54 protein-coding genes (1 of these 54 running past the window's edge) are annotated in these 54,642 nt (G+C 67.9%); 20 read left to right on the forward strand and 34 right to left on the reverse strand.

Annotated features, from left to right (window positions below):
• From ACZ6YV_RS33035 to ACZ6YV_RS33065, 7 genes are all read right to left on the reverse strand, one after another.
• A protein-coding gene (locus ACZ6YV_RS33035) for an FtsK/SpoIIIE domain-containing protein (protein ID WP_465513339.1) crosses the window boundary here: on the reverse strand, nt 1-1,495 show its 5' portion. 74 nt of this gene lie to the left of the window's left edge; only the first 1,495 of its 1,569 coding nucleotides appear in the window; the start codon lies at nt 1,493-1,495; its stop codon lies off the left edge, out of view.
• Between the two features lie 308 nt (nt 1,496-1,803).
• Nucleotides 1,804-2,058 (reverse strand): AMED_5909 family protein, encoded by a 255-nt coding sequence (locus tag ACZ6YV_RS33040; protein WP_465513340.1) that lies wholly within the window; start codon nt 2,056-2,058, stop codon nt 1,804-1,806.
• Complete coding sequence (locus ACZ6YV_RS33045; RefSeq protein ID WP_465513341.1) at nt 2,036-2,284, reverse strand: hypothetical protein; 249 nt, start codon at nt 2,282-2,284, stop codon at nt 2,036-2,038. Before ACZ6YV_RS33045 ends, ACZ6YV_RS33040 begins: the two co-directional genes overlap by 23 nt.
• A 303-nt stretch (nt 2,285-2,587) precedes the next feature.
• Nucleotides 2,588-3,049, reverse strand: coding sequence for a hypothetical protein (locus tag ACZ6YV_RS33050; protein ID WP_410605488.1), 462 nt, complete (start codon nt 3,047-3,049; stop codon nt 2,588-2,590).
• Between the two features lie 23 nt (nt 3,050-3,072).
• Nucleotides 3,073-3,369: a hypothetical protein gene (locus ACZ6YV_RS33055; protein WP_465430884.1), complete on the reverse strand. Its 297-nt coding sequence runs from the start codon at nt 3,367-3,369 to the stop codon at nt 3,073-3,075.
• Between the two features lie 105 nt (nt 3,370-3,474).
• Nucleotides 3,475-4,035: a flavoprotein gene (locus ACZ6YV_RS33060; RefSeq protein WP_465513342.1), complete on the reverse strand. Its 561-nt coding sequence runs from the start codon at nt 4,033-4,035 to the stop codon at nt 3,475-3,477.
• Between the two features lie 5 nt (nt 4,036-4,040).
• Complete coding sequence (locus ACZ6YV_RS33065; RefSeq protein WP_465513343.1) at nt 4,041-5,279, reverse strand: helix-turn-helix domain-containing protein; 1,239 nt, start codon at nt 5,277-5,279, stop codon at nt 4,041-4,043.
• Nucleotides 5,280-5,423: 144 nt separating this feature from the next.
• Here ACZ6YV_RS33065 and ACZ6YV_RS33070 point away from each other — a divergent pair, with 144 nt between their 5' ends.
• The 3 genes from ACZ6YV_RS33070 (at nt 5,424) to ACZ6YV_RS33080 (ending at nt 9,629) form a co-directional block, all read left to right on the forward strand.
• A complete protein-coding gene (locus ACZ6YV_RS33070) occupies nt 5,424-7,610 on the forward strand; it encodes a DEAD/DEAH box helicase (RefSeq protein ID WP_465513344.1) in 2,187 nt (728 codons plus the stop codon).
• Nucleotides 7,607-8,284 (forward strand): DUF2290 domain-containing protein, encoded by a 678-nt coding sequence (locus ACZ6YV_RS33075; RefSeq protein ID WP_465513345.1) that lies wholly within the window; start codon nt 7,607-7,609, stop codon nt 8,282-8,284. Before ACZ6YV_RS33070 ends, ACZ6YV_RS33075 begins: the two co-directional genes overlap by 4 nt.
• Before the next feature lie 916 nt (nt 8,285-9,200).
• Nucleotides 9,201-9,629, forward strand: coding sequence for a hypothetical protein (locus ACZ6YV_RS33080; protein WP_465513346.1), 429 nt, complete (start codon nt 9,201-9,203; stop codon nt 9,627-9,629).
• Here the strand turns inward: ACZ6YV_RS33080 and ACZ6YV_RS33085 are convergent.
• On the reverse strand, nt 9,577-10,032 hold the full coding sequence (locus tag ACZ6YV_RS33085; RefSeq protein WP_465513347.1) for a hypothetical protein: 456 nt from the start codon (nt 10,030-10,032) through the stop codon (nt 9,577-9,579). The genes ACZ6YV_RS33080 and ACZ6YV_RS33085 overlap by 53 nt on opposite strands.
• Nucleotides 10,033-10,244: 212 nt before the next feature.
• Here ACZ6YV_RS33085 and ACZ6YV_RS33090 point away from each other — a divergent pair, with 212 nt between their 5' ends.
• Nucleotides 10,245-10,670: a DoxX family protein gene (locus tag ACZ6YV_RS33090; RefSeq protein ID WP_378240804.1), complete on the forward strand. Its 426-nt coding sequence runs from the start codon at nt 10,245-10,247 to the stop codon at nt 10,668-10,670.
• Nucleotides 10,671-10,738: 68 nt separating this feature from the next.
• On the opposite strand, the gene ACZ6YV_RS33095 is transcribed toward ACZ6YV_RS33090, so the two are convergent.
• From ACZ6YV_RS33095 to ACZ6YV_RS33105, 3 genes are all read right to left on the reverse strand, one after another.
• Nucleotides 10,739-11,446 (reverse strand): TIGR03089 family protein, encoded by a 708-nt coding sequence (locus ACZ6YV_RS33095; RefSeq protein WP_465513348.1) that lies wholly within the window; start codon nt 11,444-11,446, stop codon nt 10,739-10,741.
• 10 nt (nt 11,447-11,456) lie between these two features.
• Entirely contained in the window at nt 11,457-12,779 is a 1,323-nt protein-coding gene (locus ACZ6YV_RS33100) for an LCP family protein (protein WP_465513349.1), read from the reverse strand.
• Between the two features lie 90 nt (nt 12,780-12,869).
• A complete protein-coding gene (locus tag ACZ6YV_RS33105; protein WP_465513350.1) occupies nt 12,870-14,408 on the reverse strand; it encodes an LCP family protein in 1,539 nt (512 codons plus the stop codon).
• A gap of 151 nt (nt 14,409-14,559) precedes the next feature.
• Here ACZ6YV_RS33105 and rfbB point away from each other — a divergent pair, with 151 nt between their 5' ends.
• Nucleotides 14,560-15,543, forward strand: a complete 984-nt coding sequence (rfbB, locus tag ACZ6YV_RS33110) for a dTDP-glucose 4,6-dehydratase (RefSeq protein ID WP_465513351.1) — start codon at nt 14,560-14,562, stop codon at nt 15,541-15,543.
• Complete coding sequence (gene rfbD / locus ACZ6YV_RS33115) at nt 15,540-16,418, forward strand: dTDP-4-dehydrorhamnose reductase (protein WP_465513352.1); 879 nt, start codon at nt 15,540-15,542, stop codon at nt 16,416-16,418. The genes rfbB and rfbD overlap by 4 nt, the downstream gene beginning before the upstream one ends.
• 363 nt (nt 16,419-16,781) lie before the next feature.
• Here rfbD and ACZ6YV_RS33120 read toward each other — a convergent pair whose 3' ends face one another.
• Genes ACZ6YV_RS33120 through ACZ6YV_RS33130 form a run of 3 tightly spaced genes read right to left on the reverse strand, consistent with a single transcriptional unit; the run spans nt 16,782 to nt 21,320 of the window.
• A complete protein-coding gene (locus ACZ6YV_RS33120; RefSeq protein ID WP_465513353.1) occupies nt 16,782-17,870 on the reverse strand; it encodes a glycosyltransferase family 4 protein in 1,089 nt (362 codons plus the stop codon).
• Entirely contained in the window at nt 17,863-20,376 is a 2,514-nt protein-coding gene (locus tag ACZ6YV_RS33125; RefSeq protein ID WP_465513354.1) for a glycosyltransferase, read from the reverse strand. The genes ACZ6YV_RS33120 and ACZ6YV_RS33125 overlap by 8 nt, the downstream gene beginning before the upstream one ends.
• A 32-nt stretch (nt 20,377-20,408) precedes the next feature.
• Entirely contained in the window at nt 20,409-21,320 is a 912-nt protein-coding gene (locus ACZ6YV_RS33130) for a glycosyltransferase family 2 protein (protein ID WP_465513355.1), read from the reverse strand.
• 18 nt (nt 21,321-21,338) lie between these two features.
• Between ACZ6YV_RS33130 and ACZ6YV_RS33135 the strand changes: the two genes are divergently transcribed.
• The 4 genes from ACZ6YV_RS33135 (at nt 21,339) to ACZ6YV_RS33150 (ending at nt 25,860) form a co-directional block, all read left to right on the forward strand.
• Entirely contained in the window at nt 21,339-22,424 is a 1,086-nt protein-coding gene (locus ACZ6YV_RS33135) for a glycosyltransferase family 4 protein (protein WP_465513356.1), read from the forward strand.
• A 40-nt stretch (nt 22,425-22,464) separates the two neighbouring features.
• Nucleotides 22,465-23,601: a glycosyltransferase family 4 protein gene (locus tag ACZ6YV_RS33140; protein ID WP_465513392.1), complete on the forward strand. Its 1,137-nt coding sequence runs from the start codon at nt 22,465-22,467 to the stop codon at nt 23,599-23,601.
• A gap of 296 nt (nt 23,602-23,897) precedes the next feature.
• On the forward strand, nt 23,898-24,761 hold the full coding sequence (locus tag ACZ6YV_RS33145; RefSeq protein WP_465513357.1) for a glycosyltransferase family 2 protein: 864 nt from the start codon (nt 23,898-23,900) through the stop codon (nt 24,759-24,761).
• 58 nt (nt 24,762-24,819) lie between these two features.
• The gene (locus ACZ6YV_RS33150; RefSeq protein ID WP_465513358.1) at nt 24,820-25,860 is read left to right on the forward strand and encodes a serine hydrolase domain-containing protein; all 1,041 of its coding nucleotides are present in this window, start codon (nt 24,820-24,822) and stop codon (nt 25,858-25,860) included.
• A gap of 78 nt (nt 25,861-25,938) precedes the next feature.
• Here ACZ6YV_RS33150 and ACZ6YV_RS33155 read toward each other — a convergent pair whose 3' ends face one another.
• Together ACZ6YV_RS33155 and ACZ6YV_RS33160 are read right to left on the reverse strand one after the other, a co-directional pair.
• Nucleotides 25,939-26,436, reverse strand: a complete 498-nt coding sequence (locus tag ACZ6YV_RS33155; protein ID WP_378240817.1) for a hypothetical protein — start codon at nt 26,434-26,436, stop codon at nt 25,939-25,941.
• A 148-nt stretch (nt 26,437-26,584) separates the two neighbouring features.
• On the reverse strand, nt 26,585-27,037 hold the full coding sequence (locus ACZ6YV_RS33160; protein WP_465513359.1) for an adenylyltransferase/cytidyltransferase family protein: 453 nt from the start codon (nt 27,035-27,037) through the stop codon (nt 26,585-26,587).
• A gap of 110 nt (nt 27,038-27,147) precedes the next feature.
• Here ACZ6YV_RS33160 and ACZ6YV_RS33165 point away from each other — a divergent pair, with 110 nt between their 5' ends.
• Nucleotides 27,148-28,044 carry a DNA-3-methyladenine glycosylase family protein gene (locus tag ACZ6YV_RS33165; protein WP_465513360.1) on the forward strand — a complete coding sequence of 299 codons (897 nt, stop codon included), beginning with the start codon at nt 27,148-27,150 and terminating at the stop codon, nt 28,042-28,044.
• A 7-nt stretch (nt 28,045-28,051) separates the two neighbouring features.
• Here the strand turns inward: ACZ6YV_RS33165 and ACZ6YV_RS33170 are convergent, their stop codons facing one another.
• Genes ACZ6YV_RS33170 through ACZ6YV_RS33205 form a run of 8 tightly spaced genes read right to left on the reverse strand, consistent with a single transcriptional unit; the run spans nt 28,052 to nt 33,236 of the window.
• Complete coding sequence (locus ACZ6YV_RS33170) at nt 28,052-28,237, reverse strand: hypothetical protein (RefSeq protein ID WP_465513361.1); 186 nt, start codon at nt 28,235-28,237, stop codon at nt 28,052-28,054.
• Between the two features lie 25 nt (nt 28,238-28,262).
• Nucleotides 28,263-28,466, reverse strand: coding sequence for a hypothetical protein (locus ACZ6YV_RS33175; protein ID WP_465513362.1), 204 nt, complete (start codon nt 28,464-28,466; stop codon nt 28,263-28,265).
• A gap of 57 nt (nt 28,467-28,523) precedes the next feature.
• On the reverse strand, nt 28,524-28,874 hold the full coding sequence (locus tag ACZ6YV_RS33180) for a GntR family transcriptional regulator (RefSeq protein ID WP_465513363.1): 351 nt from the start codon (nt 28,872-28,874) through the stop codon (nt 28,524-28,526).
• 12 nt (nt 28,875-28,886) lie between these two features.
• Nucleotides 28,887-29,576 carry a hypothetical protein gene (locus ACZ6YV_RS33185; protein WP_465513364.1) on the reverse strand — a complete coding sequence of 230 codons (690 nt, stop codon included), beginning with the start codon at nt 29,574-29,576 and terminating at the stop codon, nt 28,887-28,889.
• Between the two features lie 28 nt (nt 29,577-29,604).
• A complete protein-coding gene (locus ACZ6YV_RS33190; protein WP_465513365.1) occupies nt 29,605-30,129 on the reverse strand; it encodes an NUDIX hydrolase in 525 nt (174 codons plus the stop codon).
• A gap of 32 nt (nt 30,130-30,161) precedes the next feature.
• Nucleotides 30,162-31,499 (reverse strand): coenzyme F420-0:L-glutamate ligase, encoded by a 1,338-nt coding sequence (locus ACZ6YV_RS33195; RefSeq protein ID WP_465513393.1) that lies wholly within the window; start codon nt 31,497-31,499, stop codon nt 30,162-30,164.
• Nucleotides 31,500-31,506: 7 nt separating this feature from the next.
• Nucleotides 31,507-32,505, reverse strand: a complete 999-nt coding sequence (gene cofD / locus ACZ6YV_RS33200) for a 2-phospho-L-lactate transferase (RefSeq protein WP_465513366.1) — start codon at nt 32,503-32,505, stop codon at nt 31,507-31,509.
• On the reverse strand, nt 32,502-33,236 hold the full coding sequence (locus ACZ6YV_RS33205) for a GNAT family N-acetyltransferase (protein ID WP_465513394.1): 735 nt from the start codon (nt 33,234-33,236) through the stop codon (nt 32,502-32,504). Before ACZ6YV_RS33205 ends, cofD begins: the two co-directional genes overlap by 4 nt.
• A 53-nt stretch (nt 33,237-33,289) precedes the next feature.
• On the opposite strand from ACZ6YV_RS33205, the gene ACZ6YV_RS33210 reads away from it, so the two are divergent.
• From ACZ6YV_RS33210 to dapC, 3 genes are all read left to right on the forward strand, one after another.
• Nucleotides 33,290-33,484 (forward strand): hypothetical protein, encoded by a 195-nt coding sequence (locus ACZ6YV_RS33210; protein WP_465513367.1) that lies wholly within the window; start codon nt 33,290-33,292, stop codon nt 33,482-33,484.
• Nucleotides 33,485-33,593: 109 nt separating this feature from the next.
• Nucleotides 33,594-33,914 (forward strand): ferredoxin, encoded by a 321-nt coding sequence (gene fdxA, locus ACZ6YV_RS33215; RefSeq protein ID WP_005155436.1) that lies wholly within the window; start codon nt 33,594-33,596, stop codon nt 33,912-33,914.
• Nucleotides 33,911-35,002, forward strand: a complete 1,092-nt coding sequence (gene dapC / locus ACZ6YV_RS33220) for a succinyldiaminopimelate transaminase (RefSeq protein ID WP_465513368.1) — start codon at nt 33,911-33,913, stop codon at nt 35,000-35,002. The genes fdxA and dapC overlap by 4 nt, the downstream gene beginning before the upstream one ends.
• Nucleotides 35,003-35,068: 66 nt before the next feature.
• On the opposite strand, the gene ACZ6YV_RS33225 is transcribed toward dapC, so the two are convergent.
• Nucleotides 35,069-35,674, reverse strand: a complete 606-nt coding sequence (locus ACZ6YV_RS33225; RefSeq protein WP_465513369.1) for a TetR/AcrR family transcriptional regulator — start codon at nt 35,672-35,674, stop codon at nt 35,069-35,071.
• Nucleotides 35,675-35,753: 79 nt separating this feature from the next.
• Here ACZ6YV_RS33225 and ACZ6YV_RS33230 point away from each other — a divergent pair, with 79 nt between their 5' ends.
• Nucleotides 35,754-37,157, forward strand: a complete 1,404-nt coding sequence (locus ACZ6YV_RS33230; RefSeq protein ID WP_465513370.1) for an FAD-dependent monooxygenase — start codon at nt 35,754-35,756, stop codon at nt 37,155-37,157.
• On the opposite strand, the gene ACZ6YV_RS33235 is transcribed toward ACZ6YV_RS33230, so the two are convergent.
• The 3 genes from ACZ6YV_RS33235 to ACZ6YV_RS33245 form a co-directional block, all read right to left on the reverse strand.
• Nucleotides 37,133-38,104, reverse strand: coding sequence for a CHAD domain-containing protein (locus ACZ6YV_RS33235; protein WP_465513371.1), 972 nt, complete (start codon nt 38,102-38,104; stop codon nt 37,133-37,135). The two genes, ACZ6YV_RS33230 and ACZ6YV_RS33235, sit on opposite strands and share 25 nt — an antisense overlap.
• Nucleotides 38,105-38,365: 261 nt before the next feature.
• Nucleotides 38,366-39,352: a 2,3,4,5-tetrahydropyridine-2,6-dicarboxylate N-succinyltransferase gene (dapD, locus tag ACZ6YV_RS33240; protein ID WP_465513372.1), complete on the reverse strand. Its 987-nt coding sequence runs from the start codon at nt 39,350-39,352 to the stop codon at nt 38,366-38,368.
• A gap of 28 nt (nt 39,353-39,380) precedes the next feature.
• On the reverse strand, nt 39,381-39,776 hold the full coding sequence (locus ACZ6YV_RS33245) for a hypothetical protein (RefSeq protein ID WP_465513373.1): 396 nt from the start codon (nt 39,774-39,776) through the stop codon (nt 39,381-39,383).
• Between the two features lie 42 nt (nt 39,777-39,818).
• Here ACZ6YV_RS33245 and dapE point away from each other — a divergent pair, with 42 nt between their 5' ends.
• On the forward strand, nt 39,819-40,892 hold the full coding sequence (gene dapE, locus ACZ6YV_RS33250) for a succinyl-diaminopimelate desuccinylase (protein WP_465513374.1): 1,074 nt from the start codon (nt 39,819-39,821) through the stop codon (nt 40,890-40,892).
• Here the strand turns inward: dapE and ACZ6YV_RS33255 are convergent.
• Nucleotides 40,885-41,775, reverse strand: a complete 891-nt coding sequence (locus ACZ6YV_RS33255) for an aminoglycoside phosphotransferase family protein (protein WP_465513375.1) — start codon at nt 41,773-41,775, stop codon at nt 40,885-40,887. The genes dapE and ACZ6YV_RS33255 overlap by 8 nt on opposite strands.
• The gene (locus ACZ6YV_RS33260; protein WP_465513376.1) at nt 41,772-43,025 is read right to left on the reverse strand and encodes a helix-turn-helix domain-containing protein; all 1,254 of its coding nucleotides are present in this window, start codon (nt 43,023-43,025) and stop codon (nt 41,772-41,774) included. Before ACZ6YV_RS33260 ends, ACZ6YV_RS33255 begins: the two co-directional genes overlap by 4 nt.
• A 111-nt stretch (nt 43,026-43,136) precedes the next feature.
• On the opposite strand from ACZ6YV_RS33260, the gene ACZ6YV_RS33265 reads away from it, so the two are divergent.
• Nucleotides 43,137-43,901: a DUF3152 domain-containing protein gene (locus ACZ6YV_RS33265; RefSeq protein WP_465513377.1), complete on the forward strand. Its 765-nt coding sequence runs from the start codon at nt 43,137-43,139 to the stop codon at nt 43,899-43,901.
• A 201-nt stretch (nt 43,902-44,102) separates the two neighbouring features.
• Here ACZ6YV_RS33265 and ACZ6YV_RS33270 read toward each other — a convergent pair whose 3' ends face one another.
• The 4 genes from ACZ6YV_RS33270 to ACZ6YV_RS33285 form a co-directional block, all read right to left on the reverse strand.
• Nucleotides 44,103-45,158, reverse strand: coding sequence for a chitinase (locus tag ACZ6YV_RS33270; protein WP_465513378.1), 1,056 nt, complete (start codon nt 45,156-45,158; stop codon nt 44,103-44,105).
• A 208-nt stretch (nt 45,159-45,366) separates the two neighbouring features.
• On the reverse strand, nt 45,367-46,959 hold the full coding sequence (locus ACZ6YV_RS33275; protein WP_465513379.1) for a M20/M25/M40 family metallo-hydrolase: 1,593 nt from the start codon (nt 46,957-46,959) through the stop codon (nt 45,367-45,369).
• A 90-nt stretch (nt 46,960-47,049) separates the two neighbouring features.
• Complete coding sequence (locus ACZ6YV_RS33280; protein WP_465513395.1) at nt 47,050-49,254, reverse strand: M4 family metallopeptidase; 2,205 nt, start codon at nt 49,252-49,254, stop codon at nt 47,050-47,052.
• Nucleotides 49,255-49,594: 340 nt separating this feature from the next.
• Nucleotides 49,595-50,908 carry a helix-turn-helix domain-containing protein gene (locus tag ACZ6YV_RS33285; RefSeq protein WP_465513380.1) on the reverse strand — a complete coding sequence of 438 codons (1,314 nt, stop codon included), beginning with the start codon at nt 50,906-50,908 and terminating at the stop codon, nt 49,595-49,597.
• 269 nt (nt 50,909-51,177) lie between these two features.
• Between ACZ6YV_RS33285 and ACZ6YV_RS33290 the strand changes: the two genes are divergently transcribed.
• The 3 genes from ACZ6YV_RS33290 to ACZ6YV_RS33300 all read left to right on the forward strand — a co-directional run bounded on the left by ACZ6YV_RS33290 (nt 51,178) and on the right by ACZ6YV_RS33300 (nt 54,516).
• The gene (locus ACZ6YV_RS33290; RefSeq protein ID WP_465513381.1) at nt 51,178-53,040 is read left to right on the forward strand and encodes a glycoside hydrolase family 9 protein; all 1,863 of its coding nucleotides are present in this window, start codon (nt 51,178-51,180) and stop codon (nt 53,038-53,040) included.
• Between the two features lie 112 nt (nt 53,041-53,152).
• The gene (locus ACZ6YV_RS33295; RefSeq protein WP_465513382.1) at nt 53,153-53,938 is read left to right on the forward strand and encodes an LOG family protein; all 786 of its coding nucleotides are present in this window, start codon (nt 53,153-53,155) and stop codon (nt 53,936-53,938) included.
• Nucleotides 53,938-54,516, forward strand: a complete 579-nt coding sequence (locus tag ACZ6YV_RS33300; RefSeq protein WP_465513383.1) for an LOG family protein — start codon at nt 53,938-53,940, stop codon at nt 54,514-54,516. The genes ACZ6YV_RS33295 and ACZ6YV_RS33300 overlap by 1 nt, the downstream gene beginning before the upstream one ends.
• Nucleotides 54,517-54,642: the final 126 nt, after the last annotated feature.

Here is a 54,642-nt window from a genome sequence, read left to right on the forward strand (position 1 = left end):
TCTCCTCGTCGGCGACCCATCCGGCCCGGACGCGCAGGGGTTCACGGACGCCTTCGCCCCAGACGTAGCCGACACCGGCTTCGGAATCGCCGATCCGGTTCGCCCAGGCACCGCGTTCGTAAGCGCCGTCGCCGAGGACCATCCCGACATGGGTCTTGGAGGTCACCCGCAGACAGACGCGGCGCGGGAACAGCTCTCGAACCGGGACGGTGTCCTTCGTGGGTTCCTGGACGTAGCCGCGCACGGTGATTCCCAAGGCACGGCCCTGGGTGGTGAGGAGTGCGACCTTTTCCACGATCGCGTCTCGGGTCTTGCGGTCGGTGTACTTGGTCAGCGCGCCGATCTCGTCGAACTCCAGAACCTCTAGCGGGTGCTCGACGCTGATCGGGATCATGCGCACGCGTCCGGCGAACTCGTGTTTGCGGGCTTCCATTTCCTCAAGCAGGCCGTCGAGGAGTTCGAGCGCCTGCTTGCCGGTCACCGCGTACCGGGCGAAGATCCCGCGCCCGTAGGCGAGTTCCATCCCCTTGGGATCGATGCCGGACACCCGGACCACACCGGACCGGATCGCGGGTGCGGCCGACACCAGCGGGCACCACATCACCGAGTTCTTGCCCGATCCGGTCGCGCCAGCGGTCAAGCAGTGCGCTCCCGAGCCGACCAGCGGAACCCGCCAATCCGAGCCGTACTCCGTGGTCCCGGACCACACATGCCGCAGGTCCACGCCGAGCCCATCGGGGGACACCAGGTCAGGAACCGGCAGCGAGGTCACCGCGGATTTGAGTAGGTCACGGCGCTGGAAGTCGATGGAGACCACGTTGGGTTCCAGCTCCCGCACCTGACACCGCTTGACCTTGCGCGCCACCGCCAGCGCCCGCGCGGCCTCGTCGAAGTCCTCGGGCTTCTGCCCCGGAACGAGCTGTACCCGGACCTCATCCCACGACGGACCCGACCGAACCTTGAGCACTTTCGGCACCTGTACGGCCCGTGATGCCGAGGCGGCCTTGCGGGACAGCAAACGTCGACGGCCGACCAGGTTCACCGTCACTTCCACCGGCAGCGTCTCGTCCCGGATGCTCAGCCCGCAGGCGTGCAGCCAGGCCGGGAGTTTGCGCGCGTAGACCGCCCAGCGCATCCACCAGGACCGCAGGAACCGGCCGCAGTGCTGGTCATAGGACACCACGGCGATCAGACGCCACGACGCCAGCACGGCGACGACCGATCCGGTCACGATCGCCAGGGACAGCCACCCGAGGTACTGCCACCACGCCATGAACGCCACCACGGTAAGACTGGTCCGCCAGCGCGTAATGACTTGCTTTCCCAGCCATACCAACGATTTGAGCAGCCACCAGAGGGCGAGGAACACCAGCGCGGCCGCCGCCAAGACTTCCAAAATCGAGGCGAGAGCACGACCGATCTTGTGCAGCAGCCACACCGCCACACCGAGCACTCCACCGCCGATGAGAAGGAAACCGATCCCGTTCGTGCTCATCGACGACCACCGCCGGTCAGATCCAGCGGCAGCATTCCCCGGCAGGGAGCACATTCCGTCTCGCCGGGGAGCAGCTTGGCGAACCGCTTACAGAGTGCGCAGCGCGTTTGGGTGACCCCGTCTAGCGCATGTTTGTTGCCATCGTTTAGCGTTGTCATTGTTCACTTCCAGAGGTTGTGGACAGCGCAGGAGCGGCAAGGTTGGTAGCCGGATTCCGCTTCTGCGCCTTACAGGACAAGAAAAGCGTTTGAGAACGTGTTTGTACGCCGCACGTCCCCACGTGCGTTTTTCGCTCTGTTGTTCAGTTTCTAGCTGGCTTGCGACTTCTCCTTCTGGATCTGCGCGGCCACCTCGTTGGCCTTTCGTTCCTCATACCCGACCCAGTACTTGAGTTCGTGGTGGTGCGCACGGTCCACATCGGACACGGCTTGATACATGCGCGCGTTCTCCTTGTGGAACTTCAACCACGTCGACCGGTTGGATCCAGGCTTCGGCCGACGAGCGGAAGCGACCAGGTGCGCGTCCTTGAGGGTTTGTGGCTCATTCCGGCCCGGTGTCGTCATTGCGCACCGCCGCGTGCTTGCCGAGGAACACGGCCAGTTCGTCCGCGCTGTCGCGGATTTGGCGAAGGAGCCGGATGAACTCCGGCCACTCGGTGGGGTCGGAGGGAGGAAGGATCGCCAGGCTGTCCGGGTCGAGGTAGATCACCAGGGCGGGGTTCGCCGAACCATTGCCCTGCATTCCCGCGACCGCCTGCCGTCCCGGCTTCCACATCGCGTTGAACGCCACGGCCCTGCTCCTCCTCGCTGTGAGCGCGGATCTCCCACGACCGCGCGTTCTCCTCGAATCCCTCAGCTGCCGCTGTCACGGCCGCGAGCACCCACCACGGCAAATGGCCTTCTGTCAGGAGATCCCGCCAGGCAGATGCCACCGCGAGGGAAGCAACACCCACGTCGTGCGCCGCCAAGGGGTCGACGACCTGGGCGGTCTGTGCCCTTAAGGCGCTGTAGTGGCGGTAAGCCATCTCCCACGCCTGGACCAGATGCGGAGAAACCACGGCCACACCGTGGCTCCCCGGCACCCCGCCCGGCATCACGCAGCCTTGGGCGTTGACTCGGCAGCGCCCGAGGTCCGCGACGACTTCGACGCCCCACCCGAGGCCGCAGCCTTGAAGCCGGTCGCGCGGAACATGTAGGACTGGTACTTGAACTCGCCTTGACCAGCCACCTTGGGCTCAGCCGTCAGGCCCTCCAATTCGATCGGCCGCATGCCCGGCAGCACTTCCGACGTCGTCGGCACCGGCTGCACATCGGCCAGCAACGTGATCTCGAACGACGCACGCTTCGCCTTGACCTCGTCCGGGTCGGTCACCGTGACCTTCCACTGACGCTTGCCCGTCACCTCGTCGACCCGCTGACGAGCCGGACGACCCGACGACCTGTCCTCTCGCGACTGGTACTCGTTGTCCGGCGACACCTCACCGACCATCACCAAGCCCTGCCCGAAAGCCTCGTCGAACTCGATGGGGAACCGAAAACCCTTGTAGATAGCCATTTGCTGCTCCTAGATACGTGTGATCAGTCGTTCTTGCGCGTGACGGTTTCGTCGGCAGCGTCGGACCATTGGTCATGGAAGGAGGAGGAATGCGAGCGCGTTCGGTGCTGGGTTTCGCACCACTCGCTGAACTCGCTGGCAGCGGTCGCGAGACTCTGCGCGAACCGTGCGGTGTCCATCAGGCCGCCGATACGGGCGGGCACCTGGACGATGAAGGAGGTCTCTTCACTTCCGGCGACGAGCTGACGAACGCCAGGAGAGGGTGAAACCACCGCCGCGCCGTAGCCGACGAGGGGCTGAATCACCACGTGAATGCCCATGTGTGCTCTCCCGATGTCTCGGTCTCGGCGAGCCCGGTCGGGCGCGCTGGACACAGGAGACACCCAGTGAGGAGCCTCACCCCGGACAAACTGTCCGGGTAGGGACTAGCGGGGGAGAGGAACGGCCTCGTTCACCGCGGAAAGCACTGCCGACCAGGGCAGCTCTCGGCCCGGAGCGCTCCGCGGCTCATGCAGCGGCCACACGTCGTCCCCGTACACGAGACGCACGCCAGCACGCCGCAACGCGTCGATGTGGGTTTTCCAGGACGGGTGACGAGCGTGCGCGGCGTTCACGCGCGGGAAGACGATCACCGGCAGGTTCAGGGTGCCGATGGCCTCGTTGACCTGCGTCAGAGCTTGATTGTCAGCGATGCCCATCGCGAGCTTGGCGACCATGTTCGCCGAGGCGGGCGCGACCAGGTAGCAGTCCGGGGCAGGATGCGGGCTGGATTCGGCCGGCATGCGGGACTCGACACGGACCGGGAACCCGGTGGCCTTCTCGATCTCGGCGCGGCCGCCGTTCTCGTCCAGCCAGCGCCCAGCCGTCGGGGTCAAGGTCACTGCGACCGTCCAGCCGTCCTCTTGGAGGGGCCGGATCACGCGCGGAAGAAGATCCTCAACACCACCAGCACCCGAGCCCACCAGGCCCAGAACACGCGACGCCACCCGACCTACCTCACCGCGCCGCAGCGCTCAGCCAACGCCAACAAGGGCGAGGACTTCTTACCAGCCGTCGCCGGGGCACGGCGATACATCGACCGCACGACCTCCCGCACGGCGGTGCTGTGCCGGACGATCCCCGGAGCCTTCTGCTCAGCCGTCAGCAACGCTGACAACGCCTCGTCATCCTTCGCGACCAGGCTCAACGCCCGCGCGAAGTCAATCAAGTGCGTGACCTGGCGTTCCACCGGCAGATGGTCGACGCTGATCCCGGGAGCCGACTCGATCACCTGCGAAATGTCTCCCAGATCCAGCGCCGCCGACAGACGGTGAAGCTCGACGTTGGCCGGGCCGAACCCGGTCTGCCAGTGGTTGGCGTCCACCCCGAGCTGATCAGCCGCCCGTCCCGCGTGGGACAGCAGCTCGTTCGCCGTCGACCGGTCCTGTTGCCGAGCAGCGGCGACAGCCGTCCGCAGATAGAGCATCCCGTAGAGGCTCAGCGCGGCCGGATCACCATCGCGCATCCTCGGGACCAGCCACTTCGCGGCCACGTCGCCCAGCTCAAGCGCGTCATCGAACCGACCGACCGCCAGCAGGGCGTGAGTCCCGGACCGGGCAGCCGAGGCCAGCACCAGCGGGTCATCTGCCTCGTCGGCCGCCTGCATGGCGCGTTCCGCCGCGATCCACGCCAGGTCAGCTTCACCGATCTTGCTCAGCGTCGTTGCGGCCAGGTGGTGGACGCGAGCGGACACGGCGGCACAGGCCCGTCGGTAGGCCGCGTCGTCGGCCGAGGCGGACTCCATGCCTTGGCTGGTCTTGATCAGGCCCGGCAGCGCGGCGACGACACGGCCGAGGTCGCCCTTCTGATAGCTGGACCAGGCACCTTCCACCAGCTGAGCGACCGGAGCGGGGTCGATGTACTCGGGCGACATGGCTGAGGAGAACAGGGTGCGGGACAGGCGTCGCGGGGCCATCAAGGCGTCTCGGACGGCCGGGACGTCGTCGTTCTTGTCCTCGTCCTCCATGAGCACGGGTTCGCCGAGGAGGTCTCCCAGCGTCACCCGCAGGCCCCGCGCGACGTCGGCCAGCACGTCCAAGCGTCGGATCTCGCGTTCGCCGCGCTCGATCTTGCTCAGCCAATCCTCAGTACGGCCCACCAGATCAGCAAGAACCGCCTGCGACAGACCACGCCGCCGCCGGTAGAAGGCAATACGCTCCCCGATGCTGAGCTGATCACCCGCACCACGCATACGCCCAGGCTAGCAGCGTCAACGTCTTTCGAGGGTCGCGAACACGACAGCTACGCTACGTTGGACAACACGAGCAACCGCAGTATTGGAACGTTTGCGTACCGTGAACGTGGTGGACTCGCGAAGACTTGAGGGAGCTTGGTGATGGCCATGACCGGCACGCAATCGATCGTTCGAGGGACGAACAACAAGCCTGTAGCGAGTCAGGCTCTCATTGAATACTTCAGCGTGCACGGAGAGCCAGACGGTCATCTCTTTATCGGGTACCCAATTATTGGATCGGCTGATGGACGTCACCCTATCGATGCGGTGTACATTTCAATGCGCAAAGGTGTCGTTGTCTTCGATCTTGTTGAGGGAAGTAATTATGACGGTTTTGAAGATCGTCAAGATGAGGCTGCAACGCGAGTTCAGCAGCGATTATTTGCATACAAGGAGCTCGTTCGCCGCCGACAGCTTGCCGTCGAGATAAGTACCATTACTTTTGCGCCAGCCGTCCAAGATCGATACACTTTTGTTGACGAAGAGTATGTGGTAGCGAATCAGAATTCGCTAGGATCCGCGCTCAATCTTTTGGCTTGGAATAACTCATCTACTGACCTGCTGCGCCGAACGCTTTCAGCGATTCAAAATATTTCGACAGTCAGGCGCAACACTGCAACGCGTCAGATTGAAGACCAGCACTCGCGTGGCGCGAAGCTTCAGCAGCTTGAAGCTGCAATTGCAACGTTGGACAACTTGCAGAGCAAGGCTGTTATTGAGACCGTTGATGGGGTGCAACGGATTCGTGGCCTAGCTGGATCTGGAAAGACGATCATTCTGGCGCTAAAAGCTGCGTATCTGCATGCGCAACACCCTCGCTGGAGGATCGCTGTCACCTTCAATACGAGGTCTCTCAAAGCGCAATTTCACAGGTTGATTAATAGCTTTTCCAACGAGGCTACCGGAGAAGAGCCGAACTGGAATAACGTTCGTGTCATCAATTCCTGGGGTGCTTCTGGTGGCGCGAACCGTGAAGGCTTGTTCTATGAGTTCTGTGCAACTAATGGTGCAACATACATGGACTTTGGGTCGGCAAGCTCCCAGTATGGACGGGATGCAGCGTTTAGCGGCGCTTGTGACGCGGCCTTGGCTGAAGTGTCCGATCCCAAGGCAATCTATGACGCTATTCTAGTAGACGAAGCGCAAGATCTTCCGCCCGCATTCTTGCGAATGTGTTACGCGATGCTCGACGATAGTCGTAGGCTGGTTTACGCTTATGATGAGCTGCAGAACCTTTCCGGAACTGCTGGTCTGCCATCTGCGGCAGAAATATTTGGGACCGATTCGGAGGGTCGGTCCCTGGTGACATTTGAGCAATCAAGCTATGACTTGGGAGCTCGTAGGGACATTGTACTGGAGAAGTGCTATCGAAACTCCAGGCCTGTTCTAGCGACTGCGCACAGTCTGGGGTTCGGTATTTATCGCCGTCCAACGAGGCAGGCAACTACCGGGCTTGTGCAAATGTTTGACCAGCCCCAGCTTTGGGAAGACATCGGTTACAAGGTCGTTGAAGGGGAGCTTCGGCCTGGGGTGCATGTGAAGCTAGAACGTGACGAGAATTCTAGTCCAGGGTTTCTTGAATCGCACTCAGATACTGATGACTTGGTGCAGTTCATTAAGTTTGACACGCAAGCCGAACAAAACGAGTGGGTCGTCGAGCAGATATATAAGAATCTGCACGAGGAAGAGTTGAGCCCAAACGATATTGTTGTGATTAATACGGACCCGTTAAGGACTAGGTCGAACCTGGGTCCTATTCGCAAAGGTTTGTTGCGGTTGAATGTTCCCAACCATCTTGCAGGGGTTGACACTGTTGCCGATGTATTCTTTCGGCCTGAAGGTGATTCAGTAACTTTCACCGGAATTCATCGAGCAAAAGGCAATGAAGCTGGAATGGTCTACATCGTCAATGCCGATGAATGTCAAGCAAGTGTGGGGAGCTTGTCGCGGGTCAGGAATAGGCTTTTCACGGCGATTACTCGAAGTAAGGCGTGGGTTCGGGTGCTTGGGGTCGGGGACGCTATGGAAGAAATGATCGGAGAGTACAAACGTATTCGTTCTGAGAACTTCGCTCTTTCCTTTACTTATCCTACGGTTGACCAGCGTGGGAAGATTGAGATAATTCATCGAGACATGAATGAAGCCGAGGCGGAGAATGTTGCGTTTCGCCAGGCGACAGTTACGGATCTTCTGCAGGACCTGGAGTCCGGTAGGCTGTATCGAGAGGATCTGGATCCGGATCTTGTTGAGCGCCTTACGAGACTTCTCCGTGATCCGGATGCGTCATGACCGAATCGACTGCCGCGAAAGTGTATGACGAAATTGTCTCGATAACTAATTTCCTGGTCGAGACGAGTCTGGTTGATCGCCAGAACTATCCGCGTAAAAAGCAGGTATCTGACGGCGGAGTCGTTATCGACTTTCCGTCTGCGTTGCCAACGTCGTCGATGATAAAAGATCAAAACTATTCTGAAATGTACTTGCAGCAGGTTAAGGCCAGCTCGTTCAACTTCTATATGCTCGATGGTGCTCTTATTCAGATGCAGTACGAATTCTGGGGGAAACGTAAAGGGTTGCACAAGGCTCGACTTGCTTTCCTGCCTTCGCCCGACCTTTCTGAATTTCAGAATAATCCTGAGATTTACATCGAGGATGTAGTATTTGCGGAGGTTGTTGATAAGCGTGTTGTAGCGGTTCCAGTGCGGTTTGACTTCGACAACACTGATGGGGTTGCTAGAAGCGTTGTGCATCCGCGGTCGCACTTAACGCTTGGACAGTACAAGAACTGCAGGATTGCTGCTAGTCGTCCACTTAGTCCAGGGGTCTTCGTTGACTTCATATTGCGAAGCTTCTATAACACTGCGGCTATGGAGCTTTCCAAGGGGGTTCCCCGTGAGAATCACAGATTCCTGGAAACCGTAACGCCCGAAGAGGTCAATCTTGTGCACGTGGCGATACCGTAGTGGCCGTAGCGTGTAAGTGGAAAGACGTTGCTGCCGAACTTGGCTCTATGGGATCAAGGGCGCGCCGCCGCCGGGCGGCGCGCCAGGCGCGTTGGTAGCCCCTCGCCTGGGCGGCCGCGCCGGTTCCCGACACGGCGGGCTGCCGCTTCGCTCCGCCCGCCGGCCGGGCGACGCGGCCGCCAGCGGGTCACCTTGCGCAGCGCCACCCAGCGGCGGCGCACATGTCCCCATAGCCAACGTCGGCCCTCCTCAACGAGCGTCGTGACATACCGGTCGTCGGTGTATCGCCACCTGTTACGCCCAGTCGTCGATCCCCTCCATCCCGACGCCTGATCGTGACAACGGCCGGTAACACCGCGTCAAGGCTGGAAAGCGTGCCTTGACCCGATGTCACCGGCCGCGTGCTGGCTTCGTATCGGGATGAAGGGGGAGGTGCGGGCAGGGTTTCGCCAGGCCGTCTGCAGGCCGTCAGACGTCAGGTAGGGCCAAGATCCACCGAGAACTGTCGAGAGACGTTCCAGCAGCTCAGCGGCCGTTTTCAGGCAAGATCGCCAGGACAGCCGAAACCGGCCGAGAGATCACGCAGATCTACGAAGGCACCAACCAGATCCAGCGTATGGTCATGGCGCGCGCCCTGCTCAAGGGCTGAATCTGCTGAAGTACATGAAGGCCCCCTTCATTGCGCTAGGCGCAGTGAAGGGGGCCTTCATGTACTTGGGGGCCGACGCAAGCAGAAGACGAATTGCGGCGAGTTCGGTCCCCAAACACGCGAGTTCGGCTTCCGACCACGCGAAACCGCCGCTTGGCGCCAGGCCGTCGCGCGAGCGGGTGACCAATCGCGCGTGTGAGGTCAGGCGTCGGTGAGATGCTTCACGGAAGTACGGCGATCATGGACCGCCGGTGTCACTCTCGAAGGATGTTCTGGTTCGCTCCGGTGTCGTGGACACCGCACGACGAGGCCGAGCTGATCGCCGGCTGGCGGTTGTGGCTCGAGCTCGGGGATCGCATGTGGCCGTCGGCCGAGTGGGACGGGACGGCGGCCGACGTCGTCAAGCCGCTGCGTGAGCTGGTCGCGGCCTGCGACGAGATCGAGACTGGGTATCGCGGCGCCGTCGACGAGCCGTCGGAGGAGTTCATCCGGATCATTCAGTTCCTCGTGTGGACGGTCAGCACGGTGATCGAGCTGTGGGCCGACGACGAGGTCCCGCTCGACGCGGAGCGGATCGCGTTGCTGCACGCGGATCTGGCCGGGTTCGCCGAGCAGGCCGAGCGGGTGCTCACGCTCCTGGCCGTCAGCGGGGGCTGGTCGGGCCTTGCCGCGGAGCATCGGCGGACGGGTCGTTGAGCGATTCCGGCTTCTCGACCCACGCGAACCGCGAGCCCGCGAGATGGTCGTCCAGCGGACGGTCCAAGGAGAGCAGCGTCACCGGGTTGCCGAACGGGTCTTCGCCGGGCGTGATCCCGTAGCCGACCTCGATCACGGCTTCTTCCTTCTTGTCGGATTCGACGTCGTGCCTGGTGATGCCGTCCTCGATCGACCACGTGCCGTTGACGGTGCGATGGAATTTCAGGGCCAGTGCGCCCGGGGTGAACGCCGCCCACGTGTAGCGCGACACCGTGAACTCGGTGCTCCAGCTCGACCAGTAGAGCCAGCCGGAGCCGTCGCCGCGGAACGCCAGTTCGGCGGACTCGACATCGCTCGGGTACAGCATGCGGTCCGACCAGAGGCCGATCAGACGTTCATCCATCACGCAGGAGATTCTGCCCGTCGGGCGCCCGGGACAACGGCGCCGTACGGGGGAATGACACCCGCGACCTTCCACAGAGGACATGCCGCCGACCGGGTCCGGTTCCTGTCGGGTACCTGTCGATCACGCTCCGGAGGTGCCGCCCGGGGCGCCCGGTGCCTTACCGTGATCCCGGTAAGTTGAATATTCACCGACCAGAAAGCTGAGACCCGATGTTCGCTCGTTTCAAGGATGTCGCCCTCCTGCTGGGCCGGATCGGTGTCGGTGTGGTCTTCCTCGCACACGGCCTGCAGAAGTGGGAAAACGGGATCGACGGCACCGCGAAGTTCTTCGAGCAGACCGGAATCCCGCTGCCCACGCTCGCGGCGATCTTCGCGATCGCGGTGGAGATCGTGGGTTCGATCCTGTTCATCGTCGGTTTCCTGACGCCGCTGGTGGGCATCGGCTTCGTCGTGGTTTCCGTCGGCGCCCTGCTCTCGGTGCACCTCGACAACGGACTGACCGGTCAGGGCGGTTACGAACTCGTCCTCGTCCTGGCGGTGGCCGGGCTCGCGATCGGCTTCAACGCCGGCAAACTGTCGCTCGACCACGTGCTCTTCGGACGCAAGCGTGAGGCGAAGCAGCTTCAGGACGCCTGACCGTCCGCGGATGTCATGAAAGGGTCGTTCCTGACGAAAAGTGTCAGGAACGACCCTTTCATGACACTTCAGGAGGGGAGATCCGCGGTCGTCCGCTCGGCTTCGCGCCGGGAAGCGAGTTTGGCCGGATCCGCGTCGGTGACCTGGACCAGATGCGCACCGGCCGCGAGCGGCGTCAGGAAACCCGCGAGGATCCCGTCCTCGCCAGACCATTCCACAGTGGACAACACGCGGTCCTGAGAGGACAGTCCTGCAGCGGAAGCGCGGGAGCGGGCCTCGGCGAGCACTTCATCCACAGTGGACGAACCCAGCGCCGGAGTGTCACCGGGGATGGGGAACAGCGGGCTGAACTGGTCACCCGAAAGCCTGGCCTCGGTCACGTAGTCCAGCGCCCCGTCGGGCACGGAGCCGGCGGGCAGTCCGAGACCCATCGGGTGCAGCGAGACGACGGCCGTCGCGGCCGCCTCGGAAACGCCGCCCGGCGCGACGAAAGCCACCCGCGCGCCCGCGGTCTCCGTCACCACCCTGGCGCCGCACCACCACGCGCCCAGCAGGACACCGGCGGTCTGCCAATGCGACGGCAGCACCACGGCGACCTCGTCCCCGGGTTCGACGTCGAATTCGTCGACCAGCCAGTTCGCCGTCTTGGCGGCCCAGTTCACCGTGGTCGCCACGGACAGCTCGACCCGGCTGCCCTGCTTGTCGTCGTAGTGCGTGATCAGCGGTTTCGCGGGCGACCCGAGCAGGGGCCGCAGCAGCAGTTCGGTGAGGCTCACGCCCCCAACGCTAGTTCACGCAGGGAACGCTCGACGCGGCGAGCACGGGAGCCGCGCCGACGGCCCCGCCGCCACCGCCCCGGCCGACCAGGCCGGAGACGAAGCTCCGCACGGCGGCGGCGTCGATCTCGACGATGCTCTGACCGTCCGCGCTGCGGCCGTTGATGTTCACCACCGGGATGGTCGTGAACGACAGGTCGCCCGACGCGATCCCCTTCGCCTGCTGCGCGAACTCCAGCAGGTCCAGACCTTCGTCGAGGACGATCGACCGGTGCACGACGTCCATCAGGCCGCTCATCGTCGACGGGCTGGTCAGCGTGCCCGCCGAGAGCACCTGGTTCAGCGCCGAGGACAGGAACGTCTGCTGCCGCACGATGCGGTCGAGGTCGCCGCGCGGCAGGTTCTTCCGCTGCCGCACGAAGGAAAGCGCCTCGCCGCCCGACACGGTCTGTTCGCCGCGCCGGAAGTTCGCGCCGGAATCCTTGTCCTCGGTGGAGTGGTTCAGGCAGACCTTGACGCCGCCCAGCGCCTCGGTCAGCAGATAGAAACCGAGCAGGTTGACCTCGGCGTAGTGGTCGATGCGGATCTTCGTCAGGTCCTGAACGGTCTGGACCAGTGCCTTGCGGCCTTCCTGGTCGGAATCGCGTTCGAGTTTCGCCTGGTCGGACTCGCCGCGGTGCGCGTTCGCGTAGTTGGCTTTCGCGACGCCGTACGCCGAATTGATCTTGTTCGGGCCGCGGCCGGGGATGTCGGTCCAGGTGTCGCGCGGGATCGAGACACCCGACGGTTTCCCGCCGTTCTTCGGGATGCGCAGGATGATGATGGTGTCGGTGTTGACGCCCGCCTTCTCCTCGGTGCGCAGTTCCTTGAGCACCTTCAACGGCAGCGGATTGCCCTGCGCGTCTGTCCGCGCGTCGCTGCCGACCAGGAGGATGTCGTTCGCGCCGTCGTCGGCGGGCGGCGCGGCGGGATCGTCGGCCTTGCTCAGGGCGTTCGTCGTGGGGACGTTGTTCTGCAGCTGGTCCTTGGTGACGTACGCGTAGCCCGTCGTGCCGAGGGCGAGCAGCGACACGAGGCCGAGCGCGATCCGGCGCGTGTACCGGCCGAAGCGGCGCAGCGGGCGTTCGGGAATGGCCAGCACTCCCGAAACCGCTTCGTCTTCGTCCTCGGGCGGGGCGGACGGCTGGGGGAGCGGATTCCGCGGGTACGGCGTCGGGACGAACCGAGGCTCTTCGTCACTCTCGGTGTCCGAGGTGGTGGCCTCTTCCGGCTGTGGATCTTCGGCGTCCAACTGTCCGGATTGTTCGTTGGTGGCTTTGTCCTCGCTGTCCATCCCTGTTCACCTCCCCTGTCGCTGCCCGTCAGTCCGATCGTAGGAGAAGGCTAGGCCACCTTGAGGTCGGCCACGCTGAGTACCCGGCGATTAATTGACGCAGGGCACATCGCCCGCGACGATCGGCGCCGAAGTGGGCGCCGCCGGAGTGCTGGAAGGCGGCTGAGCCGGCTTCGAAGCGGGCGGCGACTTCGGCGGGGTCGTGGTCTCGGCGCCGGCGGGAGCGCCCTTGAAGTCCTTGCCGAGCAGGATCCGGACCTTGCCGGGGGCGACGTCGCGATCCGCCTCGGTCTGCACCGCGGTGCCGAAGACCTGCTTGATCAGGGCCAGCCCGGCCTCGTCACCCGGCGCGTGCCGGATGACCGTCGAGTTGCGGGTGCTGAGTTTGGTGTCGGCGGCGAGTTTGAAACCCTTGCCCTGCAAGAGGTTCCGTGTCTCGGTGGCGACCGTGGGCGAACCGGAGCCGTCGAAGAGTTCGACGGTCACCGCCTCCGCGCCCGGCAGCGTGGCCGGGGTCTCGGTGGGTGCCGTCTGCCCGTCGGAGGTCAGGCGGCTGATCTCGGCCTGGACCTCTGCCGGGTCCACCCGGAGCACCGACGCGCCGCCGATGGTCGCGACGCCCTGGGTCGGGATCGTGTGGAACTCGATGTTCCCGCTGGTCAGCCCGCGCATCTGGGCGGCGAACTCCGGCAGGTCCCAGCCCGCCGACAGCACGACCGACTTCCTCACCGCGTCGATCAGGTTCGAGATCTTCGCCGGGTTGATCAGGACGTCGGAGGAGAGGACCTTGTTCGCCAGCCCGGACAGGAAGGCCTGCTGGCGCGCGATCCGGTCGAGGTCGCCGTTCTCCAGGTCGTACCGCTGGCGGACGAACGCGAGCGCCTGGACCCCCTCGATGGTCTGCTTCCCGCCAGGCAGGTCCACGCCGGATTTGCGTTCCTTGACCGGGCCGTTCAGGCAGACCTCGACGCCGCCGATCGCCTTGGTGATCTCGTAGAAGCTCGACAGGTTCACCTCGGCGTACCGGTCGATCATCTTCGGCTTGCCGATGAACTTCTCCAGCGTCGCGATCAGGTTCTTGCGGCCGGCGTCCTTGGCCTTGGCGTCGACGTCCTTGAGGTTGGAGTTGCCCTGCTGCTGCAGCGTCTTCGACGTGTCGTTGTAGGCGTACACGTACGCGCTGTTGAGCTTGTGCTTGCCGAAACCGCCGGTGATCTCGACCCACGAGTCACGGGGGAAGGAGAACGCGACCGCCTTCTTCCCGTTCTGGGGGATGTGCACCAGGATCATCGTGTCGGTCTGGCGCTCACCGTCGGCGACGCCGGCGTGCAGCATGTCGAGGACCTCGCGCGGCAGCGGGTTGCCCTGCGCGTCGGTGCGGCTGTCCTGGCCGACGAGCAAAATGTCGATCGCGCCGTCCAGCGGTTTCGCCGGCGGGTGGCCGTCGTCTTCGAAGATGTTCGTGGTCGCGAAGCCCTGCGACAGGTCGCCGATGGACTGCCAGCCCCACCAGGTCAGCGTCAGGATCGTGATCGAGACCAGGCTGAACACGACCTTCACCCCACGACGGGCGAGCACCGCGACGCCGCCACGGCGTGCCGGAATGGGTGGCCCGGGCCACTCGGTCACGTGCGGTCCTCCACGAATCTCCCCAGGGCACACGCGTGCCTCGTCCATGACTCTACTGATCCCCCTGTTAGACGTCCGTAGGCTGGTGAAAGGTTGCCCCGGTCGTGACACACTCGGCCGGGCCGGGAAGTCGTAAAGGGAGGATCGCGGGATGCGGGTGCTGGTCACCGGGGGTGCCGGGTTCATCGGTTCGCATTACGTCCGGCAGGTGCTGACGGGGCAATACCCGAGCATGGCCGACGCGGAGCTGATCGTGCTCGACAAGCTCACCTACGCGGGTAACGAAGCGAACTTGGAGCCGGTGCGCAAGAACCCGCGCTACCGGTTCGAAAAGGGCGACATCTGTGACGCCGCGCTGGTCAGCGAGCTGATGCGGGGCGTCGACCTGGTCGTCCACTTCGCCGCCGAGTCCCATGTGGACCGTTCGATCGCCGGGGCCGCCGACTTCGTGCTGACCAACGTGCTCGGCACGCAGACCCTGTTGCAGGCCGCGCTCGAGGCCGAGGTCGGGAAGTTCGTCCACGTGTCCACCGACGAGGTCTACGGCTCGATCGACGAGGGATCCTGGAGCGAAGACCACGCTCTGGAGCCGAATTCGCCGTATTCGGCGTCGAAAGCGTCCTCGGATCTGCTGGCCCGTTCCTTCTTCCGCACCCACGGGCTGCCCGTCTGTGTCACGAGGTGCTCGAACAACTACGGTCCGTACCAATTCCCGGAGAAGGTCATCCCGCTCTTCGTGACCAACCTGCTCGACGGCAAGAAGGTCCCGCTGTACGGCGACGGGCTCAACGTGCGTGACTGGCTGCACGTGGACGACCACTGCCGCGGGATCCAGCTCGTCGCCGACGGCGGCAGGCCGGGCGAGGTCTACAACATCGGCGGCGGCACGGAACTGACCAACCGCGAGCTGACCGAGCGGCTGCTGACAGCCGTCGACGCGGACTGGGAGAGCGTCGAGCCGGTCGAGGACCGCAAGGGGCACGACCGCCGCTACTCGGTGGACATCACCAAGATCTCGCAGGAACTCGGCTACGCACCGCGGATGTCCTTTGAGGACGGTCTTGCGGACACGGTCGCCTGGTACGGCGAAAACCGTTCGTGGTGGGAGCCGCTGAAGAACCGCGCGGGGGAATGACGGTGCTGAGCGTTCTCGTACCGGGCGGATCCGGCCAGCTGGGACAGGACATCGCGGCGCTGGCGCCGGATGCCGCGACCCCGTCGTCGTCGGAGCTGAACGTGCGCGACACCGGCCAGGTCGTCGCCGCGGTGACCGAGCTGGCGGACCGGGCGCGGGCGGCGGGGACGTCGCCGGTGGTGATCAACGCGGCGGCCTACACCGCGGTGGACGCGGCGGAGACCGACGAGGAACGGGCGTTCGCGGTGAACGCCGACGGACCCCGCGTGCTCGCCGCGGCGTGCTCGTCGCGGGGGGTGCCGCTCATCCACGTGTCCACGGACTACGTCTTCGCCGGTGACGCGACTTCGCCTTACGAGGTCACGGATCTGCTGGCGCCGCTCAACGCGTACGGCCGGACGAAGGCGGCCGGCGAGGACGCGGTGCTCGGATCGGGCGCCCGTTCCTGGATCGTGCGGACGTCGTGGGTCTACGGCAAGACCGGGTCGAACTTCGTGAAGACCATGGCGCGGCTGGAAAAAGAACGTGAAGAACTGTCCGTAGTGGACGATCAGACCGGTGCGCCGACGTGGTCCCGCGATCTCGCCGCCGGGCTGCTGGAACTGGCCGGCCGCGTCGTCGCCGGAGAAGGGCCGACGCAGCGGGTGCTGCATTGCACCGGTGGCGGGTCGACGACGTGGTGCGGGTTCGCGCGGGCGATCTTCGCCGAACTCGGCGCGGATCCGGCGCGGGTGAAGCCCTGTACGACGGCGGAGTTCCCGCGTCCGGCGGCGCGCCCGGCGTATGGAGTGCTATCGAACGCTTCGTGGCGCGAGGCGGGTCTCACGCCGCTTCGCGACTGGCCCGATGCCCTCAAGGCCTACTTCGCTTCCTGACCTTTCTCGCGTTTCGTCCTCTGAATGCGGCGCGGTACCCAGGGCGACCTTCGCTACGTCAGGCGGGGCGAAAGACCCCAGGACAGCTGTTGAGAAGTAGGGCGAAGGTGTCGGGTCGGATCGCTTGGCTGTGTGTCGGCTTCGTGAGTGGCAAGTGTCGTTCTAACGCGACTTACCACTCACGACCCACTGCACCGACCCCTCACCGCCGCGTGAAGCCACAGTGCCGATGTTGCGAAAGCCACTTTCGCAACACCCTCAGCCCACCCCCGCGACCAAGACACGATGGCCGTACCCCTCGACAACGCCCAGAACCCACGCAGCCAGCGGAGGCCACTGGCCCCGCCCACGAAACGCGGGAGGTCAGTGTTTGGTGCTGGCCTGGCGGTACGCGGCGACGGTGAGTTCGGCGCACGCGCGCCAGGTGAAGTTCGCGACGTGGGCGCGGCGCGTGGCCGAAGTGGCGACGGCGTGCGGGTCGCTGACAGCCATCCGCAGCGCCTCCACGAGCCCGTCGACGTCCTCGTAAGGCACCAGGCTCGCGCAGTTCCCCGCGACCTCGCGCAGCGCCGGGATGTCCGTGCACACCACGGGAACGTCCGACGCCAGCGCTTCGAGCACCGGGAGCCCGAAGCCCTCGTCGCGTGACGGCAGCACCAGCGCGCTCGCCCCGGCGACGACCCGCCGGAGGTTCACGTCCGACAGGTATCCCACGTGTCGTGAACGTGGGCCCACCGAGAACGAACCGGGGCCGACGAACACCAGTTCCGGCAGATCCGGCGCGGCCTCGTGCGCCTGCTGGAGCCAGTGCAAACCCTTGCGGGGCCCCGGGGCACCGGCGAAGAGCAGGTACTTGTCCGGGAGGCCGAGTTCCTTGCGGCGTTCCTTGTCCGGCGGGCGCGCGGTGAACCAGGCCGGGTTCACCCCGAGCGGGGTGACGACGATCTTGCGGCGGTCCACGTCGAGCCGTTCGGCGATCTGATCGGCGACGGCGTTGGTGGGCGTGCAGATCACGTCGGAGAGCCGGGCGCCCCGGCGGACCAGGCCCGGGAGTTCGTGATCGCTCGGCGCGAGCTCCTCGGGAGCGTCCAAGAAGGCCAGATCGTGGATCGTCACCACGCCCGCCGCGCGGAACCGGCCGGGCAGCACGAAGTTGGTGCCGTGCACGACGTCCGTCGGCCCGGCGAACAGTTCCACCGGCGGGAGCTGGGAACGCAGCCACGTCTTGCGCAGCAACCGTGCGGACACCGGCATCCCGCGGGCCCGGACGCCGTGCGGGAGCACGTGCCGCAGCCGTCGCCAGCCGCGCAATGTGAACGCGACCGCACGAGTGTCCACTTCGGACATCGAGGCGAGTTCTTCGGACAGCGCGACGGTGTACCGGCCGATACCCGTCCTGGCACCGAGAAGCGGGGTCCCGTCGAGCAGGACGCGCAAGGGGCGGTCAGCCACGGCCGAGCCTCTGCTTCGCGACCTTGAGCACTCGGCCGCCGACGCGCCGCACGAGTTCCTTCGGACCGCCGTCGGAGAGGTACTCGCGGATCAGGTCGACGTCGCGGCGCAGCATTTCCTTGCCCCGCAACGGCGCGGTGACCACGAGGTCGTCCGAACCGGGCAGCCGGTCGGCGGCGGGCCGCGGGTTCCGGCAGAACTCCACCAGCGGTTTCAGCGCTTCCGGCCAGGTGTAGCGCTGAGCGACGGCGGCCATCCGCTCGACGCAGCCCGCGGCGAACTCCTCGTCGTACAACGCCTTTTCCAGCGCGGCGGCCAGCGCGTCCACGTCCTCGGCCGGGACGACGACACCGAGCCGTTCGTCGCGGACCAGATCGGCGAACGAGTCGCCGTCCGTGGTGACGATCGGCAGCCCGGCCCAAAGGTAGTCCAGCACGCGGGTGCGGAACGCGAACGTCGTCTCGACGTGCTCGTAATGCGTGGTGACGCCGCAGTTCGCGTCCAGCAGCCAGTTCTGGCGCTCCTCGTACGGCACCCAGTGCTGGTTGAAGAACACGTGCTTGCCGGTGAGCCCGAGCGTGTCGGAGAGCAGCATCGTGCGCGCCCCGATGTCCATCTCGGTGACCTCGGGGTTGGGATGCTTCATCCCGAGGAACACCAGGCGGACGTCGCCGCGACGCTGACGCAGCTGTTCGATCGCGCGGACCAGGGTGAGCGGGTCGAACCAGCTGTAGACCCCGCCCGCCCACAGCACGACGTGATCGGTCTCGCCGATGCCGTCCAAAGTGGACCGGAGGCCAGGGCCGGTGCGGACCGGGGCGCTGGGGGACAGTCCGAACGGGACGATCGAGAGCAGCGACTGAGTGGTCGGGTCGGCGTCGTACAGTCGCGGCGAGAGCCTGCCCATCGCGGCGAGGTGACCCAGCCAGAAGTGACGCTGCCGTTCCGACGCGCACAGGAAGAAGTCCCCGCGCTCCAGCTGCGCGTCGAGGACCTTGGTGACGCCGATGAGGTCCAGCGCGCGTTTGTCGTCGGGGACGCCCTTGCCCTGTTCGAGCAGCTCCAGGTGCATCGGGTCGTACAGGTCCGCGACCACGATCTTGTGCGCGTACTGCTTCTTGAGCGAGGGCGCGAGTTCCAGCACGTGACCCTGCAGGACGATGATGTCGGCCCAGGCGATCGGCGTCTCCAGATCGCGCCGGGTCGCCGCGCTGACCCGGAACGGCGCGGGCGGCGGGTCGGCGAGCGGATTGACCGTCACCAGGTGGACGTCGTGCTCGGTGGACAGCGTCGCGGACATGTTCCACGCGCGGATCGCCGGGCCCGCCATCCGTTCGGTGATCGCGTCGCCGGTGATCACCAGGACCTTGCGACGTTGCCCGAAGAGCGCGTCGATGCCGAACGTCTCGACCAGGATGTCGTGCGCGGCGAGATAGCGCGGCAGCGGGTACGCGGGCTCCAAAGCCTTGCGCATCAAGGGAAGCAGGTCGGCGTCGGTGCGGACGCGGGCGGCCTGCTCGGCGGCCCGGGACTCGGCGAGCGACGGCATCAGCTCGACGAACTGGTCGATCGCGAGCACGCCCGCCAGGGTGGTCCTCGGTACCTCGACCGGACCGGTCTCGGCCGGGCCGACGCCCTGGGCGAGGTCGAGCTGAGTGGCGTCGAGGTCGCCGCGCGCCGTCGCCCGGCGGACGGCCAGCGCCAGCGCGGCGGGAAGTGCGCGCGTGAGCGTCTCGTCGGAGAGGTTCTTGTACAGCGCGGCCAAAGCGTTGCGCTCCAGCAGGAACGTCTCACGGCCGGAGTCGGGAGCGTCCACTGTGGACATCGTGGCGTGGTGCTTGTGATAGGTCAGCGACTCCGGCACGTACCGCACACGCCAGCCGCGCAGGTTCAGCCGCCAGCCGAGGTCGACGTCCTCGTAGAACATGAAGAACCGCTCGTCGAACCCGCCGAGCTCGGTGAACACCCCGGCGCGGACGAACATCGCCGAACCGGTCGCGAACAGGACGTCCTTCGCGATCTCGTGTTCGGCGGCGGGGACGTCGGCCAGCGGGCTGCCGGCGTGGCGCTTGTAGCCCATGCCGAACCAGGTCAGGCCAGCGTCGACGAAGTCGGTGCCGGTGCCTTCCCAGTCGAGGACCTTGCTGGCCACCGCGGCGACCGTCGGCTGCGCGCGCAGTTCGGCGACGGCCGCGCCGACCCAGCCGGGAGCCGGGCGGGCGTCGTTGTTGAGGAAGGCGAGGACGGTGCCGGTGGCGTGCTTCGCGCCGAGGTTGCAGCCGCCCGCGAAGCCGGAGTTCACCGGGGACTCGACGAGCTTGACGCCCGGGACGGCGGCCTTGATCTCGGCCACGTCGGCGCCGCCGGAGGCGTTGTCGACGCAGATGACCTCGAGGTTCGGGTAATCGTGTTCAGCGAGTGCGCGCAGGCAGGTGACGGTGTCGGCGGCTCCCCGGTAGTTCACCACGACCACCGAGACGACCGGTTGCGTTTCCCCCTGCGCCAAAGCCGTACTCCCTGCACTCGATTGGACCAATCCTAAAGCCCGGCCCAAGCGTCCCAGACCGCGCCTCGGCCGAGCGCCGCCCGTCGCCCGATGGCCCGCCGCTCGACCAGCGTGCGCGGCAGTCGGGCGGCGACGGCGCCCAGGACCCGGCACCGGAGGCTCAGACGGAAGTTCGGCGCCTGCGGTTTCCCTCGTAAAGGGAGTACCGCGGTGAGCACGGCGAACTTCACCAGCTGGCGGATCGCCACCTGTCCCGGTGCGCACCGGAGCAGGGTCAGCAGGCGGTTGCGCTCGTTCCACAGGTGGAACTGGACCGAACCCGGACGGGTGCTCGCACCATGCTGATGGGTGACGTCGGCCTCCGCGCCGACGACGTCCCAGCCCGCCAGCCGCAACCGCCACGCGGTGTCGGTGTCCTCGTAGTAGCAGAAATAGGAGGCGGGGACGCCGCCGACGGAGCGGAGTGCCTCGACGTTCAGCACCGCCGCGCCCCCGCAGAAGCCGAAGACCTCTTCGGCGGGTTCGGGCAGGTCGGCGCCGTGGCCGTCGGCGGTCAGGCGGACGCCGGTGGACTGGACGGTTCCGTCGGCCAGTGTCAGGCGGGCGCTCACGGCGGCGGCGAGCGGAGCCTTCCCGAGGGTGTCTTCGCAGGTCGCGAGCCACTCCGGGGCAGGCGCGGCGTCGTCGTTCAGCCACGCCATCAGCGGGGTGTCCACTTTGTCCAGTGCGGCGGCCATGGCACCCGCGTAGCCGGTGTTGCGCCGCAGCCGCAGGACCTCGGGTTTCGACGGATGAGCGGCGAGAATCGCGGCCGTCCCGTCGTCGGAGGCGTTGTCGACGACCAGGGTGCGATGCGGGCGGGACTGCGCGGCGAGGGCGTCGAGACAGGCGGTGACGTGCTCGGCGCCGCGCCAGGTGACCACGACGACGGTGGTGCTGGTCATGCCAGAGAGAATAGAGACATGCCCGAACTGGTCGTGCTCGCCGAGCAGCTGCTGGCGCCCGTCCCCGGCGGGACAGGCCGCTACACCGGCGAACTGCTGCGGGCACTCGCCGAGACCGCGCCGCCCGGCTGGACGGTGTCGAGCGTGGTCGCGCGGCACGGCGACATCGAGGCCGCGGTCGTCGAAGGTGTCGAAGGGCCGCGAGTGCTGCCGATCCCGCCGCGAGCGCTGATCGCCGCGTGGCAGCTGGGGCTGCCGTGGTGGCCGGGCGGCGACGCGGTCCACGCGCCGACGCCGCTCGCGCCCGCGCGGGTGCCGAAGGGGCGGACGCTGTCGGTCGCGGTGCACGACACCGTGCCGTGGACGCATCCCGAGACGTTGACCCCGCGCGGCGTCGCGTGGCACAAGGCTGTGATCGCGCGGGCCGCGTCGCGGGCGACCGCGCTGACGGTGCCCACGCAAGCGATTGCGGACGAGCTCACCGCGCTGGTGCCGGTGTCCGTGCCGCTGCGCGTGATCCCGCACGGCGTCCGGCCGCATGCCGAGTTCGCCGAGGTCACGGTGCCGGAGCGGTACGTGCTCGCGATCGGGACGATCGAGCCGCGCAAGGGCATCGACGTGCTGATCGACGCCGCCGGCCGGATCGGGGTGCCGCTGGTGCTGGCCGGTCAGCCGGGCTGGGGCGGGATCGACCCGGTGGCGCTGGCGCGCGAGCACGGCGCCGACGTCCGGCTGCTGGGGAAGGTGAGCGACGCGGAACTGGCGTTCGTGCTGCGGGGCGCTTCGGTGCTGGCGATGCCGAGCCGGGCGGAGGGGTTCGGGCTGCCGCTGATCGAGGCGATGGCGGCCGGGGTGCCGGTGGTGCATTCGGACGTCCCGGCTCTGGTCGAGGTGGCCGGGGGAGCGGGAGTCGCCGTCCCGGTGGGGGACGCGCAAACGCTTGCCGACGCACTGCGAGGCGTACTAGACCATCCGGAGCAGGCGGCAGCGCTGCGTGACAGTGGTCTCAGCCGTTCGAGTGAGTTCACCTGGCAGCGTGCCGCTTCCGCCGTTTGGGGCCTTCACCAGCGCGATCAGTTTGTCGGTTCCCGACCGCTGAGCTAGTGCGCGGTCGTACCCTCCTAGGGTGACCGATGACCCTCGCGTGCTGATCGACGCGACAGCCGTCCCCGCGGACAGGGGTGGCGTCGGTCGTTACGTGGATTCGCTGGTCGCGGCGCTGGACGAGGACGGCGCGCGGATCACCGTCGTCTGCCAGCCGCGGGACGCGGTGCTGTACGACCGGCTGGCGCCCGGCGCGCGGATCGTGCCCACCTCGCCGTCGACGTCGACCAGGACCGCCAGGCTGACCTGGGAGCAGGCGACCCTGCCCCGGCTGGTCCGCCGGCTCGCCGCCGACGTCGTCCATTCGCCGCACTACACGATGCCGCTGGCCAGCCCGGCCGCTTCGGTGGTGACGCTGCACGACGCGACCTTCTTCACCGACGCGGTGTTGCACTCTTCGGTGAAGGCGCGCTTCTTCCGCGCCTGGACCGCGACGGCGCTTCGCCGGGCGACACTGTGTGTCGTGCCGAGCATCGCGACGGCGGCCGAACTGGAGCGCGTCGGCCAGGTGCGGACGGCCGAACTGGAGATCATCCACCACGGCGTCGAACCGGACCGGTTCCATCCGCCTTCGCCTGCCGAAGTCGAGGCCGCGCGTAAGGCCGTCGGACTCGGGAAGACGCCGTACGTCGCCTTCCTCGGCGCACTCGAACCGCGCAAGAACGTGCCCGCGCTGATCCGCGGTTTCGCGCGCGCCGTGCTCGGCAGGCCGAACCCGCCGGCGCTGGTGCTGGCCGGACAGCCGGGCTGGGACTCGCAGGTCGAACGCGCGCTGGACGCCGTGCCGCATCGGCTGCGGGTGATCCGGGCCGGATACCTGCCGTTCGACACGCTCGCCGGGTTCCTCGGCGGCTCGGAACTGGTCGCCTACCCCAGCCTCGGTGAGGGTTTCGGGCTGCCGGTGCTGGAGGCGATGGCGTGCGGGGCGAGCGTGCTCACGACCCGGCGGCTTTCGCTGCCGGAGGTCGGCGGGGACGCGGTCGCCTACTGCGGTGTCGGTGCCGGTGATGTCGCGGCGGCGATCTCGGAGCTGCTCGACGCTCCCGCTCGGCGGGCTGAGCTGGCCGAAGCCGCGCAGCTGCGGGCGAAGGAGTTCTCGTGGGCGACGACCGCGGAGCGCCATCGGGAGGCTTACGCGAAGGCTTGGCACCGGCATGCGCAGCGGCGGGCGGGCTGAAGCTTCGGCCTCGTGAGTGGTGAGGCCGGTTCTCTTGAGGAGTAAGGCGAACGTGGCGGGTTGGTGAGGAACGTCCCCAATGTGGCGGTGGGGACGCTCAACGTCCCCAACGCCACATTGGGGGCACGCCTCAACGACATGACACGTTTGCCCTACCCCTCAATAACCGGCGTAGTCACTCACGAGGCGATGGCGTCGCGCAGGTCAGGCGCAGGGGAAGCAAGGGACCTTTGCTATCGTCCCGGCGTCGGGGGTGGGGCGCGAGGCACGTTCGGTGACGGGTGGACAATGGCCGCGTGACTGAGCACCCCAGCTACGGCGACGGGATCGCCGTCGTGACCGTGACGTACTTCCCCGGCGAGACCCTCGAGAAGTTCCTCGACACGCTCGAGAAGGCGACGGACCGGGACGTCCAGGTCGTCGTCGCGGACAACGACTCCACGGACGGCGCGCCGGAGAAGGCCGCCCGCCGGGAGAACGTCAAACTGCTCAGCATCGGTGAGAACGTCGGTTACGGCACGGCCGCCAACCGCGGTGTCGCGGAGCTCGACGACAGTTACGGCTGGGTCGTCGTGGTGAACCCGGACCTCGAATGGGAGCCCGGTTCGCTCGACGCGCTGCTGGAGGTCGCCGAGCGCTGGCCGCGCGGTGGCGCGTTCGGCCCGCTCATCCACGACCTCGACGGCACGGTCTACCCGTCGGCCCGGCTGCTGCCGTCGTTCGGCCGCGGGATCGGGCATGCGGCGTTCGGCAAGATCTGGCCGGGCAACCCGTGGACGCGGCAGTACCGCCAGGAGACCGGCACCCCGGTCGAGCGTACGGCGGGCTGGCTTTCCGGGTCCTGCCAGCTGATCCGCCGTGAGGCCTTCGACTCGGTCGACGGGTTCGACACGCGCTACTTCATGTACTTCGAGGACGTCGACCTCGGCGATCGGCTCTCGCGCGCGGGCTGGCTGAACGTGTACGCGCCTTCGTCCAGCGTCATGCACATCGGCGGGCACTCGACTTCGCAGGCTTCGGAGAAGATGCTGCGCGCGCACCACGTCAGCGCGTACCGCTACCTCTCGGACCGTCACCGCGGCCTCCTGTGGAAGCCGGTCATGCTCGCGGTGAAGGCCGGACTCGCGCTGCGGCTCAAGCTCGAAACGCGCAAGAAGTAGCCGTTCCGGCCATCGGAACTCGCGCGACTCGGCCGTCCGCCGTCGTTACCGTCGGTGCATGAACTTCGCCGAACTGGACACCTGGCTGACGGAACGCGCCGGGCAGGACCTCTTCTCCGGGGTCGTGCTGATCCGGCGCGGCGACGAGACGCTCTTCGAACGTGGATACGGCCTGGCCAGCCGCCGCTGGTCGGTGCCGAACGCGCCGGACGTCCGGTACGACACCGCGTCGATCACCAAAGTCGTCACCGCGATCGCCGCAATGCGCCTGGCCGACGAGGGACGGCTGGGCCTCGACCGCCCGATCGGCGAGATCCTCGACCTCGGCGGCACGGCGATCGCGGCAGGGGCGACGACACGGCAGCTGCTCACGCACACGTCCGGGATCGCCGACGACGCCGACGAGGAGGCGGGCGAAAGTTACGAGGCGCTGTGGGTCGACAAGCCGGTGTATTCAGTTGTGGACACGCGTGACCACTTGCCCAATTTCGCTTACCGGGCAGCGAATTTCGCGCCGGGGGAGGGCTGCCGGTACTGCAATTCGGGCTATATCCTCGCCGGGCTGGTGATCGAGGAGATCACCGGGACGCCGTATCGCGACCACGTCCGGGAGATCGTGCTCGACCGCGCGGGGATGACCGATTCGGGGTTCTTCGACAGGCGTGATCCGCAGCCGAAGGTCGCCGAAGGCTGGGACCCGATCTTCGAGGGCGAGCGGATCACCGGCTGGAAGCAGAACATCTTCAGCTACCCGCCGATCGGTTCACCCGATGGGGGTGTCTACTGCACCGTCGGAGACCTTGTCCGGCTGCTGCGGGCGATCCGCGATGAACGGCTCTTGAGCCCTGAGGGCACGAAGGAACTCCTCACGCCGCAAGTGCTTCACAGCCGTGGCGTCTGGTACGGCTTCGGCCTCGAATTCGTCCTGGACCAGGACGGTTCGGTGCGGAACTACTACAAGGACGGCGGGAACGCCGGCGTCTGCTCGCTCATGCGGCACTATCCGGAGGAGGGGCTGGACGTCGCGATGCTGTCCAACGCCACGTACGGCGGGGGTGCGGCGATCAAGGAAATCGATCGGGTGATCCGAGCCGCCTGAGCCGAGTCCCGATGTCATGAAAGGGTCGTTCAGGACGAAAAGTGTCCTGAACGACCCTTTCATGACATGCGCGTAAGGCTAGATGCCGTCCAGACGGCGCGAGAGGTTCGAACGCCCCGAAGGGTTCTGCTTCACCGTCGGGACCAGGCCGCCGATCTCGTTCTCGGCGGTCTCCGGCTCCGGCTGCTCGATCAGGGGACTCTGCACCGGCGCGGCGGGCGGCCGCCGGGTGAGCGGGGTCGTCGCGTGCGGCAGGGGCCTGGTCGGCTGGGTGCCGGGACGGCGAGGGTACGGCTGCGGCTGTGTCGAGCCTTCGCCGCGCACCGGCGGCAGGTCCAGCCTCGTCGTCGGTTCGGGTCCGGCCAGCGGATGGTCGTTCTCCGCGATCAGCGAAGCCGGTAGCTGGGTGGTCGTGTCCGGGTCCGATGACCGGTCGATCTCGGCGACCACCGATCGGGGGATCTGCTGGGTGTTCGCGGAGTCCATCGGAGACGTCGCGTTGTCCGGTGTCACGACGAAGGCTCCACGCGCGCTGGCGCGTGCGAGCAGGGCGTCCGCCCGAGCACGGGGGTCCATTCCCCTAGGCCTCCCGACTGACCTGGGGCCCTCTGGGTTCAGGGCCGACTGTGTGGTGTCTAGGGTAGGCCCTAGGAGCGGCCGCCGTCAGCAGACCCGCAAACGTCTTCCGACAAAGTTGGCGAGCCCGTGGCCGGCCCGAAGGAACTCAGGCTTCCATGTCCGACAGGATCCGGGTACTGGAATCGGCCTTGTCCGTGCCGCCGATGCCGTAGATCATCGAAATCTTGTTGCGGGCGCCCGCCTCGACCTCGTCGGCCGGGAGCTCGTCGACGTTGCGCCGGTCCCCGCCGTTGCAGAACTCGAGTTCCGTGTCCGGGTACGCCGCGCGGATCAGGTCGAACGACTCGTTGATGCCCGGCCCCTGCTCGACGGCGACGTACACGTCGTCGACGATGCGCAGCGCGCGGACGATCCGGGCGCGGACGTCCTCGACCTGGATCACCCTGCCCTTCTTGAGGACCTGCTGGTGATCGTTGTTGACGATGACGATCAGGTAACCGGACCTGGCCTGCGCGGACTCGAACAGGTCGAGATGGCCCTGGTGGAGCGGGTTGAAGTACCCACTGACGATCGAGGCCTTCGCCGGTCGCGATGTCATCGTCGGTGTCCTCCGTCGGCTTACGGTTGAGGCGCATCAGCTTAGCGTCGGCGGCACCGTGCGCCGGGCGGCCCGCGTAACCCTAGCCGAGTGCCGGGTAGTTTCCGTGTGTGCGATTCCGCCCCGGCTTCGAGCTCGACCTGGACACGGTACTGGGTCCGTTGAGTCGTGGGTCGCGCTCGCCCAACGTCGTCCGCACCGAGGGCGGGGTCACCTGGCTGGCCGCGAACACCGAGGACGGCGCGGGCACGCTCGCGTTGCTGCGGCGCGCGGACGGCGAGGTCGAGGCGGAGGCCTGGGGCCCCGGCGCGGACAGGCTGCTCGACGGCGTCCCGGCGATGCTGGGCGCGCACGACGACGACTCCGAGTTCGTCGCGCACCACGACGTCATCGCGTCGGCGCGGCGCCTGAATCCGGGATTGCGCCTCGGCTCGACCGGCCGGGTGTGGGACGCGCTGGTGCTCGCCGTGCTGGAACAGAAGGTGACCAGCTCGGAGGCGCTGCGGTCGTGGAGCGAACTGTGCCGCGGGTTCGGGGAACAGGCGCCGGGGCCGGGCCCGTCACGGCTGCGCGTGCCGCCGACGCCGGTCGCCATCCGATCCATTGTGGACTGGAAATGGCATCGCGCCGGAGTGGACCTGAAACGGCGGACGACGCTGATCACCGCGGCCCGCGTCGCGTCCCGGCTGGAGAAAGCCGTCGAACTGAAGGGTGTCGAAGGCCGGGCCTTGCTGCGGAAGGTGCCCGGCATCGGGGTGTGGACCGCGGCGGAGATCGCGCAGCGCGCCTGGGGCGACCCGGACGCGGTGAGCTTCGGCGACTACAACATCCCGTCGATGGTCGGGCACGCGCTCGTCGGCACGAAACTCGACGACGCCGGGATGTCCGAGGTGCTGGCGCCGTATTCGCCGCAGCGGCAGCGCGCGGTGCGATATCTGTCGACGGCCGGATTCCGCCGCCCGAGGTTCGGGCCGAAGATCGAGCTCCGCGACTACCGCGCGATGTGATCGCGGATCAGCTGCCCCAGCCCTGCGGCGGGTAGGTCTGCTGCTGGCTCGGGTACTGCGGCGGCTGCTGCGAGTACTGGTGGTGGGGCAGCGCGGGCGGCTGCTTGGTGTTCGACTTCACCAGGAAGAAGACGCCGACCCCGATCCCGGCCAGGACCAGGAAACCGACCACGAATACCAAAAGGAAGACCATGCCCCGAGAGTAGCCGGAAGCCCCGTCACCAGCCCGGCGGCGGCTGCTGCGGAGGCCGGCCGGGGTACTGCTGCGGCGGGTACGGCCCTTGGGGACCACCCTGCGGGTACTGCGGCGGATACGGCTGCTGAGGGTACTGGGGCGGGTACGGCGGCTTCGGTTTGTTGAGCGTCTTGATCAGGAAGTAGATCCCGAACCCGACGCCCACGAGCACCGCCAGGATGACCACCAGCTGAATGATTCCGATAACGGTAGACCCCCTTCGTTCGTCCCAGCGGAGGGTAGATCAGCCCAGCGCCGCGTCGATGATCGCCTTGGCCTCGTCCTTGCCGAGCCCCAGTTTCCTGGTCAGCGCGGCGTAGTCGGCGGCCGCCTGCCGCGCCCGTTCGCGGGTCTCGTCCCCGACGGCGCTGACGAACGTCCCCGCCCGCCCGCGGGTCTCGATCAGGCCCGCTTCCTCTAGCTCGCGGTAGGCCTTCGCGGCCGTGTTCGGGGCGATGCCGAGGTCTTCGGCGAGTTTCCGCACGGTCGGGAGTTTCGCCCCGACGGGCAGCGTGCCGTCGTTGATCTGTGCCGCGTAGGCGGTGCGGACCTGCTCGAAGGGTGGGATCGAGGAGTTCGGGTCGACTCGGACCATGCGGTTGACTCTCTACTGGCGGGGCGGGATCACCTGGGTGCGGTCGCCGCCGGGGACGACCTGGGTGGCGTCACCCGAGCCACCGGGCACCACCTGCGTCCGGTCACCGCCACCCGCGGGCGAGACGACCTGGGTGCGGTCGGCGCCGGCGTCCGCCCGCTGCTGCGGGGAAACGACCTGCGTGCGGTCGGCACTGGCGTCGATCGGCGGCCCGGCCTGCGGGGGAGGCGGCGGGAAACCGGGCTGGGACATCGAAGGCTGGGGCATCGGCGGCTGCGACGCGAACGGGTTGGGCACCGGGGCGCCGGGCGGCGGCGCGAAACCCACCGGGGCGCCGGGCTGCGGCGCGAAACCCGCCTGGGCGGGAGCCGGAGGCGGCGGGAAGCCGGGCGCCTGGCCGTAACCGGGCGCGGGCGGCGGCGGGAAACCGGGCTGCTGCTGCCAGTTGCCCTGCGGGGCGGGGCCACCGGCGGGCGGGGGAGGCGGCGGGAAGCCCGGAGCCGGGCCGCCACCGCCGAAGTTCGGGTTCTGCGGGAAGGACATCGGCGGCTTCTTCGCCTGGTTGACCTTCACGATGATCACCACGATCACGATGATGATAATGATGATCGCCAGGATCAGCAGGACCCAGCCGGCGCCGTCACCGTCACCGCTGCTGTGGACCCGGACCCGGTCCAGGTATGGCGTCAGCGTCGTCAACATCATTCCCCCTTAAACGTCAGGCGACACCCTAACCGCCCGACGCCGCGGCGAGTGCGGCTTCCACCAGTTCCGCGAGATCTTCCGACCCTTTCGGCAGGGAATTCACCGGCCACCATTGAAGATCGTCCGATTCGTCGCTTTGGACCGGTTGTGCGCCCCGGGGTGCGCGCACCACGAAACGCACGTCGAAATGCCGGGTCGGCACGCCGAGCGAGCAGGTGATCGGGTGGACGTCGAGATGCACCGGAGCCGGATCGATCACCAGGTCCTCGATGCCGGATTCCTCGCGTGCCTCGCGAAGGGCGGCGTCCGCGAGCGTCGCGTCGCCCGGTTCGCAGTGCCCGCCGAGCTGCAGCCAGCGGCCGACCCGCGGATGCAGGGTGAGCACCACGTTTTCCGCGTCGGCGTCGAGAAGGACGGCCGACGCGGTGATGTGCCCGGCCGCACATTCGCGACGGCAGACGTCGTCGCGGGCGGCGAGGAAGCCGAGATAGGCCTGGCGCAAGGATTCCTGAGCGGCGCCCACCGGTCGCCAACCGGTCAAAGTGGACACAACGTCATCGTGCAGGGTCGCAGCATGCAGGGTCACAGTTCGAGAAGTCCTTCACCGGGCTCGACGGGACCGCGTGCGGGCGGCAGGGCGGCGGGATGTCCGATCGCGACCGCGCCGAGCGGCTCCCAGCGCGCGTCGAGGCCGAGGACCTCGCGCACGAGATCCGCGGCGAAGATGGTCGACCCGATCCAGCACGAGCCGAGGTCTTCGGCGGCGAGCGCGACCAGCAGGCCCTGCACGGCCGCACCGCCGGCGACGGTGAACATCGTGTGCTCACAAGCGTTTCGCCGGTCGTCGCGGTAGGTGTGCGCGCCCTCGGCGACGAGGAACGGCACCACGACTTCGGGCGCGTTGTACAGGATGTCGCCGCGGCTGAGGCGTTTCGCGACCTGCTCGGCGGTGAAGTCGTCGCCTTCGAGATCGGCCTGCCACGACGCCTTCATCGCGTCGAGAAGCTTGTGGCGCAAGCCTTCCTCACGCAGCCACACGAACCGGACCGGCTTCGTGTGGTGCGGCGCGGGCGCTGTCAGCGCTGTCCCGACCGCGCGGCGTAGCACCTCGGGATCGACCGGCTCGTCGGTGAACGACCGGATCGAACGCCGCGCGAGCACCGCTTCCCGGCGGCCCTGCGCGAGCGCTTCGTTGGTACCGAGGCGGAACAGGTCCTCCTCGATCGGCCGGAGCAGTTTGCGGGCCGTCGAACCGTCATCGGTCAGCCGCAGGCCGCGCACCACGGCGGCCGGCGTCCCGCCGAGCTTGCCCTTGACCAGATCCGCCGCGGCGGCGAGTTCGTCGGCGATCGCCACCTCGGTGACCGCGAGTTCGTTGCCCTGGCTGTCGATCTCGCCCGCGTACGAATGCAGCACCCGCAGGCCGGACGCGCCGATCGCGGCGTCGGTCTGCCCGACCCGCCACGCGCGGCCCATGGTGTCGGTGACCACGACAGCGACCTCGACGCCCATCCGCTCGCGCAGCCCGTTCCGCAGCGCGAGCGCGGAGGCGTCCGGGTCGGTCGGCAGCAGCGCGACCTCGCCGGAGGCCACGTTCGACGCGTCCACGCCGGACGCGGCCTGCACGATGCCCTGCTTGTTCTCGGTGATCACCGTCCGGTTGATCCGCGCGATCACGCGGACGGACTCGTCCTCGACGAGCTTGCGCCGGGCGGCGTCGCGCTCTTCGGGATCGGCCGGGACGCGGATGAGCATGCCCTCGGCCTTGGAGACGATCTTGCTCGTCACGACCAGGACGTCACCCGAGCGCAGCCACGGGGCCGCCGTGACGATCGCGCCGGTCAGGTCGTCGCCGGGGCGGAACTCCGGGAGCCCGTCGACCGGCAGGATCTCGATCTTCGCGGAAGCGTGGTCAGGCAGTTTTGCTTCAGGCAAGGGAAACTCCGGCCAAATCGAAAGCCGCGAGCACCATCGCCGCGGTCGCGTCCACATCGGACATCAGCAGGGGGACGTCGCGGACGGCGACACCCGGCACGTCGACGGTCTCGCCCTCGGAGACCAGCCAGCCGTCGAGCACGCCCTCCGGGGACTCCTTGCGGGAGCCGTAGTGCCGTCCGACGGCTTCGGCCGAGGTCTCGACACCGATCGCGCTCAGGCACGCGTCGGCCATGCCGCGCAACGCCTTCCCGCCGATGATCGGCGAGACACCGACGACCTTGGCGCGCGTCTTCCGCAGCGCGTCGCGGATTCCCGGGACACCGAGGGTGGTGCCCACCGAGACCACCGGATTGGACGGCGCGAACAGCACGATGTCGGCGCCCGCGATCGCTTCGAGCACGCCCGGCGCCGGCTTGGCCTCGTCGGCGCCGACGGCGACGATCGAATGCGCCTTCGGCTCGGCGCGGTAGCGCACCCACCACTCCTGGAAGTGGATCGCCTTGCGCTGGTCCGGCTCTTCCGGATCGTCGATCACGACATGCGTTTCGACCCGGTCGTCCGACATCGGCAGCAGGCGCACCCCCGGCTGCCAGCGTTCGCACAGCGCCTCGGTGACCTGCGAGAGCGGATAACCCGCGCGCAGCATCCGCGAACGGATCAGATGCGTCGCGATGTCCTTGTCGCCCAAACCGAACCAAGTCGGCTCGGCGCCGTACTCAGCGAGTTCCTCCTTGACCGTCCAGGTCTCGCCGGAGTGACCCCATCCGCGCTCTTTGTCGATCCCCCCGCCGAGGGTGTACATGCAGGTGTCCAGGTCCGGGCAGATGCGCAGACCGTGCATCCACACGTCGTCCCCGGTGTTCACCAGCGCGGTCACCTCGTGCGGCGATTCCGGCGCGGAACCGATCGCGGGCAGACCCAGTGCTTGCTTGACCCCCAGCAGGAAGCGGGCTCCGCCCACTCCGCCGACCAAAATGACGACCTTCACGACGGGCGATCCTCGCACGCGCCGGGACCCGGGGCCCAGTAGCGGTACCTGTGGTGCTCCGTACAGCCCAGGTTCTCGTACAGCTTCAGCGCGCCGGAGTTCGCCACGGCGACCTGCAGCACGACCCCCGTGGCGCCCTGGGCGGCCGCCCAGCCGCCCGCCGCGTTCATCAAGCCGCGGGCCAGCCCCCGCCGCCGGAACTCCGCCCGGACCTCCAGCCTGCCGATGTGCAGCCACTCGCCGACGATCACGCCGCGCACCGCCCCGGCCGTGACGCCGTCGAGTTCCACGACCCCGAAGCCGACCTTGCCGGTGCTGAGGACATGCCGTGGCGCCTCCGCCGGCTCCGCGCTGCCCGTCGTCATTTCCCACCATCCGGACGTCGGTTCGTCGAGAATCACCGCTCCCGCCGAGGTCCCGTGTGAGAGCGGCCCGGTCAGCACCGAAACCTCGTGCGCGGGCTTGTGTTCCACATACTGGACCCAGCCGGAGGCGGCGATCGCGTCCTCCGCGGACGTGTTCTGGATCACCTGAACGACCGGCGGGATGGCATGATGGTGGGCGAAGTCACAGACCGCCCGCAGGGCGTCTGGCAGCGGTTTTCCCGGGTCACCGATCGCCAGCGCGCTGTTGGCGCGGGCGGTGAACCCGTCCGCCCAGCGCAGTCTCCAGTCGCCGATCCGGCGCTCCAGCAGAGGCGTCCAGGCCTGGCTACAGGTGAGCTCGAGCATTTCCGCACTGTTCACGGTTAGATTGTGCCAAGGAAGGCAGTGGAGGGACCCCGATGAGCATCGCGCGCAAGGACGACAGGCACAACGAAGACCTCGTCCGCGAAATCTCTGACGGCTTCAACCGGGCATTGGGCGCGGAAAAGGTCGTCGAAGAGAAGGAAACGGAAGCGGCGAAGCCCGCCGCGCCGAAGTTCGTCATCACCGGGGACAGCAGGGCCACTCCGCCGCCTCGCCGGAAGGACCGCTGAAAGCCCATACCCGGAGTACGGATAAGGGTGGCCTAAGCGGGCCTGTCGCGCCCGTGGGCGCGTAATGTCCGTTGCAGACTGGTGAAGCAGAGATAAGCAGGAGTACGCAGTGACCTACGTGATCGCCGAGCCCTGCGTCGATGTGCTCGACAAGGCCTGTATCGACGAGTGCCCCGTGGATTGCATCTACGAGGGTGACCGCATGCTGTACATCCACCCGGACGAATGCGTGGACTGCGGTGCCTGTGAGCCGGTCTGCCCCGTCGAGGCGATCTACTACGAGGACGACGTCCCCGACGAGTGGAACCCGTACACCAAGGCCAACGTCGACTTCTTCGACGAACTCGGCTCGCCCGGTGGCGCCTCCAAGGTCGGCAAGACCAGCCACGACCCCGCCTTCATCAAGGCTCTTCCCCCGCAGGGCGAATGAGCCGGGTCGCTCTTCCTGATTTCCCCTGGGACTCCCTCGCCGGAGCCAAGGCGAAAGCCCAGGCGCACCCCGGCGGCATCGTCGACCTGTCGATCGGCACGCCGGTGGACCCGGTCCCCGAGAGCATCCGCGCGGCGCTCGCGTCCGTGTCGGAGATCCCGGGGTATCCGACCACGCACGGGATCCCCGAGCTGCGGGCCGCCGCGATCGAAGCCCTTTCGCGGCGGCACGGCATCGAAGGCGTTCCCGAAGCGGCCGTGCTGCCGACGATCGGTTCGAAGGAACTGGTCGCCTCGCTGCCGCGACAGCTGGGATTCGGTCCCGGCGACCTCGTCGTCATCCCCGAGGTGGCGTACCCGACCTACGAGGTCGGCGTGCTGCTGGCGGGTGCTTCGCTGCTGCGCGCGGACAGCACTTTCGCGCTCGGCCCGCAGAAGCCCGCGATGCTGTGGCTGAACTCGCCGTCCAACCCGACCGGACGCGTGCTCGGTGCCGACCACCTGCGCAAGGTCGTCGACTGGGCGCGGGAACGCGACGTCGTCGTGGTCTCCGACGAGTGCTACCTGGCGCTGGGCTGGGAAAGCGAGCCCGTGTCGATCCTGCACCCGTCGGTGCACGGCGGGTCCCTCGACGGTCTGCTGGCCGTCCACTCGCTGTCGAAGTCCGCGAATCTCGCCAGCTACCGCGCCGGCTTCGTCACCGGTGACCCGAAGCTCGTCGCAGGGCTGCTGGAGATCCGCAAACATTCCGGGCTGATCGTGCCGCGGCCGGTGCAGGAGGCCATGGTCGCCGCACTGAAGGACGACGAAGCCCTTGTCGTGCAACGGGAACGCTACGCGCGCCGCCGGCTGGTGCTGCGGAAGGCGTTGCTGGACAGCGGTTTCGAGATCTCGCATTCCGAGGCAGGCCTGTACCTCTGGTCCACGCGCGGGGAGTCCGCGCTGGACACCGTCGACTGGCTCGCCGAGCGCGGCATCCTCGCCGCGCCGGGCACGTTCTACGGGCCGACGGGTGACCGTCACGTGCGGATCGCCCTGACGGCGACGGACGAACGGATCGACGCCGCGGTGGAGCGCCTCGCTTCCTGATCAGCTGAAGTACATGAAGGCCCCCTTCCTTGCGCTAGGCGCAAGCAAGGGGGCCTTCATGTACTTCTAGCTCACGTCGCGGCCGGTGAAGCCCCGGTAGATGAACCGCGTCAGGGCGTCGATGGCCTCTTCCTCGGAGACGGACTGGTCCAGCAGCCAGGTGTGCGCGAAGCCGTTGACGAGTTCGGTCATCATCGCCAATGAAAGGCGTTCCGAGGCGGGAAGTTCCATCCCTGCCGCGGTGACGTACCCGAGGTGGTCGAGGAGGTCCGCCGCCTGATCGGCGCCGAACCGCGCGAACGTGCGCGCGAAGTCGTCGCTCACCATCGCGGCCTGGCGCAGCGCCAGCATCGTCGCGGCGTTGTCGCGATGGAAGTTCCAGTACTCGCGGACGTGCCAGCGCACCGCGTCCGGGTCGGTGAAGTCGGCTTTGTGCTCCGGCGAGGTCGCGTTGACGTCACTCGCCGCCGCGAGGTCCGCGAGGAGCGCTTCGAGCAGTTCTTCCTTGCCCGCGAAGTGGTTGTAGAACGATCCCGCCGCGCGTCCGGCCTCGGCCGTGATGTCGGTGATCTTGGTGTTCAGGTATCCCTTCGCCGCGAAAACGCGCTTCGCCGCGTCCTTGAGCGCGGCTTCGGTCTCCGCCGCCTTCTCCTTGCGGCTCGTCGCCGTCATCGGCACCTCCTTGACACGGAAGGCTAGCAACGATCATAGTGAATATAGATTCACTGAATCATAATTCACTGGAGGAGAGATGACCGACGTACTGATCGCGGGAGCCGGGCCGACCGGGCTCACGCTGGCCATCGACCTGGCGCGCCGCGGCGTCGCCGTGCGGATCGTGGAGAAGGCCGCGACGTTCTTCGAGGGCTCGCGCGGCGACGGCCTGCAGCCGCGCACGCTGGAGGTCTTCGAGGACCTCGGCGTGCTGGACGCGGTGCTGGCCGCCGGGCAGCAGCCGGTGCCGATGAAGATCCACCTGGGCGGCGAGGTCGTCGGCGAGCGGATGATGGCCGAGATCGCCGAACCGACGCCGGACGTGCCCTACCCGAACGGCTTCTTCCTGGGCCAGTCGCGGACCGAGGGGATCCTGCGCGACAGGCTCGCCGAGTTCGGCGTCCAGGTCGAGCTCGGCACCCCGCTTCTCGGCTTCGAGCAGGACGCCGACGGCGTGACGGCCGAGCTGCCGGGCGAGCGGATCCGGGTCGACTACCTCGTCGGCGCCGACGGCGGGAAGAGCTTCGTGCGCAAGGCGCTCAGGATCGCGTTCGAGGGCACCACCGACGAATCGATCCGCATGCTGCTGGGCGACGTCCAGGCCGAGGGGCTCGATCGCGAGTACGGGCACTGGTTCGCGAAGCCCGAAGACCCCATGACGGGGATCGTGCTCACGCCACTGCCCGGGGTGCCGCACTTCCAGTTCGGCGCGCCGCTGGGCGAGGAGCAGGTCGAGGCGTCACTGGACACCCTGCAGTCCCGGCTCGACGAGCTGTCCGGCGGCGGGGTCCGGCTGCACGATCTCACCTGGTCGACGGTGTGGCGGCCCAACATCCGGCTCGCCGAGCGGTTCCGGGACGGCCGCGTGTTCCTCGCCGGCGACGCGGCGCACGCCCACCCGCCGACCGGTGGGCAGGGGCTCAACACCGGCGTCCAGGACGGGTACAACCTGGGCTGGAAGCTCGCCGACGGCTCACCGGAGCTGCTCGACAGCTACGAGCCCGAGCGTCGCGGGGTCGCCGCGCGGGTGCTGAAGATCAGCACGGAGATCCTCGAAAAGTACAAGGAAGGCGCGGACGACGCGCACGAGCGCGGCGAGAACACGCGCCAGCTCGACATCGGCTACCGCGGCGGCCCGCTCGCGCCCGCGGCGACCGGCCGGATCCGGCCCGGCGACCGCGCCCCGGACGCGCCGCTCAAGGACGCGAACGGCAAGTCCGTCCGGCTGTTCGAGCTGCTGCGCGGCCCGCAGGCGACGATGCTGGTGTTCGGCGACGGTCCGGCGCCCGAAGGCGCACGGCGGATCCTGCCCGCGGGCAGCGCACTGTCCGATGTGGACTTCGAAGACGTCGGCGGGCACGCCTTCGCCGCCTACGAAGCCGAGAACGGGCGGCAGGTGTCGATCCGCCCGGACGGCTACATTCGCGGGCTCACCGCGTAGGCGGCCGCATCGACCTCCGCCCAGACGTCGCGCCACACGGCGCGGACCTGCGCGCGGCGCAACAGTTCCTTCTCCGCGACCCGGCCCGCGATGAAGGCGACTTCGGAGTCGACAGAGGCTACGACGCTCCGCATGCGATCGGCGGCGACGCAGGCGTCCTGATGGTCCCCGAGGATGGTCTGAAGGTTCTTCGTGGCCTTGATCAGCCGCTGGATCCGCTCCGCCTGCTTCTTCTTCGCGGCGGGCTTGGCCATCTCGGCGGCGTAGCGGAGCTTCTTGCCGTAGATGCGAAGCGCGTGAAGGTCGTCATCCGGGGGATCGGAGGGAAGCGCCCTCACCGCCTTCGCGAGCTTTCGATGCGGCTTCGTCAGCCCGGCGACGAGGTCCGCCGAGGTCTGGGAATTCCCGGAGGCGGGCTCCTCGGCGGCGGGCTGCCGGGCTAGACGGCCGATGTCCTGCAGCATCGAGGCGTACCGGGGGCTGGCGAGAGCGCGGGTGAGCCGCCGCTTCGCGACACCGCGTTCGGTGACGAACTTCGAGACCAGACGGCGCGCGGCGGGCTGGTCGCGCACCTCGAACTCGGCGACGACCTCGCGGAGATGCCCGATCAGGACGTCGAAGTCGCGGACGTCGCCGAGGGACTGCCCGAGCCAGCCGAGTTCGGCGCGCACCGGCTCGGCGCCGGGACCGACGAGGCGGCCCGAGAGCTTGAGGACGCTCCGCATCCGGCGCAGCGCGACCCGCATCTGATGCAGATCCTCGGGGTCGGCGCCGGATTTGGTGCCCGGTTCGTGCGCGAGGAGCGCGCGGATCTCGACGTCGAGTTTGACCCGGACGTGGGTGGCCGCCGGATCGTCCGGCCCGGCTTTCGCGGGGCGGTCGCCGAGCCCGAGCGCGGCCGGAGTGGTCGAAGGGACGTTCTCATGCGGCAGGGTCTCGGCTGTCACAAGATGAATTCTAGGTGAACCGGCAAGGTGGTCCAGACCGTGAGAGAAGCAAGGGACCTTTGCTATCGCTCTCCGGGGGAGAGTGACAGCAAAGGTCCCTTGCTCTCTTCTTCGACAGTGTGCCGACGCCATGAACGGCCCGTTACTTGCAAAATTTGCAAGTAACGGGCCGTTCATCGCACGTGTGTCCCAGGCTCGCGCGCCTGGAGGCGAGCCGCGACCCCGGGCGATACCAAAGGTCCCCTGCTCTCTTTTCGCAGGTCAGTTGGCGTGCAGGGCCGCGTTCAGCTCGATGCCGACGCCGGTGCGCGCGACGACCTCGACGGCGCCGGTCCCGGAGTTCCGCCGGAACACCGCGCCCGAGACGCCGGACAGCTCCAGCGCCTTCACGACCTTGCCCTCGAAGGTCACCTTCGTGCCGGCCGTGACGTAGAGGCCCGCTTCGACGACCGAGTCGTCGCCGAGCGAGATGCCGACGCCGCCGTTCGCGCCGATCAGGCAGCGCTCGCCGATCGAGATGGTCTCCTTGCCGCCACCGGACAGCGTGCCCATGATCGACGCGCCGCCGCCGACGTCGGAGCCGTCGCCGACCACGACACCGGCCGAGATCCGGCCCTCGACCATCGAGGCGCCGAGCGTGCCGGCGTTGAAGTTGACGAAGCCCTCGTGCATGACGGTGGTGCCGTTGGCCAGGTGCGCGCCGAGGCGGGCGCGGTCGGCGTCGGCGATCCGGACGCCGGTGGGCACGACGTAGTCCACCATGCGCGGGAACTTGTCCACGCTGTAGACGGTGACGTTGCCGCGCGCCCGCAGCCGCAGCCGGGTCGCCTCGAAGCCCTCGACGGGGCACGGCCCGTGGTTGGTCCACACGACGTTCGCCAGCAGGCCGAAGACGCCGTCCAGGCTCGCGCCGTGCGGCCGGACCAGACGGTGCGACAGCAGGTGGAGGCGCAGGTAGACGTCGTGCGTGTCACCGGGGGCGTCGGCGAGGCGGGCGATGGTCGTGCGGACCGCGACGACCTCGACACCGCGATCGGTGTCCGGGCCGAGCTGGGCCGCGGCGGCCTCACCGAGGGCCTCGGAGGCCTCTTCGGCGGTCAGCCGCACCGTGCCGGGCTCGCTGCCGGCGCCGTCGGTCAGCTTGGGCAGCGGGAACCAGGTGTCCAGCACCGTGCCATCGGTCGTGACGGTGGCCAGGCCGACGCCGGTGGCGCCGGTCGTTTCGGGATCAGGGGTCTGCTCGCTCACGCCCTGAACGGTAACCCAGTGATCCGCGTCAGCCGCCGACGAGGCTCTTCACGCTGGTCAGCGCGGCCGACATGTCGATGAGCGCCTGGCTGCACGGGCCGCCCGGAGCGTCCTGGTCCTGACAGTTCGTGGTGCGGAAGACGGAGATCGGGCGGTCGAGCGCTTCGGCGTTCGGCACCAGGTCCGGGCGGCGCTTGCGGACGCTGCCCGCGGCGCTGGAGAGTTCGGTGACGTACTTCTGGCAGCCCTTGGGGGATTCGGTCCCCGGCGCCAGATAGCACTGGTCTGTGCTCAGCGCCTTGAGCTTGATCGGCAGCACGTCCGGCCCCTCGCTGCGCGTGGGTTTCACCGTGACCGGGACCTCGTTCGCTCCGCAGCCGCTGAGTACCAGGAGTAGGGCGAGCAGGATCGCTTTGGTGCGCACGCCTTCACGGTAGCCCCGAGGCCACGCCGGTACGGTGCGGGCATGCCTTCGCTCGATCTGCACGCCGACCCCGTCGACCTCACCGCCGCGCTGGTGGACATCTTCAGCGTCTCGGAAGAGGAGAAGGTCATCGCGGACGTCGTCCAAGCGGCGCTGGAGACGCAGGCCCCGCATCTCGAGGTGATCCGCAACGGCGACGCGGTCCTCGCCCGGACGAACCTCGGCCGTCCCTCGCGGGTGCTGCTGGCGGGGCATCTCGACACCGTTCCGGTGAACGAGAACATGCCCGTACGCCGTGAGGGGACCGGTGACGACGAGATCCTGCACGGCCTCGGCACCGTCGACATGAAGAGCGGCGACGCCGTCTTCCTGCACCTCGCCGCCGCTCTCCGCGAGCCGAGGCACGACATCACCTTCGTGTTCTACGACTGCGAAGAGATCGAAGCGACGAAGAACGGCCTCGGCCGTATCGAGCGCGAGCTGCCCGAGTGGCTGCAGGCCGATCTCGCGATCCTCGGCGAGCCTTCGAACGGCGGGATCGAGGGCGGGTGCCAGGGCACGATGCGGATCGAGATCCGCGTCGAAGGCGTCCGGGCGCACACCGCGCGCGGCTGGATGGGCGTCAACGCGATCCACGGTCTCGCCGAACCGCTGCGCAGGCTGGACGGCTACACGCCGCGGGTGGTCGACATCGACGGCCTGACCTACCGCGAAGGCCTGCAGGCCACGAAGATCGGCGGCGGTGTCGCGGGCAACGTCGTGCCGGACGAGGCCGTGCTCACGATCAACCACCGCTTCGCGCCCGACCGCTCGTCGGAAGAGGCCGAAGCGCACCTTCGCGAGGTCTTCGAGGGCTACGACGTCAAGGTTGTCGACTTGTCGCCAGGAGCGTTGCCCGGCCTGAGCGCCCCCGCCGCGGCCGAACTGGTCGCCGCTGCCGGAGGCAAGGCGGTCGCGAAGCTGGGCTGGACCGACGTCGCGCGCTTCGCGGCTCTCGGGATTCCGGCGGTGAACTTCGGTCCCGGTGACCCGACGCTGGCGCACACGCGGCAGGAAAACGTGCGCGCGGGCGAGATCCGGCAGGTCGCCGCGGTGCTGCGCGAGTTCCTCAGCTAGCCAGCGCGAGCAGTTCGCCGAGCGCCCGCTCAGGACCGCCGTAGGTGAGGAACGAGATGGCGAACATGGGCGCGACCACCCGGCTCCAGGCGTAGAGCCTGTCGACGTCGAGCCCGCACGCGTCCGCCACGAGGCGACAGCGGGCGTCGACGCCTTCGTGCTCGGCGCCCGCCACCACGTAGTCGACGGCGTCGAAGCACGGATCGCCCACGCACGCCTTCGGGTCGATCGCGATCAGGCCGCGCGCCGCGCCGCCGTCCAGGACGTTGCCGAGGTGGAGATCGCCGTGGAGCAGCACGACCCTGTCCTGGCTGTCCAGCAACACCTGGCAGCGCTCGATCGCCCGCTGCCAGGTGTCCTGGCCGATCCGGGCGCCGATGGCCGGATCGGCCAGCCTCCGGCCGATCCGGTCGAAGGACTCCTCGAACCGGCCTCGCAGGGTCCACGGCCAGTCCGCGGGCGGAGCCACGGCGTGCAGCGCGGTCAGCAGCTCTCCCCAGCGCGAAGGCAAGGACGCCGACGGCAGGTCCTCGGCCACGGTCCCGGGCTGGATCTCCTCCAGCATCATCGCGCCGTCGTCCGCGTCGGCGGCCAGCACGGCGGGCACCCGGCCCGTCGGCGCGAAGACCCGCAGCATTTGGAGCTGTTTGGCCAGCAGCGCCCCGTTCGGGCTGAGCTTGAGCACCGCGGGAGTCCCGTCTGACCAGCGGCAGCGCAGGACGACGGACGAGGCCCCGCTGTCGAACAACTCGCCGAGCGTGAAGCCCCAGCGGGCGGCCAGCCGCGCGGCGAGGGCCGGAACCCCGGCGAGCCACCCTTCGGCGTCCGGACCGAATCGGCCCACCAACCGGGCGCCGATGTCTTCCAAGTCCACTTCGGTCACTTCGGAACGTCCTCCTCCGCACCGAGCAGGAGCAGTCCGCGCCGCAGCAGATCCGCGGCTTCTTCGGAACGACCCTGATCGCGTAGCAACTCTCCCGCTTTGTCGACCGAAGCGGCCAACACACCCCGAGCATCGCGAAGAGCGGCGACGTCGATGGCGTGCGCGAAGCCTGCTTCGGCCGCTTCGAGGTCTCCGCGCGCCAAAGCGAGCGAGCCCTGCTGGAACGTGAGCGACGCGGAGAGCGGCGAGTCCGCAGGGATGACTTCGACCGCTTCGGCGAGCAGCGCGGCGGCGTCGTTCAGACGGCCGAGTTCACGGCAGACGTCGGCGAGTTCCAAGGTGACGGCGTGATCGGGCGCGGCCGCCCGTGACGCGCGAAGGTCGGCGAGAGCGCCTTCGAGGTCTTCGGTACGCCGGACCAGCGCCCGCGCGAACAGGCACCGGGCGAGCACCGGGCGCAGGGCGCGTTCGTGGAGCAGGTCGTGCAGCACCGAGACGGCGGAGATGGCGTCGGCCACCCGTCCTTCGCCGAGATACGCCTCGGCCAGCCGTCGCTGGTTCCCGGTGAGTTCGGCCAGGATCTCCTCGCCGCCGCGAGCCAGCCGCAGCGCCTCGCCCGCGTGGTGCGCGGCCTGAGTGGTCTCGCCGAGCCGGAGCCGTCCTTCGGCGAGGTACGCGTGCAGGGTCAGCAGGAGCACCGGATGCGGATGGTCGTCGAGGCTCGCGTCGAGCGCGGTCCGGAGCAGGTGCATCGCGTGGTGCGGCTCCCCAGAGCCGATCAGGACGTTCGCCCGCAGCGCGGCGGCCAGTTCGCGATACGGCGGGATGTCGTCGGCGAGAGCGGCTTCGGCGGCGGCCACCAGCCGCGGCCGGGTGCCGCCCTCGGTGAACCGCGCGACCCACAGCCAGGCGAGCCCGGCCTGACGGCGCCGTCCGATGCCTTCCGCCCGCCGCGCCAGCCGCCGCATCTTCGAAGCCGAGCCGGTCCCCGTGAGGAAGTCCGCCGCGGCCGCCGCGATGTCCAGATCGAGCCGGACGTCGTCCCGGGGCGAGGTCACGCCGAGCAGCTCACCGGTGTCCACCCCGAGCCGCGCGGCGAAGTGGCGCAACGCGTCACCGGACGGTGTCCGCGCCCCCGTCTCGACGGACGAGACGTAAGCGGCGGTGTAGTGCGGCTCGGCGAGTTCGCGCTGGGTGAGGCCGCGTTCGGCGCGCAGCCGCCGCAACCGTCCGCCGACCTCGTCACCCATGACCGAGAACGATACGGGCGAACGCGCCGAAAGGTTGTGCGCACGGCACCGCAACTTCTCCCGGTCCAGGGCCGTATCCCCGGATGTGACCGAAGATCTCCGGAAGGATCGATGACCGTGCGCCGGGCTCTGGCCATCGCCGTCTGCGCCCTGGTCATCGCGGGCTGCGAAGCCCATCCGGTCGCTCCTCCCGCGGTGACCCCGGTACCGGTCATCGCTTCGCCGACAGCACTCTCGATGCCTTCGCCGAAGCCCGTGCCGGCGCCGCCGTCCACCGGGATCACCTTCCCGCAGGCGGGATCCGGCCAGTGGATCTTTCCCCTCGGTGAGGGCCCTGTCGACGGGCAGGCCGGAAAGCTGGTGCGGTACCGCATCGCCATCGAGGCCGACATCGCCGGCGTGAGCTCGGACGAATTCGTCAAAGCGGTCGAGTCCACTTTGGCCGATCCTCGCGGCTGGACCGGCGGCGGGCGCTGGCGGTTGCAGAGAGTCGGTGCCGACGGCCCGTTCGACTTCACGCTCTACCTCGCCACGCCGAAGACGCGCGACGCGCTGTGCGGCAGGCCGGACGGCTACACCTCGTGCCGCAACGGGAACAGCGTCGTGCTCAACGTCGCGCGCTGGGCGGACGGCGTCCCCGGTTATGGCGCGCCGCTGACGGTCTATCGCCAGTACATGGTCACGCACGAGGTCGGGCACCGGCTCGGGCGCGGTCACGAGAAGTGCCCCGTGCCGGGTGCCCTCGCGCCGGTGATGCAGCAGCAGACGCTGGGCCTGCACGGCTGCGCCCCGAATCCGTGGCCCTATCCGGACGGGACGCAGTACTCGGGACCTTCGGGGGAGTACGCCGATCCGATCCCGGGCGGCGACTCGTGAGTGGCTAGGACGGTTCTAACCGCTCTTGCCACTCACGAGACCGAGCGCTTACTTGCGCCTTTGGTGGCTCTGTAGTGACGGTGTGGCTGTGGTCAGGGTGTTGCGAAAGGGTGGCGTGGAGTGCGGTGTAGAACCTCGTGAGTGGTAAGGCTGGTTCTAACCGTCCTCACCACTCACGAGGCCCAGTGCGGACTCGCGCGGTCAGCGGCCCTGCAGCGACCGCACGTTGTTCCCGAACGTCCAGCTCCGCGAACCGTCCCAGTTGATCGACCAGGTCATCAGGCCCTTGAGCCCCGGAATGCCGCGGTACGCCTGGGAAACCAGCCCCGGCGACATGTAACCGCCGCCGGCGCCGGCCTGCGCGGGCAGGCCCGGAACCTGCTTGTCGTAAGGAACGCGGATCGTCGTGCCCTGGATCACCAGGCCCTTGTCGAGACACTCCGTCTGCTTGACGAAGCCCTGAACCGTCCCGGCCTGGTACGAATCGCCGGAGCAGCCGTACATGCTTCCGTTGTAGTACTGCATGTTCAGCCACCACAGCCGGCCGTTGTCCGCGTACTTCTTGATGATCGGCAGGTACGCGCCCCAGATCGAGCCGTAGACGACGCTGCCGCCGGTGACGTACGCGGTCTCGGGCGCCATGGTGAGCCCGAAGTTCGAGGGCATCGCGGCGAGCACGCCGTCGATGATGCGGATGAGGTTCTTCTGCGACGCCGAAAGCGTGGTGATGTTCCCGCCACCGGTGAGGCCGGTTTCGATGTCGATGTCGATCCCGTCGAAGTTGTACTTCTTCAGGATCGGCACGATGGTCGCGACGAACTTGTCCGCCACGGTGGCGGAGTTCAGGTCGATCCCCGCGGTGGCACCGCCGATGGACATCAGGATCGTCGAGCCCGCGTCCTTGGCGGCACACATTTCGGACGGGGTCGCGACCTTCACAGTCGCGTCCATCCCATCCTCCCATTTTGCCGTTCCGTCGGACAGGATGACCGGAAAGGCCGCGTTGATCACGTTGTACCCGTTGTTCTTGATCCGGGCGTCGGTGATCGGGATCCAGCCGAGCGGCGGGTGGACGCCGTTCGAAGCGCCGTCCCAGTTCTCCCAATAGCCTTGCAGGACCTTGCCCGCGGGCTTCGATTTGACCGCGCAGACCTCGGCGTCCGTCGAGGCTTGCGCCGGGGTCAGGACGACCAGCGTGGTGACGGCGAGTACCGCCGCGCCGGTGATTGCGAGCAGCCGTGAGACGCGACCGAACATACCCAGCTCCCATCTCGAAAGCGGTTGTGAACGAACAACAGGAAGCGGCCGTTCGGCTCAACATAGGTCGCGGTGCCCGGCTCCCGCTACCGACGATCGGGTGGTCTAGACCAGATATCGAAAGGTTGTCCGGAAATCGTTCCCACGCACGAGGGCCATCCCACGAGGCCGGGTGTCCTCGTGAGATGGCCCTCGCCATTCGGGTGGATCAGACGGTGATGGTCCAGCTGTCGAGCGTGCCGGTGTCACCGGAGTAGGCGTCGTAGACCACGAGCGTCCAAGTGCCGGAAGCGGCTTCGTTGGTCACCGGGACCGAGTAATTCCTGGTGCCCAGCTCGGTGCAGGGCAGCGAGCCGGTGGCCTTGACGGAGTACGTGCTGCCGTCGGGGGCCTTCAGGCTGATCCGGAGGTCCTCGGAACAGGTGTGCGTACCGGTGATCGACACCTTGACCGGCGAAGTCGCCGTTCCCGTCGCGGTGGACGTGATCGGGCTGTTCACCGTGCCGTAGTCGTTGATCGGGTAGTCGGTGCCGTTGGTGAACGTGCGCACGCTGACGTTGCCGACGGTCAGCGTGTACTGCGCCGTGCGGTCCACCGAGGTCCCGTCACCGGTCACCGTGATCGTGCTTGTCCCGTTGGGCGTGTCCGCCGACGTCTGGATGGTGAGCGTCGAGGAGGCGCCTGACTGCACCGAAGCCGGGTTGAACGTCGCGGTCGCCCCGGCGGGAAGACCGCTGGCGCTCAGCGAAACCGCCTGTGCCGCACCGGAAGTCGTCGTGGTGTTGACCGTGACGGTCGCCGACTGTCCAGGTTGGACGGTGCCGGACGACGGGGAGAGACCGAGCGAGAAGTCGGGCCCCGTCGGGGTGGTGACGGCGAGCTTCCAGAGCGCGTAACCGATCGCGTCGCTGTTCTTCTCCAGCGGGGTGTCCGGGATGTTGGACGTCGTGTCGCAGGCACGGTGGTAGCAGTTGTCGAACGCCGCGCCCGCGGTGCCGCCCCACTTCGCCCGCTGTGCGGAGCTCTTGATGTCCCCGGCACCGGTCGCCAGTCCGCCGACCGGGATACCGGCGGCCTTGAACGACGCGTGGTCCGAACGGCCGTCGCCCTCGGAGTCCCCTTCGGTCTGGATGCCGATCGAGGTGAAGTACTCGTCGAACATCGCCTTGACCGAAGCGACGTCGTCATAGACGAAGTAACCCCAGTTGCTGGAGCCGATCATGTCGAAGTTCAAGTAGGTCTTGATCTTCGTGCGCTCGGCCTGCGGCAGGTTGTTGACGTAGAACTTGGACCCGCGGAGGCCGGACTCCTCGTCGGCCCACCAGCCGAAGCGGACCCGCTTGGCCAGCGTGGGGTTCTCGCGCGCCAAGGTCAGCGCGACTTCGAGGATCGAGGCCGAACCCGAGCCGTTGTCGTTGATGCCGGGACCGGCGGCGACACTGTCGAGGTGCGCGCCGAGCATGATGACCTGGCTCGCGTCGCCCTGCGGCCATTCCGCGATCACGTTCTGGCTCTGGCCCCCACAGCTGGTGCAGGTCTGCAGCGTGACGTTGTAGCCGGCGTCGCGCAGCTTCTGCGACACATAGGACACCGACGCCGTGTAGCCGGACCGTCCGGCGGCCCGGTTGCCGCCGTTCTGGTTGGCGATGGTCTGCAACGCGTTCAGGTGTGTCTTGATGTTGGCGAGCGAGATGTCCGGCGCGGCGTTGGCGGCCGTGACCGCCTGCGCCGGCGTCACGACGACACCCAGTACGGCGGCCATGCCGACGACGGCCGCTCCTATTCGCTTTCCCCACTTCATGCCGGGGTTTTCCTTCCTTGACGGGATTTGAGGAAGGACTCCTGCCCCCGGCCGGGCCGGGGGCAGGAGTCCTTCGCCTGCGAGGGGGAGCTAGACGGTGATCGACCAGCTGGAGAGCGTGCCGGTGTCACCGGAGTAGGCGTCGTAGACCACGAGGGTCCAGGTGCCTGCCGCGACCTCGTTGGTCACCGGGACCGAGTAGTTCCGGGTGCCCAGCTCGGTGCAAGGCAAGGAACCGGTGGCCTTGACCGAGTACGTGCTGCCGTCGGGGGCCTTCAGGCTGATGCGAAGGTCCTCGGCGCAGGTGTGCGTACCCGTGATCGTCACCTTCACCGGGGACACGGCGTTGCCGGTCGCGGTGGAGGTGACCGGGCTGTTCACCGTGCCGTAGTCGTTGATCGGGTAGTCGGTGTCGTTGGTGAACGTCCGGATGTTGCTGCTGGTGCCGACGGTCAGCGTGTACTGAGCGGTGTGCGTGCCGCTGGTCCCGGTACCGGTCACCGTGACGGTGCTGGTGCCGTCAGGGGTGCTCGCCGACGTCGCGATGGTGAGCGTCGAGGAGGCACCGGACTGGACCGACGCCGGGTTGAACGTCGCGGTCGCCCCGGCGGGGAGGCCGCTGGCGGTCAGCGAAACCGTCTGAGCCGCACCGCTGACGGTCGCGGTGTTCACCGTGACGGTGGCCGAGTCGCCCGCCTTCACGGTGCCCGACGCCGGGGTGACGCCGACCGAGAAGTCGGGGCCGGACGGGGTGCACGAGGTCGGCTCACCGGTCGCCGCGGTGACACTGATGCCTTCCCACGCCGCCTTGGTGGTGTTGAACTCGGTGCAGGAGTTCGGGTACAGCGCGAGCGCCGCTTCCAGGGTCGCCTTGCGGGCGGCCTTGTGGTTCCAGCCGGAGGTCTTCTTCAGCAGGCCGTTGTAGAAGATCTTCGCGGCCTTCTGGATGCCCAGACCGGTGATCGAGGTGTTGTTGCAAGTCGGGCTGGCCGGCTTGCCCGAGGGCGCGGTGCCCTCGGCGAGCAGGTAGAACCAGTGGTTCTGCGGGCCCGCGGCGGCGTGCACCTCGGTGTTCGGGATGGACGACGAGTAGCAGTTCGGGTTACCCGAGATCTTGCTCGGCTGGTACATGTAGCGGATCGGGCCCTGGCCGACCAGGTTCACGCCCTCGCCGACCTCGTAGTCCGGGGTGTCCTTGGCGTTGTTGGCGTAGTGCTCGGTGATGGCGCCGAAGATGTCACCGGTGGACTCGTTCAGCCCGCCGTTCTCGTTGCCGCTGCCCGCGCCACCCGGGGTGGTCTGGAAGATGGCGTGGCCGAACTCGTGCGCGACGACGTCCATCGAAGTGGCCTGGCGCTGGTTGTCCTGCGAGTGCCCGAAGGTGGTCGAGGAACCGTCCCAGTAGGCGTTGACCTGGTTGAGGCCGACGGAGGCGGGGAAGCCGCCGCCGCTGCCGTTGATGCCGTTGCGGCCGAGCCACTCGCTCAGCATCTTCCACTCGGTCTGGACGCCGAAGAGCGTGTCGACACAGGCGGTTTCCAGGTTGGTGCCGGAACCGTTGCCCCAGTTGTCGTCAGGACCGGAGTAGATCGCGCCGTTCTGCGGCTTGCAGCTGATGTTGGGGCGCCCCGGGTCGCGCATGGAGTAGGTGCCGCCGGAGTTCGTCGTGTCGATGCTGACGTTGCCGACGTAGTAGCTGTTCCCGGCGCCCAGCACGCTCGTGCCGGTCGACGTGTTCTGCGTGGCGGCGGGGATGTTCGACATCTTGACGTCGTCACGGGTGTCGAGGATCGCCCCGGAGGCGCCGTCCACGAAGACGTGCAGGTTGCTCGGGTTCGCCGCCTTGGTGCCCTTGACGACGACCTCGTAGGCGAGCTTGGGGGAGTTCCCCGCCAGCACGACGAGCTTCGGCGCGACGACACTGTCTACTTTGGACAGCTGGCCTCGGGCGACCTCGGCCGCCCTCGCCGCGGTGATCTTGGCCTTGGTGTCGACCGAGATCGCCGCGGTCTCCGCGGCGCTGGTGCCGTGGACGCGCCCGGCGCCGTCGGCGACCACCACCGCGTCCCCGCCGACGACCGGCAGGCCACGGTAGGTTCGTTCGTAAGCGGCGTAGAAGAGTCCTCCGCCACCCGGTGTCATCCCGACGCGGCGGAAGCTCTCCTGAGCGCCCTTCCGCAAGTGGTCTACACCAGCCGTGGCGGCCTGGTCGGCCGCGCTCGCGGCCACCGCGTCGGGGCTCGCGGGCTGGATGGTGGCGGTGGTCGCGTTCGCCGGGATCGCCGGGAACGTCATGCTCATGGCAAGGCCGGCGATTGCCGCCAACCCTGTTCTGAGCCCTCGCTGAACGGTCATGGGAACCTTCCATGGGCAGGACCGTGTACCCGGCACGGCCCATTGGCGCGGCGGGGAATTCGACCGGATCGGGAGCACGGCGGGGACGGGGATGCGTGTCCATTCAGATAACTGGAGTTATCTCGATGGACACGTTCGAAGTAAAGGAGCTGCTCACTGCGAGCGTCAATGGGCCGGATGGCCTAGTGGTACGGGTGAAGATCATTTCACGGGGAATAAAATCCCTGTGTAGTAAGGATTTTCCCGCCGGTCGCGATATATGGCGACTTTCGTATGGTTTTCAGTCCGTCGGCCCGGAATCGGACATAGCGGCCGCGCGTACACCGCGGCGATAGGCTTCCGACGCTTCTTCGATTAATCCGCGAGCACGCAACGTGTCACCCAAATGCAGAGAGGTGGCGACGAGCGCGCCGAGTAATTCCGAATTCTCCTGTGCGGTGGCGGCTTCTTCGAGCAACGCGGTCGCCTCGGGCAGATCGCCGCGGGCGCGGGCGATGAGTCCCAGTAACCGGAGAACCTCTGTCCTCGCTTCGATGTCGGGGGATCGATCCAGAAGCGGCCGGATCCCTTCGGCGAGTTCGGCGGCTTCGTCGAGCGCCCCTTGACGACGGCGGACGTCGGCGAGTTCGATCGTCGCGCCGAGGACCCCTTCGGCGGAACCGGCCTCGGCGAGGAGATCGCGAGCGAGCCGGAGTTCGGCGTGCGCCTCGTCGAGCTTGCCGAGCCGCCGCCACAGGAAGCCGCGCGCCCAGCGGCTCCGGGCGGCGTCCCGGTCGTAGCCGATGGAGGTGAACAGCCGCAATGCCCGCGAAAGGTCTTTCTCGGCCCTGTCGGCCAGGCCGATCTGCTGCCACAACTGCGCGGCCTGCCGGTGGTAGCGCGCGGAGATGTCCTTGCGGCGGGCCGAAGCGAGGGTGCGCCTGCCTTCTTCGGCGGCCCGCCGGGCGCGGCGGAGGGCGCCCATTTCGATGAGCGGGTGGATCAACGCGGTCACCAGTGCCAGTTCGGCGTCGGGGTCGACGGGGCCGGCGGCCCGGAGCCCGGCGAGCGCGGTTTCGACGAGGGCGACCGCGCCGCCGAGGTCGCCCGACAGCGCGCGGCAGGCCGCGACTCGGTTGACGATCATCGCCGACAGTCGCGGCGACGCGGCGTCGGCGAGTTCCAGCGCGTGCGCGAATCCCTTGGCCGCGGACGGGATGTCGTAGCGCTGCCACTGGACTTCGCCGAGATAGAACCGCGCGTGGCACTGGACTTCCGGTAGCCGGTACTCCGCCGCGCGCTGTTCCACGCGGGTGAATTCGCGTTCGGCGGCTTCGAGTCCGCCTTGCTGCAGTTCGCGATACGCGGTTTCGAGCGCGCCGGTGAGTTCCCCGGCGGCGCCCGGTGGCCTGCCGAAACGGAGTTCGTCCGCGGTCAGGCCGAGCCGTCGCGCCAGATGGGACACCACGTCGTCCGAGGGCAGGCGGCGGCCCGCTTCGACCTTGGCGAGGAAGCCGCGGTCGTAGCGGGGCTCGGCGAGCTCGCGCTGGGTCAGCCCGCGCGCCCGGCGCAGCCGCCGGATCCGCGCGCCGAGTGGTTCTGCCCCGGTCGGCATGGACGGCACCCGGACCACGGTAGACGATTTCCCGCGGTTTCCGGGGTCGGCGGCCCAGGTGGGTGAGCAACGCGGTGAACGCGGGGGCCGGGACCACGAGAACCGGCCTGACCTCGACGCGGCCGTCACGGTGGGATACCCGCTGACAGTGGTTCGGATCCGGTGACTTTCTCTCGGCGAATCGGACATATTGACGGCGAAGGTCCCGAGGGCTAGCGTCTTGCGCCATAAAAAGGAAACTTTCTTAACTAATTACGAGCGGGGCGCCGATGATGGTGAGTTCCTGGTCCCGGGCGGTGGCCGCGGTTTCGGCACTGGTCCTCGGGGGTTTGACGGTTCCGGCGGTTTCGGCCGCGGCGGCGGTGCAGGGTGAGGTCCGGGTCGACCAGGTCGGTTACGGCATCACCGAGACCAAGTACGCCTACCTCCTGTCCAGCGCGCCGGGTTCGTTCTCGGTGGTCGACGAACGCGGCTGGACCGTCCATCGTGGACGGACCGGTGCCTCGCTCGGCGCCTGGAACGCGAAGTACCCGGCGGTGTACCAGCTCGACCTGTCGAAGGTCTGGCTGCCGGGCAAGTACCGGATCGTGGTCAGCGGCGAGACCAAGGCGACGTCGCCGACGTTCCGGGTGGACACCAAGGACCGGCTCTTCACGCCGCTCGTCCGTGCCACCAACGAGTTCTTCCAGGCGCAGCGCGACGGCGACGACATCGTCCCCGGCCGCCTCGGCCGCAAACCCTCGCATCTGGCCGACAAGCAGGCCACGGTCTACGACCGGCCGGTGTTCGTGGGCGAGGGTGGCGACGAGATCGCCGAGCCGCTGAAGCCGATCGGCGGGCCGATCGACGTCGAAGGCGGCTGGGTCGACGCGGGCGACTTCGTCAAGTTCACCTCGAACACGGCGTATTCGCTGGCGGAGCTGGGATACGTGCTCCGCGAGGGCTACGACCCGGTGCTGGCCAAGGAGGTCAAGCTCGGCCTCGACTGGCTCGACAAGATGTGGGACCAGCAGAACAAGACGCTCTACGCCCAGGTCGGGATCGGGACGGGCAGCGACAAGTTCGGCTTCCTCGGCGACCACGACGTCTGGCGCAACCCGCACGACGACGACGCGCTCGATGTGAAACCCGGTGACCCCAAGTACTTCGTCAAACACCGGCCGGTGTTCCCGGCGAACCCCGGCGGTTCCGCGCTCAGCCCGAACCTCGCCGGCCGTGTCGCCGCCGCGTTCGCGCTCGGCGCACAGGTCGAGGCGAAGCGGAACCCCGCGCTGGCAAAGAAGTACCTCGCCGAGGCCGCCTCGGTCTTCGCGCAGGCCAAGACCGAGAACGTCGGCGAACTGGTCACCGCGTTCCCGCACGCGTACTACCCGGAATCGTCCTGGCGTGACGACATGGAACTCGGCGCGACGCAGCTCGCCTTGGCGGGCAAGGCTTTGCGGGATCCGAGGTCCGGTGAGTGGACGCGGCAGGCGGCGCACTGGGCGAAGGCCTACATCGACCTCGAAGAGAAGAGCACGCTCAACCTGTACGACACCAGCGCGCTGGCGCACGCCGAACTGGCGAAGCTCCTGCGGCACGGTGTCCCGGGCGCCGCGCTCGGCCCGAAGGAGCTGATCGGCGACCTGCGGCGTCAGCTCGACGAAGGTGTCGCGGGCGCGGCGAAGAGTCCTTTCCGGACGGCCGTTTCGGTCAAGGACTTCGACGCCGCCAGCAAGAGCTTCGGGTTCGCCGCGACGGAGCGGCTGTACGCGGACGTGACCGGTGACCGGCGGTACGCGGCGTTCGGTTCGCAGCAGCGGAACTTCACCCTCGGCGCGAACGCGTGGGGTGTCTCGCTGGTCGTCGGTGTCGGCACGACGTCGCCGAAGTGCCCGCACCACCAGGCCGCCAACCTCGCGGGTGAGGAGAAGGTGCTCTACGGCGCTGTCGTGAATGGACCGAACGGGGCGGAACACTTCGCGGACCTGCCGTTCCCGGCCGGGGCCAAGGAGTGCACGAAGCCGTTCGACGCCTTCGACACGACCGAGTCCCGCTACACCGACGACCTGGCCTCGTGGCCGAGCAACGAGCCCGCCATCGACTTCACCTCGACGGCCATGCTCGCGTTCGCGCTGGCCGGACGTTCCTAGCCGCGTTCGCGGGGCCCATTCGACGGGTGGGCCCCGCGTTCGCGTACCCGACAACTCCTGTTCGCGGCGATGCCGCCGCTCCGGACGGTGACGACGTCGTAGTCTTGGCGGGGTGAGTGAGACAAGCGAGTTCCCCGACGGCCAGTACCCGGAACGTCCGATCGAACGCCACAAGGGCCCGGTCGTACTGCGGCGGGACCGCCGTGACCAGGGCAGCACCACCGACCAGCGCCTGCTGGACTCGCGGGGGCCGAGCGACTGGGTGCACACCGACCCGTGGCGCGTGCTGCGGATCCAGGCGGAGTTCGTCGAGGGCTTCGGCGCGCTGGCCGAGGTGCCGCGCGCGGTGACGGTGTTCGGTTCGGCACGGACCAAACGGGACCACCCGGAGTACGAACTCGGCCGCAAGATCGGCGGCGCGCTCGCGAACGCGGGCTTCGCGGTGATGACCGGCGGCGGCCCCGGTGCGATGGAAGCGGTGAACCGCGGCGCCAACGAGGCGGGCGGGTTCTCCGTCGGCCTCGGCATCGAGCTGCCGTTCGAGCAGGGCCTGAACCCGTGGGTCGACCTGGGCGTCAACTTCCGGTACTTCTTCGCCCGCAAGACGATGTTCATCAAGTACTCGCAGGCGTTCATCTGCCTGCCCGGCGGCTTCGGCACGCTCGACGAGCTGTTCGAAGCGCTCACCCTGGTGCAGACGAAGAAGGTCACGAAGTTCCCGGTCGTGCTCTTCGGCAGCGACTACTGGGGCGGCCTGTACGACTGGATCGCCAAGACCTTGCTCGCCGAGGGCAAAATCGGCGAGAAGGACCTCGACCTGCTGCACGTCACCGACGACATCGACGACGCCGTGCAGGTCGTGCAGGATTCGTACCAGGCATGGGAGGACACCCACTGATGGCGGCTCCACACCGGGTGTGCGTCTTCTGCGGCTCGTCGATGGGCTTCGACCCGAGCTACGCCGATGAGGCCCGCGCGCTGGGAACCCTGCTGGCCTCGCGGGGCATCGGACTGGTCTACGGCGGCGCTTCGGTCGGGACCATGGGCGTCGTCGCCGACGCCGCGCTGGCCGCGGGCGGCGAGGTGATCGGCGTGATCCCGGAGGCGCTGGGCAGCGTCGAGATCGCGCACGCCGGCCTGACCGAACTGCACGTCGTCGCCGACATGCACCAGCGGAAGGCGAAGATGGCCGCGCTGTCCGACGGCTTCCTCGCGCTGCCCGGCGGCGCGGGGACGCTGGAGGAACTGTTCGAGGTGTGGACGTGGGCCCAGCTCGGGCTGCACGAGAAGCCGATCGGACTGGTCGACGTCGGCGGGTACTACGCGCCGCTGCTGAAGTTCGCCGACCACATGGTGTCGGAGGGCTTCCTGTCGGCGGGGTACCGGGACATGCTCTCGATCGACTCGGACGCTTCGGTGCTTCTGGACGGCTTCGCGGACTACGTGGCTCCTCCGCGTCCTAAGTGGGCTAAGTAGGGCTTGGGTCGCGTTGGGTCGTGAGTGGCGTTTCGGGTTCTATTGAGGGGTAAGGCAAAGGTGTCGGGTCGACGAGGGCGCGAGTTGTCACTCAGGGTGAGGAGTGTGTGGATTTCTGGTCATCCA

This window comes from Amycolatopsis sp. NPDC102522 (assembly GCF_055584485.1).

Coding starts and splice junctions, on each gene's coding strand:
- ACZ6YV_RS33180 (WP_465513363.1), bottom strand. CDS start 28,874: ATGGTCCGAGTCGACCCGAACTCCTCGATCCCACCCTTCGAGCAGGTC.
- dapC (WP_465513368.1), top strand. CDS start 33,911: ATGAGCCGGGTCGCTCTTCCTGATTTCCCCTGGGACTCCCTCGCCGGA.
- ACZ6YV_RS33080 (WP_465513346.1), top strand. CDS start 9,201: ATGTTCTGGTTCGCTCCGGTGTCGTGGACACCGCACGACGAGGCCGAG.
- ACZ6YV_RS33300 (WP_465513383.1), top strand. CDS start 53,938: ATGGCGGCTCCACACCGGGTGTGCGTCTTCTGCGGCTCGTCGATGGGC.
- ACZ6YV_RS33075 (WP_465513345.1), top strand. CDS start 7,607: ATGACCGAATCGACTGCCGCGAAAGTGTATGACGAAATTGTCTCGATA.
- ACZ6YV_RS33285 (WP_465513380.1), bottom strand. CDS start 50,908: ATGCCGACCGGGGCAGAACCACTCGGCGCGCGGATCCGGCGGCTGCGC.
- ACZ6YV_RS33160 (WP_465513359.1), bottom strand. CDS start 27,037: ATGACATCGCGACCGGCGAAGGCCTCGATCGTCAGTGGGTACTTCAAC.
- ACZ6YV_RS33155 (WP_378240817.1), bottom strand. CDS start 26,436: ATGGACCCCCGTGCTCGGGCGGACGCCCTGCTCGCACGCGCCAGCGCG.
- ACZ6YV_RS33275 (WP_465513379.1), bottom strand. CDS start 46,959: ATGAAGTGGGGAAAGCGAATAGGAGCGGCCGTCGTCGGCATGGCCGCC.
- ACZ6YV_RS33085 (WP_465513347.1), bottom strand. CDS start 10,032: ATGGATGAACGTCTGATCGGCCTCTGGTCGGACCGCATGCTGTACCCG.
- ACZ6YV_RS33280 (WP_465513395.1), bottom strand. CDS start 49,254: ATGACGTTCCCGGCGATCCCGGCGAACGCGACCACCGCCACCATCCAG.
- ACZ6YV_RS33185 (WP_465513364.1), bottom strand. CDS start 29,576: ATGTTGACGACGCTGACGCCATACCTGGACCGGGTCCGGGTCCACAGC.
- ACZ6YV_RS33230 (WP_465513370.1), top strand. CDS start 35,754: ATGACCGACGTACTGATCGCGGGAGCCGGGCCGACCGGGCTCACGCTG.
- ACZ6YV_RS33065 (WP_465513343.1), bottom strand. CDS start 5,279: ATGCGTGGTGCGGGTGATCAGCTCAGCATCGGGGAGCGTATTGCCTTC.
- ACZ6YV_RS33135 (WP_465513356.1), top strand. CDS start 21,339: ATGCCCGAACTGGTCGTGCTCGCCGAGCAGCTGCTGGCGCCCGTCCCC.
- ACZ6YV_RS33290 (WP_465513381.1), top strand. CDS start 51,178: ATGATGGTGAGTTCCTGGTCCCGGGCGGTGGCCGCGGTTTCGGCACTG.
- ACZ6YV_RS33225 (WP_465513369.1), bottom strand. CDS start 35,674: ATGACGGCGACGAGCCGCAAGGAGAAGGCGGCGGAGACCGAAGCCGCG.
- ACZ6YV_RS33260 (WP_465513376.1), bottom strand. CDS start 43,025: ATGGGTGACGAGGTCGGCGGACGGTTGCGGCGGCTGCGCGCCGAACGC.
- ACZ6YV_RS33265 (WP_465513377.1), top strand. CDS start 43,137: ATGACCGTGCGCCGGGCTCTGGCCATCGCCGTCTGCGCCCTGGTCATC.
- dapE (WP_465513374.1), top strand. CDS start 39,819: ATGCCTTCGCTCGATCTGCACGCCGACCCCGTCGACCTCACCGCCGCG.
- ACZ6YV_RS33210 (WP_465513367.1), top strand. CDS start 33,290: ATGAGCATCGCGCGCAAGGACGACAGGCACAACGAAGACCTCGTCCGC.
- ACZ6YV_RS33130 (WP_465513355.1), bottom strand. CDS start 21,320: ATGACCAGCACCACCGTCGTCGTGGTCACCTGGCGCGGCGCCGAGCAC.
- ACZ6YV_RS33150 (WP_465513358.1), top strand. CDS start 24,820: ATGAACTTCGCCGAACTGGACACCTGGCTGACGGAACGCGCCGGGCAG.
- rfbD (WP_465513352.1), top strand. CDS start 15,540: ATGACGGTGCTGAGCGTTCTCGTACCGGGCGGATCCGGCCAGCTGGGA.
- ACZ6YV_RS33100 (WP_465513349.1), bottom strand. CDS start 12,779: ATGGACAGCGAGGACAAAGCCACCAACGAACAATCCGGACAGTTGGAC.
- ACZ6YV_RS33270 (WP_465513378.1), bottom strand. CDS start 45,158: ATGTTCGGTCGCGTCTCACGGCTGCTCGCAATCACCGGCGCGGCGGTA.
- ACZ6YV_RS33070 (WP_465513344.1), top strand. CDS start 5,424: ATGGCCATGACCGGCACGCAATCGATCGTTCGAGGGACGAACAACAAG.
- ACZ6YV_RS33090 (WP_378240804.1), top strand. CDS start 10,245: ATGTTCGCTCGTTTCAAGGATGTCGCCCTCCTGCTGGGCCGGATCGGT.
- ACZ6YV_RS33170 (WP_465513361.1), bottom strand. CDS start 28,237: ATGGTCTTCCTTTTGGTATTCGTGGTCGGTTTCCTGGTCCTGGCCGGG.
- ACZ6YV_RS33050 (WP_410605488.1), bottom strand. CDS start 3,049: ATGGCTATCTACAAGGGTTTTCGGTTCCCCATCGAGTTCGACGAGGCT.
- ACZ6YV_RS33055 (WP_465430884.1), bottom strand. CDS start 3,369: ATGGGCATTCACGTGGTGATTCAGCCCCTCGTCGGCTACGGCGCGGCG.
- ACZ6YV_RS33040 (WP_465513340.1), bottom strand. CDS start 2,058: ATGACGACACCGGGCCGGAATGAGCCACAAACCCTCAAGGACGCGCAC.
- ACZ6YV_RS33205 (WP_465513394.1), bottom strand. CDS start 33,236: ATGCTCGAGCTCACCTGTAGCCAGGCCTGGACGCCTCTGCTGGAGCGC.
- rfbB (WP_465513351.1), top strand. CDS start 14,560: ATGCGGGTGCTGGTCACCGGGGGTGCCGGGTTCATCGGTTCGCATTAC.